General features: G+C 41.8%; 59 protein-coding genes and 2 tRNA genes (1 of these 61 running past the window's edge). 33 read left to right on the top strand and 28 right to left on the bottom strand.

Going from position 1 to position 57671, the window contains the following annotated elements; genetic code table 11:
• Positions 1–1071, bottom strand: partial view of a site-specific integrase gene (locus F955_RS12820; RefSeq protein WP_004895354.1) — the 5' portion only. It extends 111 nt beyond the left edge of the window; the window shows 1071 of its 1182 coding nt (coding positions 1–1071); its start codon is at positions 1069–1071; the stop codon falls past the left edge of the window.
• 19 nt (positions 1072–1090) lie between these two features.
• Positions 1091–1300, bottom strand: a complete 210-nt coding sequence (locus F955_RS12815) for a hypothetical protein (RefSeq protein WP_000122748.1) — start codon at positions 1298–1300, stop codon at positions 1091–1093.
• 115 nt (positions 1301–1415) lie between these two features.
• Here F955_RS12815 and F955_RS12810 point away from each other — a divergent pair, with 115 nt between their 5' ends.
• Positions 1416–1643 carry a helix-turn-helix domain-containing protein gene (locus F955_RS12810; RefSeq protein ID WP_004895349.1) on the top strand — a complete coding sequence of 76 codons (228 nt, stop codon included), beginning with the start codon at positions 1416–1418 and terminating at the stop codon, positions 1641–1643.
• A gap of 325 nt (positions 1644–1968) precedes the next feature.
• Here the strand turns inward: F955_RS12810 and F955_RS12805 are convergent.
• Positions 1969–2044 (bottom strand) — tRNA-Gly (locus F955_RS12805).
• A gap of 47 nt (positions 2045–2091) precedes the next feature.
• Positions 2092–2167: transfer RNA gene (locus F955_RS12800), tRNA-Gly, on the bottom strand.
• Between the two features lie 239 nt (positions 2168–2406).
• Between F955_RS12800 and F955_RS12795 the strand changes: the two genes are divergently transcribed.
• The 5 genes from F955_RS12795 (at position 2407) to F955_RS12775 (ending at position 5213) form a co-directional block, all read left to right on the top strand.
• Positions 2407–2715 (top strand): BolA family protein, encoded by a 309-nt coding sequence (locus tag F955_RS12795; RefSeq protein ID WP_004814186.1) that lies wholly within the window; start codon positions 2407–2409, stop codon positions 2713–2715.
• Between the two features lie 9 nt (positions 2716–2724).
• Positions 2725–3117, top strand: coding sequence for a SirB2 family protein (locus F955_RS12790; RefSeq protein ID WP_004895347.1), 393 nt, complete (start codon positions 2725–2727; stop codon positions 3115–3117).
• A gap of 63 nt (positions 3118–3180) precedes the next feature.
• Entirely contained in the window at positions 3181–4017 is an 837-nt protein-coding gene (locus F955_RS12785) for a ParA family protein (RefSeq protein ID WP_004895345.1), read from the top strand.
• A gap of 16 nt (positions 4018–4033) precedes the next feature.
• The gene (locus F955_RS12780; protein ID WP_004895343.1) at positions 4034–4429 is read left to right on the top strand and encodes a hypothetical protein; all 396 of its coding nucleotides are present in this window, start codon (positions 4034–4036) and stop codon (positions 4427–4429) included.
• A 190-nt stretch (positions 4430–4619) separates the two neighbouring features.
• Positions 4620–5213 carry a LysE family translocator gene (locus F955_RS12775; RefSeq protein WP_004895341.1) on the top strand — a complete coding sequence of 198 codons (594 nt, stop codon included), beginning with the start codon at positions 4620–4622 and terminating at the stop codon, positions 5211–5213.
• Between the two features lie 16 nt (positions 5214–5229).
• Here F955_RS12775 and F955_RS12770 read toward each other — a convergent pair whose 3' ends face one another.
• Positions 5230–5868 (bottom strand): DedA family protein, encoded by a 639-nt coding sequence (locus tag F955_RS12770; RefSeq protein ID WP_004895339.1) that lies wholly within the window; start codon positions 5866–5868, stop codon positions 5230–5232.
• 190 nt (positions 5869–6058) lie between these two features.
• Here F955_RS12770 and F955_RS12765 point away from each other — a divergent pair, with 190 nt between their 5' ends.
• The 3 genes from F955_RS12765 (at position 6059) to guaA (ending at position 8762) form a co-directional block, all read left to right on the top strand.
• On the top strand, positions 6059–6478 hold the full coding sequence (locus F955_RS12765) for a DoxX family protein (RefSeq protein WP_004895338.1): 420 nt from the start codon (positions 6059–6061) through the stop codon (positions 6476–6478).
• A 151-nt stretch (positions 6479–6629) separates the two neighbouring features.
• Positions 6630–6995, top strand: a complete 366-nt coding sequence (locus tag F955_RS12760; RefSeq protein ID WP_004895336.1) for a NirD/YgiW/YdeI family stress tolerance protein — start codon at positions 6630–6632, stop codon at positions 6993–6995.
• Between the two features lie 198 nt (positions 6996–7193).
• Positions 7194–8762, top strand: a complete 1569-nt coding sequence (guaA, locus tag F955_RS12755; RefSeq protein ID WP_004895334.1) for a glutamine-hydrolyzing GMP synthase — start codon at positions 7194–7196, stop codon at positions 8760–8762.
• Positions 8763–8982: 220 nt separating this feature from the next.
• On the opposite strand, the gene F955_RS12750 is transcribed toward guaA, so the two are convergent.
• The 4 genes from F955_RS12750 to F955_RS12735 all read right to left on the bottom strand — a co-directional run bounded on the left by F955_RS12750 (position 8983) and on the right by F955_RS12735 (position 12829).
• Positions 8983–9603, bottom strand: coding sequence for a hypothetical protein (locus tag F955_RS12750; protein ID WP_004895333.1), 621 nt, complete (start codon positions 9601–9603; stop codon positions 8983–8985).
• Positions 9604–9667: 64 nt separating this feature from the next.
• Positions 9668–9856 carry a hypothetical protein gene (locus tag F955_RS12745; RefSeq protein ID WP_004895331.1) on the bottom strand — a complete coding sequence of 63 codons (189 nt, stop codon included), beginning with the start codon at positions 9854–9856 and terminating at the stop codon, positions 9668–9670.
• Between the two features lie 218 nt (positions 9857–10074).
• Positions 10075–11325 carry a GGDEF domain-containing protein gene (locus tag F955_RS12740; protein WP_004895329.1) on the bottom strand — a complete coding sequence of 417 codons (1251 nt, stop codon included), beginning with the start codon at positions 11323–11325 and terminating at the stop codon, positions 10075–10077.
• A gap of 199 nt (positions 11326–11524) precedes the next feature.
• Positions 11525–12829, bottom strand: coding sequence for a GGDEF domain-containing protein (locus F955_RS12735; RefSeq protein ID WP_004895327.1), 1305 nt, complete (start codon positions 12827–12829; stop codon positions 11525–11527).
• A 491-nt stretch (positions 12830–13320) separates the two neighbouring features.
• On the opposite strand from F955_RS12735, the gene F955_RS12730 reads away from it, so the two are divergent.
• From F955_RS12730 to F955_RS12720, 3 genes are all read left to right on the top strand, one after another.
• Entirely contained in the window at positions 13321–14268 is a 948-nt protein-coding gene (locus F955_RS12730; RefSeq protein ID WP_004814204.1) for a pirin family protein, read from the top strand.
• A gap of 29 nt (positions 14269–14297) precedes the next feature.
• On the top strand, positions 14298–14696 hold the full coding sequence (locus tag F955_RS12725) for an OsmC family protein (RefSeq protein WP_004814205.1): 399 nt from the start codon (positions 14298–14300) through the stop codon (positions 14694–14696).
• A gap of 122 nt (positions 14697–14818) precedes the next feature.
• A complete protein-coding gene (locus F955_RS12720; protein WP_004814206.1) occupies positions 14819–15466 on the top strand; it encodes a glutathione S-transferase in 648 nt (215 codons plus the stop codon).
• Between the two features lie 57 nt (positions 15467–15523).
• On the opposite strand, the gene phoR is transcribed toward F955_RS12720, so the two are convergent.
• From phoR to F955_RS12705, 3 genes are all read right to left on the bottom strand, one after another.
• Positions 15524–16882: a phosphate regulon sensor histidine kinase PhoR gene (gene phoR, locus F955_RS12715; RefSeq protein WP_004814208.1), complete on the bottom strand. Its 1359-nt coding sequence runs from the start codon at positions 16880–16882 to the stop codon at positions 15524–15526.
• A 24-nt stretch (positions 16883–16906) separates the two neighbouring features.
• Positions 16907–17617, bottom strand: a complete 711-nt coding sequence (gene phoB / locus F955_RS12710; protein WP_004814209.1) for a phosphate regulon transcriptional regulator PhoB — start codon at positions 17615–17617, stop codon at positions 16907–16909.
• A 212-nt stretch (positions 17618–17829) separates the two neighbouring features.
• A complete protein-coding gene (locus F955_RS12705; RefSeq protein WP_004814212.1) occupies positions 17830–18507 on the bottom strand; it encodes a TetR/AcrR family transcriptional regulator in 678 nt (225 codons plus the stop codon).
• Between the two features lie 220 nt (positions 18508–18727).
• Here F955_RS12705 and F955_RS12700 point away from each other — a divergent pair, with 220 nt between their 5' ends.
• Positions 18728–19573: an SDR family NAD(P)-dependent oxidoreductase gene (locus F955_RS12700; RefSeq protein WP_004814214.1), complete on the top strand. Its 846-nt coding sequence runs from the start codon at positions 18728–18730 to the stop codon at positions 19571–19573.
• A 147-nt stretch (positions 19574–19720) separates the two neighbouring features.
• On the opposite strand, the gene F955_RS12695 is transcribed toward F955_RS12700, so the two are convergent.
• From F955_RS12695 to F955_RS12685, 3 genes are all read right to left on the bottom strand, one after another.
• On the bottom strand, positions 19721–20764 hold the full coding sequence (locus tag F955_RS12695) for an LLM class flavin-dependent oxidoreductase (RefSeq protein ID WP_228127693.1): 1044 nt from the start codon (positions 20762–20764) through the stop codon (positions 19721–19723).
• A 285-nt stretch (positions 20765–21049) separates the two neighbouring features.
• Positions 21050–22414 (bottom strand): MATE family efflux transporter, encoded by a 1365-nt coding sequence (locus tag F955_RS12690; RefSeq protein WP_004895320.1) that lies wholly within the window; start codon positions 22412–22414, stop codon positions 21050–21052.
• Between the two features lie 122 nt (positions 22415–22536).
• Positions 22537–23691 carry a methionine aminotransferase gene (locus tag F955_RS12685; RefSeq protein WP_004895318.1) on the bottom strand — a complete coding sequence of 385 codons (1155 nt, stop codon included), beginning with the start codon at positions 23689–23691 and terminating at the stop codon, positions 22537–22539.
• Positions 23692–23936: 245 nt separating this feature from the next.
• Here F955_RS12685 and F955_RS12680 point away from each other — a divergent pair, with 245 nt between their 5' ends.
• Genes F955_RS12680 through F955_RS12670 form a run of 3 tightly spaced genes read left to right on the top strand, consistent with a single transcriptional unit; the run spans position 23937 to position 29798 of the window.
• On the top strand, positions 23937–26738 hold the full coding sequence (locus tag F955_RS12680) for a type VI secretion system Vgr family protein (protein ID WP_004895316.1): 2802 nt from the start codon (positions 23937–23939) through the stop codon (positions 26736–26738).
• Positions 26739–26753: 15 nt separating this feature from the next.
• The gene (locus F955_RS12675) at positions 26754–28922 is read left to right on the top strand and encodes a LysM peptidoglycan-binding domain-containing protein (protein ID WP_004895314.1); all 2169 of its coding nucleotides are present in this window, start codon (positions 26754–26756) and stop codon (positions 28920–28922) included.
• Positions 28923–28931: 9 nt separating this feature from the next.
• On the top strand, positions 28932–29798 hold the full coding sequence (locus F955_RS12670; protein WP_004895313.1) for a hypothetical protein: 867 nt from the start codon (positions 28932–28934) through the stop codon (positions 29796–29798).
• Positions 29799–29840: 42 nt separating this feature from the next.
• On the opposite strand, the gene F955_RS12665 is transcribed toward F955_RS12670, so the two are convergent.
• Positions 29841–30761 carry a Dyp-type peroxidase gene (locus F955_RS12665; protein ID WP_004895311.1) on the bottom strand — a complete coding sequence of 307 codons (921 nt, stop codon included), beginning with the start codon at positions 30759–30761 and terminating at the stop codon, positions 29841–29843.
• 158 nt (positions 30762–30919) lie between these two features.
• On the opposite strand from F955_RS12665, the gene F955_RS12660 reads away from it, so the two are divergent.
• Positions 30920–31543 (top strand): LysE family transporter, encoded by a 624-nt coding sequence (locus tag F955_RS12660; protein WP_004895310.1) that lies wholly within the window; start codon positions 30920–30922, stop codon positions 31541–31543.
• 89 nt (positions 31544–31632) lie between these two features.
• Entirely contained in the window at positions 31633–31953 is a 321-nt protein-coding gene (locus F955_RS12655; RefSeq protein ID WP_004895307.1) for a pyrimidine/purine nucleoside phosphorylase, read from the top strand.
• Between the two features lie 10 nt (positions 31954–31963).
• On the opposite strand, the gene F955_RS12650 is transcribed toward F955_RS12655, so the two are convergent.
• The 4 genes from F955_RS12650 to F955_RS12635 are packed head-to-tail and all read right to left on the bottom strand — an operon-like array spanning position 31964 to position 34515.
• Positions 31964–32446 (bottom strand): 2-thiouracil desulfurase family protein, encoded by a 483-nt coding sequence (locus tag F955_RS12650; protein ID WP_004895306.1) that lies wholly within the window; start codon positions 32444–32446, stop codon positions 31964–31966.
• A 3-nt stretch (positions 32447–32449) separates the two neighbouring features.
• Positions 32450–33250: a zinc ABC transporter permease subunit ZnuB gene (gene znuB / locus F955_RS12645; protein WP_004895304.1), complete on the bottom strand. Its 801-nt coding sequence runs from the start codon at positions 33248–33250 to the stop codon at positions 32450–32452.
• Positions 33251–33253: 3 nt separating this feature from the next.
• Positions 33254–34036 (bottom strand): zinc ABC transporter ATP-binding protein ZnuC, encoded by a 783-nt coding sequence (znuC, locus tag F955_RS12640; protein WP_004895303.1) that lies wholly within the window; start codon positions 34034–34036, stop codon positions 33254–33256.
• The gene (locus tag F955_RS12635; protein ID WP_004895301.1) at positions 34018–34515 is read right to left on the bottom strand and encodes a transcriptional repressor; all 498 of its coding nucleotides are present in this window, start codon (positions 34513–34515) and stop codon (positions 34018–34020) included. Before F955_RS12635 ends, znuC begins: the two co-directional genes overlap by 19 nt.
• A gap of 138 nt (positions 34516–34653) precedes the next feature.
• Between F955_RS12635 and F955_RS12630 the strand changes: the two genes are divergently transcribed.
• The 10 genes from F955_RS12630 to F955_RS12585 all read left to right on the top strand — a co-directional run bounded on the left by F955_RS12630 (position 34654) and on the right by F955_RS12585 (position 42845).
• Positions 34654–35490 carry a metal ABC transporter solute-binding protein, Zn/Mn family gene (locus tag F955_RS12630; protein ID WP_004895300.1) on the top strand — a complete coding sequence of 279 codons (837 nt, stop codon included), beginning with the start codon at positions 34654–34656 and terminating at the stop codon, positions 35488–35490.
• Positions 35491–35663: 173 nt separating this feature from the next.
• Complete coding sequence (locus F955_RS12625) at positions 35664–36062, top strand: ATP synthase subunit I (protein WP_004814246.1); 399 nt, start codon at positions 35664–35666, stop codon at positions 36060–36062.
• A 103-nt stretch (positions 36063–36165) separates the two neighbouring features.
• On the top strand, positions 36166–37041 hold the full coding sequence (gene atpB / locus F955_RS12620) for a F0F1 ATP synthase subunit A (RefSeq protein WP_004814247.1): 876 nt from the start codon (positions 36166–36168) through the stop codon (positions 37039–37041).
• An 83-nt stretch (positions 37042–37124) separates the two neighbouring features.
• A complete protein-coding gene (gene atpE / locus F955_RS12615; protein ID WP_000424060.1) occupies positions 37125–37370 on the top strand; it encodes a F0F1 ATP synthase subunit C in 246 nt (81 codons plus the stop codon).
• Between the two features lie 39 nt (positions 37371–37409).
• Complete coding sequence (locus F955_RS12610) at positions 37410–37880, top strand: F0F1 ATP synthase subunit B (RefSeq protein ID WP_004814248.1); 471 nt, start codon at positions 37410–37412, stop codon at positions 37878–37880.
• Positions 37881–37892: 12 nt separating this feature from the next.
• Positions 37893–38429, top strand: coding sequence for a F0F1 ATP synthase subunit delta (locus tag F955_RS12605; protein ID WP_004895298.1), 537 nt, complete (start codon positions 37893–37895; stop codon positions 38427–38429).
• A gap of 43 nt (positions 38430–38472) precedes the next feature.
• On the top strand, positions 38473–40017 hold the full coding sequence (gene atpA / locus F955_RS12600; protein WP_004895295.1) for a F0F1 ATP synthase subunit alpha: 1545 nt from the start codon (positions 38473–38475) through the stop codon (positions 40015–40017).
• A gap of 87 nt (positions 40018–40104) precedes the next feature.
• Positions 40105–40974 (top strand): F0F1 ATP synthase subunit gamma, encoded by an 870-nt coding sequence (gene atpG, locus F955_RS12595; RefSeq protein ID WP_004814251.1) that lies wholly within the window; start codon positions 40105–40107, stop codon positions 40972–40974.
• Between the two features lie 30 nt (positions 40975–41004).
• Positions 41005–42399 carry a F0F1 ATP synthase subunit beta gene (atpD, locus tag F955_RS12590; protein WP_004895294.1) on the top strand — a complete coding sequence of 465 codons (1395 nt, stop codon included), beginning with the start codon at positions 41005–41007 and terminating at the stop codon, positions 42397–42399.
• 26 nt (positions 42400–42425) lie between these two features.
• Positions 42426–42845, top strand: a complete 420-nt coding sequence (locus F955_RS12585) for a F0F1 ATP synthase subunit epsilon (RefSeq protein ID WP_004814254.1) — start codon at positions 42426–42428, stop codon at positions 42843–42845.
• Between the two features lie 43 nt (positions 42846–42888).
• Here the strand turns inward: F955_RS12585 and F955_RS12580 are convergent, their stop codons facing one another.
• Both F955_RS12580 and F955_RS12575 read right to left on the bottom strand, forming a co-directional pair.
• A complete protein-coding gene (locus F955_RS12580) occupies positions 42889–44550 on the bottom strand; it encodes an ATP-binding protein (protein WP_004895293.1) in 1662 nt (553 codons plus the stop codon).
• On the bottom strand, positions 44543–45745 hold the full coding sequence (locus F955_RS12575; RefSeq protein WP_004895292.1) for an SIR2 family protein: 1203 nt from the start codon (positions 45743–45745) through the stop codon (positions 44543–44545). The genes F955_RS12580 and F955_RS12575 overlap by 8 nt, the downstream gene beginning before the upstream one ends.
• Positions 45746–46103: 358 nt before the next feature.
• Between F955_RS12575 and F955_RS12570 the strand changes: the two genes are divergently transcribed.
• A complete protein-coding gene (locus tag F955_RS12570; protein WP_004895289.1) occupies positions 46104–47480 on the top strand; it encodes an NAD-dependent succinate-semialdehyde dehydrogenase in 1377 nt (458 codons plus the stop codon).
• 134 nt (positions 47481–47614) lie between these two features.
• Here F955_RS12570 and F955_RS12565 read toward each other — a convergent pair whose 3' ends face one another.
• From F955_RS12565 to F955_RS12555, 3 genes are all read right to left on the bottom strand, one after another.
• Entirely contained in the window at positions 47615–48223 is a 609-nt protein-coding gene (locus F955_RS12565; RefSeq protein ID WP_004895287.1) for a hypothetical protein, read from the bottom strand.
• Positions 48224–48382: 159 nt separating this feature from the next.
• Positions 48383–48763: an RcnB family protein gene (locus F955_RS12560; protein ID WP_004895285.1), complete on the bottom strand. Its 381-nt coding sequence runs from the start codon at positions 48761–48763 to the stop codon at positions 48383–48385.
• A gap of 213 nt (positions 48764–48976) precedes the next feature.
• Positions 48977–49522 (bottom strand): glutathione peroxidase, encoded by a 546-nt coding sequence (locus F955_RS12555; RefSeq protein ID WP_004895284.1) that lies wholly within the window; start codon positions 49520–49522, stop codon positions 48977–48979.
• Between the two features lie 223 nt (positions 49523–49745).
• Between F955_RS12555 and F955_RS12550 the strand changes: the two genes are divergently transcribed.
• Positions 49746–50645 carry a DMT family transporter gene (locus F955_RS12550; protein WP_004895282.1) on the top strand — a complete coding sequence of 300 codons (900 nt, stop codon included), beginning with the start codon at positions 49746–49748 and terminating at the stop codon, positions 50643–50645.
• 437 nt (positions 50646–51082) lie between these two features.
• On the opposite strand, the gene F955_RS12545 is transcribed toward F955_RS12550, so the two are convergent.
• From F955_RS12545 to F955_RS12535, 3 genes are all read right to left on the bottom strand, one after another.
• Positions 51083–51658 (bottom strand): L-threonylcarbamoyladenylate synthase type 1 TsaC, encoded by a 576-nt coding sequence (locus F955_RS12545; RefSeq protein WP_004895281.1) that lies wholly within the window; start codon positions 51656–51658, stop codon positions 51083–51085.
• Positions 51659–51698: 40 nt separating this feature from the next.
• A complete protein-coding gene (dprA, locus tag F955_RS12540; protein ID WP_004895280.1) occupies positions 51699–52838 on the bottom strand; it encodes a DNA-processing protein DprA in 1140 nt (379 codons plus the stop codon).
• Between the two features lie 92 nt (positions 52839–52930).
• Positions 52931–54085 (bottom strand): LysM peptidoglycan-binding domain-containing protein, encoded by a 1155-nt coding sequence (locus tag F955_RS12535; RefSeq protein WP_004895279.1) that lies wholly within the window; start codon positions 54083–54085, stop codon positions 52931–52933.
• 120 nt (positions 54086–54205) lie between these two features.
• On the opposite strand from F955_RS12535, the gene def reads away from it, so the two are divergent.
• The 3 genes from def to F955_RS12520 all read left to right on the top strand — a co-directional run bounded on the left by def (position 54206) and on the right by F955_RS12520 (position 57341).
• Positions 54206–54736 (top strand): peptide deformylase, encoded by a 531-nt coding sequence (gene def / locus F955_RS12530; RefSeq protein ID WP_004895278.1) that lies wholly within the window; start codon positions 54206–54208, stop codon positions 54734–54736.
• 92 nt (positions 54737–54828) lie between these two features.
• Complete coding sequence (locus F955_RS12525; RefSeq protein WP_004895276.1) at positions 54829–55248, top strand: DUF2946 family protein; 420 nt, start codon at positions 54829–54831, stop codon at positions 55246–55248.
• A gap of 71 nt (positions 55249–55319) precedes the next feature.
• Entirely contained in the window at positions 55320–57341 is a 2022-nt protein-coding gene (locus tag F955_RS12520) for a TonB-dependent copper receptor (RefSeq protein ID WP_004895274.1), read from the top strand.
• Positions 57342–57671 lie beyond the last annotated feature (330 nt).

The raw sequence follows: 57671 nt of genomic DNA, 5'->3' as shown, positions 1-57671 counted from the left end.
TTCAGTCGTTGAATGTCCCAATTGACGTGCGATCCATTCCGGATTTTCTCCTGCTGACAGCCAAAGAGTTGCTGCTGTATGGCGTGTTTGATAGGCTCTTCTAGACTTCAATCCTAGAAAGCGCAAGATCGGATGCCAGACACGTTTATTCACCAGACGATAATCGAGAGGTCCACCATCACGATTGCAGAAAACAAACTCTGATTTACCATTATTTAAGCTTTTCTGTTGGAGAAAGGCTTGGTAAACGCGGTCATTCATCTGGATCGTGCGGTCAGAACCATAAGTTTTGGTTCCACCAAGCACACCATTCACTAACGCCTCTCTGATATGGATTTCACGACGCTGTAAGTCGATATTTTTCCATTGCAGACCATCGATTTCACTGGTACGCATACCCGTAAAAAAGCGAACGGTGTAATAGGGGCGGAAGTCTTCACGCACTGTGGTAAGAATTTTATGCACCTCTTCCAGAGAAAAAGGTGTGACTTCAATCTTGCTTTCCTTCAGATTGTTAATATTTTTATAAGGCGACTCAAACTCGTATCGTTCAGCCGCATCATTGAGTATCATACGTAAAGGCGTCATGATTTGATTGATCCTCGATGCTTTCAGACTTGTTTGATCTTTTCCGTGTGTCACTTTGGCGAGAGAGGCACGGAAGTTCAGCAAGTCTGACTTCTTGATTTTCGAGAGAACCTGATTACCAAAAGCAGGAATCAAATAGTTTTTGATCACAATTGAAACCTTTTGCTGATATGAGGTTCTCCATTCAACTTGTTTCTGCTTAAACCACAATTCAGTAAACTCTTTAAAAAGAGGAACTTTGGTCTGTACAGCAATTTGCTGACTTCTTTTTTCCTTAAACTCCTCAACACGGTTACTTTTTGGAAAGTACTTTTCGTATTCAAAAGTTCCCAAAGTAATTTCAGCTTCAAGCTGTTCGAGACGTTTTTTCAAAATGCGACGGTTATAAGCATTGTCTTCAAGATTGGTTGTTTCTCTGCAACGAATGCCCATGTAGCGAAAGTCGGCAATCAGTTTGCCACTTCGTTCCCGGATGGTAGCCATCAGTTAAACCTCCTAAGCCTTATTGCAAAGCATCCATGCTTAAACCAGTGAATTTAAGCATTTCAGTTTCAATACGTTCCCAAACAAAAAGAATTTTGCGGCCACCAAAAGGACGGATGTAGTGAACACCTTCAATAAAGACACTGTCCTTCAGCTGGTTGCGAATGGTACGAGCGTCGTACTGGATTTTTTCAGCCAGTTGCTGGGCTGTGAGATAGGTATATGACATAATTGTATTCCTAGCGTAATTCATCGGATGTAAGGAATTTTTCATCCTTAGACCTAAAATAACCTCGAATTTAATTAAATGCAATTAAATTTTCATTGTATTAGAGGAAAAATTAATGGTTATTTGTAAGCTACCAATATTGTTGGCTGAAAGAAAAATGCGTGTAGCTGACTTAATTCGTGGTACAGGCATTAATAAGACAACTTTGCATAAGCTTTATAATGGCGAATTGACTCGAATTGATTTGGAGACCATCGATCGAATTTGTGATTATTTGGATGTACAGGTAGGGGATTTATTTGTTTTTGAAAAAGACAATAAAGAACAATCTGTTAGTGAGTAGTTTGGTCACAAATGGTCACATCAAAAAGTGAAATGGTCACAAATTATTGATCATTTGGTAAAAAATACCTTGTTTGGAAGAGAACAGGGTGATTTTTTGCCTTCAAAAAAGCTCTGAAAGTGGTGATCGATTGAGGACATTTAAGATCAATTGAGACCATTTTTTTTGTTGTGGGCACGCCATGGTCACATCTTGGTCACAAAATACGAATTACATTAAGAATATTTTTTATTGAATCGAATAACAAAGGAAGGAGAGTTTTTAAAAAATATAATAAAATCAACAATAAAAAAGCCCCAATCTTTCGATCAGGGCTTTTAGAATTTGGAGCGGGAAACGAGACTCGAACTCGCGACCCCAACCTTGGCAAGGTTGTGCTCTACCAACTGAGCTATTCCCGCAGGGTCGAATAATTTTTTACTATTAAAAAACTAAACAAAAAAGAATCTGGAGCGGGAAACGAGACTCGAACTCGCGACCCCAACCTTGGCAAGGTTGTGCTCTACCAACTGAGCTATTCCCGCATGCCGTGTATAATACAGCATGCAAAAACAGGGTCAATAACTTTATGAGAAATCTTGCACCGTTTGCATAAAATAAAATCAATTCAGCCAATTCAGCGCTATAAATCGACAAAATTTATGCAAAATTTTGTTAAAACAGGGCCTTGGCAACCTTTAACTCTCCTTGAGTACAGTAAAACTCATGACAGAACAGGGTATACTGAATAGAATTTGGATCATTTGTAATTGCGGAGAAGGCCATGAGTATTGAACAAGTCTTAAGAGAGCGTCTGGCTACCCTGTCTCCATCTCATCTTGAGGTGGTAAATGAGTCTTCTGGTCACGGTGGCTATTACCCGGGTAAGGAATCACACTTTAAAGCGGTAATTGTGAGTGAAGCTTTTGCAGGCCTGCGTCAGGTACAGCGTCATCAGAAAGTCTATGCCGCAGTAGGCGATTTACTGAGCCCGGAAAAAATCCATGCATTAGCAATCCATGCTTTTGTTCCAGAAGAGTGGAGCGGTCAGGATACGACCAGTCCTGAATGTGCACATGCCCCAAAAAACTAAGAGGAACATATGGAAACCCAATTATTAGTCAAAATTATCCATATGTCAGCGGCCAGTCTGGCAATTATCGCGATTCTGGCACGTGCATTTACCTTGTTTGTTGGTACACAGGGTAATTTACCTAATCCGGTCGCACGCAAGCTATTTGTTGCCTTGCAGCATCTGGCACTTGCCGTAATTGCTTTGACGGGTGTCATTTCGCTAGTGATAAAAAACTTTGAAGTACAACCCTGGTTCTATGCCAAGGTCATTTTATTTCTGGTACTGGTTTCATCTTTGATGAAAGCCTATAAAAAAGATGACTCTGTCCTGTTGGTTCAACGTCGTGCTGGCCTGGTTATTGCAATTATTTCATTAGCTGCAATTATGGCACTGGTGATTATCAAGCCAACTTTTGGCTAGAAAATAACATCATTTTGTTTGGCTAAATTTAAAATAGATTGATAAAAATAATAGGGGGTTTTAATGCGTACACGTGTGGTGTTTAACCAAAAAGGGGGCGTGGGGAAGTCGAGTATTGCTGTAAATCTGGCAGCAATCAGTGCACATCAGGGGCATAAAACCCTGCTCATTGACCTCGATCCACAGGCCAATTCCAGCCAGTATCTGCTTGGTGATGATGCAACCTATTCGGGAGACAAGCCTGCATTAGAACCCAATATTGAAAACTATTTTGATGAAGTGCTGGGCAGCCAGCAGAACAAGGGTCTGATTGGCAATGCCATCGGCTCAATTCTAAAAACCCGCACTAAAGGCCTGGAAAGCTATGTGCACCAGTCACCGTTTAAACATCTGGATGTGATTCCAGCCAGCCCAAGTCTCGGCACACTGGCACATGCACTGGAATCCAAACATAAGATCTATAAACTACGTGATGCCTTACAACAGTTAACGGGTCAGTATGAGCGGGTGTTTATTGATACGCCGCCGGCTTTTAATTTCTTTACCTTATCAGCTTTAATTGCGGCAGATCGGGTACTGATTCCCTTTGACTGTGATGTATTTTCCAAACGTGCCCTGCATACCCTGATTGAAAATGTCATCGAAACCCAGGACGACCATAATAACCGTCTGGAAATTGAAGGGATTGTGGTTAATCAATTTCAGGCTCAGGCCAAACTGCCACGTGAGGTGGTGCAACAGCTGAAAGATGAGGGCTTGCCAGTATTGGAAAATATGTTGCCGCCATCGGTGATCATGAAAGAATCTCATCAGAAAAATCAACCCTTAATTCATCTGGCTACTGATCATAAATTGACTCAGGCCTATCAATCGTTGTTCAATGAGATTGAGCAAAAATAAGATTGATGATTCCAGCATGAAACTCATGAAATTCAGTCTTGGCATCGTGGGCCTGGCCTTGTTAAGTGCCTGTGCTACGATCGTCAAGCCGACCTATGTGTCGCCCACCCAATATCAGTCCTATGACTGCGGTCAGCTGCAAGGTGAATATAACCGTATCCAGCAGTATATCGACAATGGTGTACAAGCGCCGAAACGAACGGGTGTTGGCGTAGGCGTCGGTATGGGTGGCGGCTGGGGTAGCCATAGTGGTTGGGGCATTGGGCCGAGCATTTCAGTGAATATGGGGCAGTCCTCTAATACCAAGAAGACCGAACTGGCACGTGTTTTAGGTGAGCAGGAAGCGATTGTTCAGGCAGCGCGCTATAAGAGCTGCCCATTGATCATTCGCCAGGCTGCACCAAAAATATAATGATGAAGATAAAAAATAAAAATGCTGACTGAGGTCGGCATTTTTTAGCATCGCATTCCGGAAAGGGACATTATTTTGCATATAAAACTAGCTGGAATGACTGCTCGGAACAAATTTATGAGAATTTTCATCTTGTTATATATTGAGCAGATTCGTTAATGTTGCGCCATTCTTTGCGGTAAGTTTGCGTATGATCGAAAACTGGCTATTTATTCTGGCTGTAATTACAGTATTGATGATTCCGGGCCCAGGCAATGCACTGGTTGCCAGTGCGGCACATCAACATGGTCAGGCCAGAACCAGTTTATATATACCTGCTATTCTGCTGGGTTACTTCTATGCCATTAATGTCTGGGCCTTGCTGATACATCTTGCTGTCCCGATCTGGCCGAATTTTCAGGGCATGCTGCATATACTGAGCACAATTACTGTAGGCTGGATGACCTTCAGACTGTTTAAAGCCAAACAGCTAGAGCAGCATAATCATAAGCACCCGATGATCCGGCCTTGGCAGATGTTTACTGCGACTTTAAAAAATCCTAAAGCGGCTTTGTTTGCTTCCGGTATTTTTCCCATGGCGACCTGGGAAAATCCAACTAATTTCGTACTGGTGTTCGCGATATTTAGTCTGGTGACATTACCAGTGTTTGTCTTCTGGATGGCGTTCGGTCAGGCAATTCTGGCAGGGGAGTCGGAGAAAATAAAAACCGACCTCGTATATAAAGGGTCGGTCCTGTTTTTGCTGCTTTGCCTGATTCCGCTGATCATCAGTATATTTAACTGAGTTCAGCGATCAGGATTTAAGCCATTTTGTTCTTTTTCAGTTTTTGTTGAATAAAACCGAAGATGCCTGGCAATACACTAATAATAATGATGCCGAAGATCAGATAGGTAAAGTTATCTTTAACGATTGGCATATTTCCAAACAGATAACCCAAAATCACAAAAGAGCTGATCCACAAAAAACCACCAATCACGTTATAGCTCAGGAAATATTTATAATTCATGCTGCCAGCACCGGCCACAAAAGGAGCAAAGGTACGGGCGAAAGGCACGAAACGGGCAAAGATAATAGTCTTGCCACCATGTCTGGCAAAAAATTGCTGGGTTGCTAGTAGGTGTTTTTTATTGATAAAGCGCGATTCAACTTCAAACACACGCGGCCCGATGAACTTGCCAATATGATAGTTCAGCGTATCACCCAGTACTGCTGCCACAAATAGGAGCGGAATCAGTACCCACGGATCCATGGCCCCAGTAGATGCTGCAAGTGCCCCCGCAGCAAACAGCAAGCTGTCACCCGGCAGGAAAGGCATGACTACCAGTCCCGTTTCTACAAAGATAATCAGGAAAAGAATGGCATAAATCCACACCCCATAATTGGTGATGAATTCAAGCAGATGGTCATCTACATGTAGGATAAAATCAAGCAGTTCCATGGCGCCAGTACAAGCAAAAGTGTGCCCAAATCCTAACAGTGATTAGGCTTAAAGTCAGCATCAAAAGTGGTCTATTTCCAGTCTCATCATTCTAAAAATAAAATGATGAATCTTATTTTGGTTATTAATAATTAAAAATGAAACTTATAAGATGTGCTCATGTTTTAGCAATCATCTTCGAGTTTTTATCATGTTGAATCCAAATCGTATTATCGCCAATCTTGTTGCTCATCCTGTACTTGAATCCGCAACATTCGTGTCTGCACGTGTCTTAATGGCTTATATTTTTATTGTGGCAGGTTGGGGCAAAATCGCTGGCTATGAAGCAACAGTTGGTTATATGCAAGCTATGGGTGTTCCTGCTGAATTATTACCTGTGACAATTTTGCTGGAGTTGGGTGGTGGTTTAGCGATTTTATTTGGCTTGCAGACTCGTGTTGTGGCAGCACTTTTGGCTGGCTTTAGCTTAGTGACTGCATTTTTATTTCATGGTACGCCTGAGGATGCAGTGAACTTTATGAAAAACTTCGCGATGGCAGGCGGCTTATTGCTATTGGTATTACAGGGTGCAGGTCGCTTCAGTCTTGATCATCTGATTGAGCGCCAATAGTAAAACAACGATCCAATCGAGTGGTCTAAGACCGCTTTTTTTGTGGATACATAACATTAAACTAGCTTTACAGAATTAAGCTTCGTGCAGTGCATTCACTCTGATTAGATAGAATCAGGAATTTAAACCTGTTGTTTAAGGAGTATATTGAATGCAAAAGCAAATTTTAGCTGTATTGATGACGGGACTCGTTGTTAGTGGCGGTGCATGGGCAAAGTCAGATCAGGCCCTCCTTGCTGAAGCTCAAAAAAATAAAGTCAGCATTGCTCAAGCACAAAAAATGCCGGATGAAACTGGTGTGACCTTAACAGGTAAAATTGTGCGTCAAGTTGCACCGCAGAGTGATGATTTTGAACTTCGAGACAGCAGTGGCACGATTATTATTGATGTTGATGATGACCTGTGGAAACCCTTAAAGTTAAAAGCGGGTGATAACGTTCGTGTGCTTGGTGAGGTAGATACTCATCGTCAGAAACCTACCGATATTGATGTGATTAGTATCGAAAAAGTGAAATAACCACATTTAAGGTTCTGCTTCAATCTCATTCAATCTTGAATCCAGGATTGAAGCAGATCTGACAAAAAATTCAGTCTGATCAAGATACAGTGCTAAATATGTATATATTTCAAGCGCCTTGAAACAGTGTGCTTAATGCAGCGAAAAATGATAGAATACGGCGCTTATCTTTCGTTTGCCTTTCTATAGTTGTTTGTCATGACTACCAATACTCAAATCACTGAAGATCGTATCCTGATTTTGGATTTCGGTTCTCAATATAGCCAATTGATTGCACGTCGCGTACGTGAGTCTGGCGTATATTCTGAAATGTTTGCCTATGACATGTCTGAAGAAGACATTCGTGCATTTAATCCAAACGGTATCATCTTGTCAGGTGGTCCTGAGAGCGTTCACGAAGAAGGCAGCCCGCGTGCGCCAGAAGTTGTGTTCAACTTGGGCATTCCTGTATTGGGTATTTGCTACGGTCTGCAAACCATGTCTGCACAACTTGGCGGTAAGGTTGAGCCAGGTACAGTACATGAATTTGGCTATGCAGAAGTAGACATTCAAATCCGTGATGGTCTTATTGGCGATCTTGAAGATTCAGCAGACAAATTGAAAGTCTGGATGAGCCACGGTGACAAAGTGACTCAAATTCCAGAAGGCTTCCAGATTACTGCCAGTACACCAAGCTGTCCGGTCGCAATGGTGTCTGATGAAAAACGCCGTTTCTATGGTATTCAGTTCCACCCGGAAGTCACTCATACTGCCAAAGGTAAAGAGTTACTGTCTAACTTCGTTCACAATATCTGTGGTTGCCGTAGCCTGTGGAACTCTGAAAACATTATCGACCTTCGTGTTGAACAGCTTCGTGAACAGATTGGCGACCAAAAAGTACTGCTCGGTCTTTCAGGCGGTGTGGATTCATCAGTTGTTGCGGCGCTGTTACACCGTGCAATTGGCGACCAATTGACTTGCGTATTCGTGGACAATGGTTTACTTCGTCTAAATGAAGGCGACCAGGTTATGGACATGTTTGCGAAAAACATGGGTATCCGTGTCATTCGTGCTGATGCTGAAGAGCGTTTCTTGACTGCACTTGCGGGTGAAGTTGATCCAGAGAAAAAACGTAAAATCATCGGCCGTGAATTCATCGAAGTATTTGCTGAAGAAGCACGTAAGCTTGATGGTGTAAACTTCCTGGCTCAAGGTACGATTTACCCTGACGTGATCGAATCTGCTGCAAGCAAACAGGGTAAAGCACACGTGATTAAATCACACCACAACGTGGGTGGTTTACCAGAAGATTTAGCATTTGAACTGGTTGAACCAATTCGTGACCTGTTTAAAGATGAAGTACGTAAATTGGGTACCACTTTAGGTCTTCCATTTGAAATGCTTTATCGTCACCCATTCCCAGGTCCGGGTCTAGGTGTCCGTATTCTTGGTGAAGTGAAAAAAGAATATGCTGACATTCTCCGTTTGGCAGATGACATTTTCATGCAAGAACTGCGTGCTAGCGGTTGGTATGACAAAACTGCGCAAGCATTTGCTGTATTCCAGCCAGTTAAATCTGTTGGTGTTGTAGGTGATGGTCGTCGTTATGCGTGGGTCATTGCACTTCGTGCAGTTGAAACTGTTGACTTCATGACAGCTCGTTTTGCTCACCTTCCATACGAGCTTGTAGATAAAATCTCAACTCGTATCATGAACGAAATTGCTGAAGTTTCTCGTGTGGTTTATGACGTATCGTCTAAACCACCAGCAACGATTGAATGGGAGTAATTTCCTTACGGAAATTATTTAATAAAGGGCGCTTAGGCGTCCTTTATTATTGAAATGCAGCAATTAAAATAGCAACAATAATAGCGATAAATGCAGTTATTCCTGAAAATTTTGCCCAGAATGCATTTGTTTGGGCTAACTTAGCGGTTTCAATTTCGCGTTGCTTTGCCTCAGCTGCTTCGAGCTCAGCTTTTTCTAAGGCTTCGACCTCTTTTGTTATTTATTTCGCTTGAACAACTAAACAGTTAGCAATAGCTCTAAATTGTTTTTTGATTTTTACTAAATCTTCAATTTTATCAACTATTTTTTGATAATGAGCTTCTCTATCATTTTTGCTGATAGCAAATTGATTAACTGACTCAGTATTATGTGAAATATCAAATTGACCGATTTCAGTTACGGCATCCATCCAATCAAAAAAGTCTGGAAAATGGTCTGTAACAACTAAATTAAGATCTTGGAAACTGGCTTCGTAAGTTTTTAGTTCTGCTTCAAGTTGTTGAGTTAGTTGATCCAAAGAATCAAAATAGGCACGTAATAAATGTTTATATGCTGAGCGAAGATCATCAATATTTACTAAACATTGATGAGGTGCTTCAGCGGGAAAGAAATTCGATTTGCTCAACACTTTACTGATATGGTAACCAGCATAACGCATTTGATTAATTGCAGCGATAGGAACATCATCAATAATATTTTCGACACGTTTCGCCCATGTTTCGGCATTTTGAAATGCAGCATGGAGTTCATCAAACATGTTTTTTATATCATTGTGTGAATATGGTATGACTGATGATGTCGAAGTTAGAGTATTTGGAGTGACATCCACAATCTGATTCATATTCTTCCTTAAAAAATTGAATAAAAAAGGCATCTTAGATGCCTTTTTTGAAAATGTAAAATTTTTATGCTATAGCTTGCTTTAATATTAATTTGTTTGAGAAACGTCCAGTTTGTAAGCGAACATTTCCTTCAGCTAAGCGTTGAGTAACCTTATGGGCAGCTTCATTACGTACTTGAATATATAACTCTTCTTCAGTCATACGAGCCAATTGGGCTGCTAATTCTTTACGGCGTTGAGCAAGGAGTTTCACTTTATAACCCTTTTTAAAGGTGACAAAAAAAGACTATAACTAGTTCCTAGTTAAGTCTTACATTTGCTTATATTCAATTATAAGCAATTATTTTTAAAAGATTAAATTTAAATATAGATTAATCTATATGTTGCAATTATATACAGCTAGTATTTAAAAGCAATAAATCTATATAAAAAAGTACAATCTTTAAGATGATTGGCAAAACAATCTTTTAGTCATTCTCCAGCCACTTTGATATTTCGGTCATTACTCCAGGAACCTTGCGTTTGCAGCTCTACATTTGGACTAATGAAAGAATCATATTGCTCAACCCGATTGCGTCCATTGGCCTTGGCCTGATACAGCGCAATATCCGCCTGTTTAATTACGGTATACAGGTCTGTTTCACAGGTTTCCAAGATCGCTGTACCAATTGAAATAGTGAACTTTAAGGACTGAGCTTGATCAAGAAAAACTTCGGTCTGTTCAATGCGCTGCCTTAAACACTCGGCAATTTTTAGAGCATCATCCAGATGCGTTTCAGGAAGCAGGGCAATAAACTCTTCCCCGCCGTAGCGCGCCAGAATATCAGTATTTCGCATTTCACTTTGAGCTGTTTTCGCAATGATTTGCAGTACCTGGTCGCCAATATCATGACCATAGTTATCATTAATCTTTTTAAAATGATCGACGTCAAAGACGATTAATGAACTAGGACTCGGTGTTCCTTCTTCAAGCGTATGTGTTAGATGTTGCTGAGCCAAATATTCAAAAAAGCGGCGATTATTTAATCCTGTTAGGGAATCGGTATGCGCCATATGCTCAAAAGCCTGACGGTTATATTCGTTCAAGGTATGTTGTAAAAATACAATCCGAGATTTAAGCGTTGAATTCCAGCTGATATAGATACTAAAACTTAGCACCGGCAAATAAATCAGAGAAAACAGAACCAGCTGTTGCAGATCGCCTTTAACATTGAAATACACACCCATATAGATCATGAAGGTAATCAGGGCCGAGATGATCAGGGAAGGCCTGAAACGGATATGTACACTTAAATTTGCCAGAACAATAAAGACCAGAGAGGAATATTGATAGATCAGGTTATAAGGACTTTCTGACTGATTTAAATTAAAAAACCAGACCGCACTGGCACCAATAATCGAAGTGGGTAGCAATAGATCAAAGAGTGGTAAATTCCGGCTATGCTGGTACATCCAGACCGTGATCAGGGTCATGACTGAGGTAAAACCCAGTTTGGTTACAAGCAACAGGGTATGGATGTCACGCAGTACATAAATATCCGCAAGGGTATAGGAAGCATAAGCAAACTGTGCAAACAGATTCACCTGAAGCAGATATCTCAGATGCAGCTTTTTCTGATGAGAATAATAGGCAGATTTTAATGGCTGAGGAATACACACCAGAGGATCTTTAAGCGCCTGCTGAATCAGAAGGCGTGACTCCTTATGATATTCCTGTGGCATTCAGCCTTCCCCATAAAAAATAAAATTTTTTATATATTAAGTTTTGTATAAATTTTATTCTATTACTTAAAAATTCACTTTAAAAGTAGTCATCTAGAATAAATATCTTCGGCTACAAAAAAAGGGAGAGTGAGTACAAAGCAAAAAATGAGATAGGCTGGATTTACTGTCTATGCGTTTAAATTACTTCTATGACTGTTCATAAGTTAATATATTTTTCAGTATAAAAATTCTGTAGATCAGATTGAAACGGTGAACTCATATCTGGACGATACACTTCAATCCGGTTACGTCCACTCTTCTTGGCGGCATAAAGCGCCACATCCGCTTTTTTAATCAGATCATCCAGATCCTGAGTATGGGACTCCAGCTCAGCAATACCAATCGAAACTGTAAATTTCAGTATCAACTCAGGCCGGGCATAGAGATACTGCTGCTGAATCGAATTACGAATGCGCTCGGCAATTACCAAAGCATCTTGCAACTGTGTATCGGACAGCAAAATAATAAACTCCTCACCACCAAAACGTGCCAGTACATCACTATGGCGCATTTCCTTACGCGCTGTATCTGCAATTAACTGTAGTACCCGATCCCCGACATCATGCCCATAACTATCATTGATTTGCTTGAAATGGTCCACATCAAACATTAGCAGACAGGTGCTTGAATATCTTGGCCAGTCATGAATACAGTTTTCTGCCAGATTAACAAAATGCCGACGGTTATAGAGCTGAGTCAGTTCATCAGTATGGGCGAGATTACGCACCATATGGTAGTTCCATTCATCTAACAAAGTACGGATAAATGCACGACGGGTATGCAGGATATTATTCCAGTTAAAATACAGGCTAAACAGCAACACTGGGCTGAACACGACCATAAAGATAAAAGCTTCCGATAACGTCATTAGCTGCGTCATTGCTATCAGGACCAGCAGGCTGATCAGGATTGAACAATATAGTGCAGCCTTAAATTGAACCTTGATGCAGAGATTGGCAATCAGAATAAAAATGGATGCAGCATACAAGTAATTTTCTACATGTAGGCTGGTAGAAGAGAGCAGGAGCAGGATCCATACTCCAGCACAAAGCGTAGTCCCTATCGGCAGGATCAGATCGAGCAAGCGAATGTTCTGGCTGTATTGAAATAACAGTTCACAGACGATCCAGAAAGCTAAGACCAAAATCACCCGAGTAAACCCAGAAACCATCATCAGGTCGGGGATGATAAAGATATCGGCAAAGAAATATAGCAGGAACACCAACTGCGCCAGTAAGTGGATCTGACGCAGACTATGGTAGTTATGCCGGTACAGATAGTCGTAAAAATGGGGTAGAAATTGCACAGGAATACGGGCGTGCCGATCCACAAGTGCATCTTCTAGCACTTGACGGTTCTTCAGGTCATTCTCGGAAGGTTGCAGCTGTTCCGAAGAATGCCGATTAAGACTCTGCAAGGAAGCCTGCATATTTGCATGCATCCTGCCATCGGCAATCGTCATTTTTCAATCCATTAAAAATTCGCACATATTATGAGCAAATTTTGGGGTCAGGAATCTATGGTCAAACGGATAGATTGCGACGCATGGAGAAGGAAAAAGTAACAAAACATTTTTTCTGCGACAGGAGAAAGCCAAAACTTAGGTATTATTGAATTAATTATTTGATTTAATTTATAAAAAATTTAAATATAAGCCTGTTTCACGTGAAACAGTCCGAGATAATTGTTTGTTGCAGTATGTGTAAACCTCACCTTATTAAAATGAAAAATGCTAAAAAAGGTTGGGGTGATCTTTAACTAGTTGCGACCTCGAATTTTAAGGATAGATTCAAGATTCTGAGTACCCATGAAAACAAAAAATCAGGTCAAGTACAGATCAGACCGTTGAAGTTAAAGATTGTTGCAAATATGACAAGCACAATCCTGAAAGTAGCACTCTTTTTACCGATCTGAATTGCTATGATCTTTTGACCCAGCCGAGTGAGCCAGAACATGTCGAATAATAATGATATCGAACTTTTCAATTCAGATGATTGCACAAAATACGTCAATCAGTTCATTGCAGAATTTCCATTACGCCGTGCTGAAATTGGTCAGGGAACAGTGATCAAGCGTGCGTTACCAAGCCGGCATAAACGGATGATCGGGGCATGGTGTTTTCTGGATCATGCCGGACCTGCTCATTTCCCGCAGGGAGACGGCCTGGATGTAGGACCACATCCACATATTGGTCTACAGACTTTTACCTGGATGATCGAAGGTACCATGATGCATCGTGACAGTCTGGGCAGTGCGCAGCTGTTACGTCCGCGTCAGGTCAATCTGATGACGGCTGGTTATGGCATTTCCCATTCTGAAGTTGCACCTGAAACAGAAACTAAAATGCATGCCGCACAGCTCTGGATCGCTTTGCCAGATGATATGGTCAATATGGCACCCGCGTTTGATCATTATCCGGAATTGCCTGTGGTTGAGGATCAAGGCATTGAGTTCACGGTACTGGTTGGGGAATATCTTAAGGCAATATCACCAGTGAAGGTACATAGCGAACTGCTCGGGGTGGATCTGTATGCAGCAGACAGTACCCAGGCAGTATTACCGCTTCATCCGAAATTTGAATATGGTTTTCTGGCACTGGAAGGGACGGCCAGTATCAACGGACATGAACTGACTGAAGATAATATGGTGATTCTGGAACCGGGGCTGGATCGGGTACATATCGAGATTCATGCCGGAAGCCGTGTACTGTTACTGGGGGGCGAACCTTTTGAAAGCCCGATTTTACTATGGTGGAACTTTGTTGGCCGCACGACTGAAGAATTGAAAATGGCACGTGAGCAATGGATTGCAGAACATGAGCGATTTGGCTCGATTCCTGCCTACGAGGGACCACGACTTGAAGCCCCTGCTTTCCCGGGCCATATGCGTCCTTCAAAATAAATGGATCACCATAAAATAAGGAAGAAGAAATGGCCATGCTTGCAAGTGCTCGTGTACATAGTCTGGAAACACCATGGCAGGGACAGATCAGTCATGGCAATCACCAATATCTGACGGATAAGCCGGAAGCTTTTGGTGGTCAGGATCGTGGTCCCGCACCTTATGATTTCCTGCTGGCAGGCTTGATTTCCTGCACCATGATTAGCTTGCGTATGTATGCCAGCCATAAAGATCTGGAGCTGGGGGAGTTTCAGGTTGAAGCCGATTTCTTTGCCAATCGGGAAGGGCAGGAATGGATTGAACGACGTTTAAGTTTTCAAAATCCGTTAGATGAAACATTGCGGCAAAAAATTCTGGAAATTTGTCAAAAAACACCAGTGACTAAAACTTTACTACGGAGTCTGGAGATTCGAACTACATTACTTTGATCTCGCTATATGTAAAGAAGACTGATTGAAATGTAATATAATTCGTAAAGCATTTCACCGGAACCAGATACTTTTTGTTATGCTGAAGCGGCAATAACACGACAATAACAAAAGAGTCTAACATGCGTATCCTACACCATCTTGAGCAGTCCCGATCGTTCCGTATTTTATGGGCATTGGAAGAATTGGGGCTAGATTATGAAATCAAGTTCCATAAACGGCTGCCTAACTTTTCTGCCCCTTCAGAGTTGAAGATGATCCATCCATTGGGGAAGGCGCCGATCCTGATTGATGGTGATCAGGTGCTGGTAGAATCTGCGGTAATCTTACAATATTTGCAGGAAACTTATGATGTGGGTATGGAGTTTCAGCCGCTCAATTCTACTACCAAACAGCAGTACCGGTACTGGATGCATTATGCCGAAGGCTCACTGATGCCGTTACTGGTTATGCATCTGGTCATGAATTCCGTTGAGAAGCACACACCATTTTTGCTGCGTCCTATGGCGCGACAGATTACCAGTGGAATTAAAAGTAAATTTGTACAGCCACGTCTTAAAGATCATATTCAATATCTGGAAGACTACCTGAGCGAGCATGAATATTTTGCCGGTCGATTTAGTTTTGCTGATATTCAGATGAGTTTCCCATTAGATGCCATTCAGACCCGTACGGGTAAACGTTATCCGGCGATTGAAGCCTATCTGGAACGCTTATCTCATCGTCCCGCCTATTTCCGGGCCATGTCCAAAGAAGAAGTATTGAGTTAACAAGCCATTAAAAATAAAGGTGCCAAAAGGCACCTTTTTATTGGGATAAGGTTTCAATCAGTCCGGGAAGCTCAAGCGTTCCTTCGGGAAAATCACTTTAAAAGTAGAGCCCTGATTTTCACGAGAATCAATTTTTAGCTGTGCCTGATGCTGCATCAGTACATGTTTTACAATCGCAAGTCCAAGACCTGTACCGCCAGTACGTCGGCTACGGTCAGAATCGACGCGATAGAACCGTTCAGTCAGACGCGGTACGTGTTTCGGGTCAATCCCGATCCCGGTATCTTCTACCACAAAGTAAGCCGATTCACCATCATCATGCCAGCCCATGGTGACCGTACCGCCTTTTGGCGTGTATTTAATCGCATTGGTGATCAGGTTGCTGAAAGCACTGGCAATTTCCATATCGGAACCAATCAGATCACAATGACTGTCAATATCCAGGTTCAGCGTATGACCATAATCCACGTTATAGGCCTGAGCATCATCAAATAGCTGGTTCATCAGATTGGGCATGTCGATAATCTGGTTCTTGGCAATATTTTCGTCATTTTCCAGACGAGACAGTAGTAACAAGTCATTGACCAAGGCATTCATACGCCGGGTCTGGGATTGCATCTGGTCAAAGGCACGTTTCCAGCGTGGACTGATATCTTCCTGATCGGTAAAGGTTTCGATATAGCCGCTGAGCACCGTTAAAGGCGTGCGTAACTCATGCGAGATGTTATCGACAAAGTCTTTGCGCATCTGCTCCAGATTATGCATCCGGGTCACATCATAAGCGACCAAGAGACGGCTTTCACCCCCAAAGCGGGTCATCTTGACCTGTACATAATGGTCTTCAAAGATCGAAGATTGCATCTTGAGACCGTCAGGCGCATCATCAATATGATGATAATAATCAACGAAATTTGGCTGAGAGAGTAAACTCAGAATATTACGGCTTTTATCTTCAGCACTGATGCCGAGCAGACGTTCAGCTGCGGGATTCCACCATTCAATCTGCTGATTTTCATCGATCAGTACCACGGCTTCCTGTAGCGCGCCTAGAGAAGACTGGGCACGATCAATCAGCTCGACCATTTCTGCCTGTACAATGCGTTCCTGACGCTGGGCCTGATAGACATTAAAGAGCAGGGCACCCCAGATGCCATTGATCTTGGGTGGTACGTCATAAGGACGATTGGAAATCCAGTCATTGACCAGATACAGGGAACGGATTTGTGTGACAAAGAATGCTACAAAAGCCAGTACGATACAGACCCAGAAATACCCGATCCCGAAACCAATCAGGCTGCCGATCAACAGGAAGAAGGCCAGAAGGCGTAAATCCTGCTTGGCAAAGTCCCATAAACTATTGGAGCTTGGCAGTTTATGCCCACGGGCCATTTCAGGAACAGGGTAGGGTTTATACATAAAGCAGGATTTACCTAAGTCAAATTAGCCGAGTGCAACATCAATACGGGTCGAAAAGCGATAGCCGGTTCCGCGTACAGTCTGTACAAAACGGTCGGCGCCATATGGCTCCAGCACTTTGCGCAGGCGTCGGATATGCACGTCAATGGTTCGGTCTTCAATATACACATTGCCACCCCACACCTGATCCAGGAGCTGGGCACGGGTATAGGCACGTTCTGGATGGGTCATGAAGAAGGCCAGCAGGCGGTATTCAGTCGGCCCCATATCCAGAATAGTATCATTAAAGCTGACACGCTGGCTTGCAGGATCGAGTAACAGGCCATTGGCTTCAATACTTTTTTCACCATTCAGGCTATTGGTACGGCGCAGTACGGCTTTGATACGGGATACCAGTTCACGGGTAGAAAATGGCTTGGTCATGTAGTCATCTGCACCGGCATCCAGACCTTGAACCTTATGATCTTCTTCGCCTCGTGCAGTGAGCATAATGACTGGAATTTCTAACAGGGTTTCATCGCGTTTCAGGCGACGGCATAAGTCTACACCGTTCACTCCACCGGGCATCATCCAGTCCAGCAGGATCAAGGCTGGACGCTGATCCACAATCATTTGATGGGCCTGTTTGGCATCTTCTGCTTCTAAACAATTGAAGCCAGCCATATCCAGTGCCGTATGGATCATTTCCCGAATTGGAAGCTCATCATCGACGATTAAAATGTAGTCATCTTTCACAGCGCATTTCCTATAAGTCAACGGTGGACCGTTTTATATTTATGACGAGCCTATTACAAAGATTAATTATGACAGTATCATTGCAGAAAGGGATATTTGCCCTGCTTTCGCAAAGATTTGTGACAATTTAAGTTACTTGATAGAAGAAAAATATCTGTAATAACAATTGATTGAAAAATAGAAAATAAATTAAGAAATAATTGCGCTAAACATTATTTCTTATCTGAAAAAGATTCAAAAAGTGCCAAAAATACAATACTGCATGAGGACAAAACCTCCTCCATGGACTGTTTAAAACCGCTCATGACCCAGCGAATGGCAATCTGGGTGACATAACCATTTAAGCCCGTGGATACCAGAGAAATTTCCTGTTCGGAACGGCTCAGGTTCGGCATCATCAGCATGACAAAGGCCTGAATCATGCGATCAAAACGGCCCATGGTTTCGTGAATGGTGGCCTGATTATGCAGTTCCTGCACCAGCATGGCATCGATATAAATAATCCGGGCCATACGTGGATTATCACGCAATGTAGTGAGCAGGGCAGTCAGACCAGCTTCGATCATCTTTTTAGGATCAGAGGAAGCCTGCATCATGGCTTGCATGACATTTTGCTGCAATTCATCGATCAGTTTTAGAAAAATAGTTTGAAACAGATGCTCACTTTTCTTAAATGATTCATAGAAATAGCGTTCGGTCAGTTTGGCTTCAGTACAGATATCTTTGACGGTTACAGAAAAAAAGCCATGCGTGCCATACGCTTGAATACCCGCTTCAATCAGCTTTTCCCGGCGTGCCTGCTGGCGTTCAGCCATAGACAGACCCTTAAACTGACGTTCCTTTGTCATCGTTTTTTGTTGTTTTTCCACAGGAATTGCCGAATTGGTCATAGAATGATTAAGCTCATAAGCACCGAAATTTTGAATATCTTACCAATAAATTGCATTTAGACCTATGTTCTTGATCACCAACCTAGATTGTCCTGAACAGATAAGTCATCATGATTGACAATGAGTATTGTCAAAACTATATTGAAGAGAATTGCTGCATGAAGCACGACAGAACAAGAAATACTGTCTGAGCAGGCAGTTTCATTAATAAGGGAAACTTATGAAAAATTTTAATAATAAAGTTGCAGCGATTACCGGTGCAGGTTCGGGCATTGGTCAGCAGTTAGCTGTACTTTTGGCGAAACAGGGCTGTCATCTGGCATTAAGTGATGTGAATGAACAAGGTTTACTTAAAACACTTGAGCTGATTAAAGACACTGGCGTGCGTGCCACCCTCGACAAGGTCAACGTTGCCGATTTGGAAGAAGTCCGTGCATGGGCGGAAAAAGTCGAGCAGGATCATGGCAGTATCAACATGATCTTCAATAATGCTGGGGTCGCTTTGGGGTCAACAGTGGAAGGCGCATCTTATGACGAACTCGAGTGGATCGTGGGGATCAACTTCTGGGGCGTGGTGTATGGCACTAAAGAATTCTTGCCACGCATTAAAAAGACCGGCGATGGTCATGTGGTGAATATTTCGAGTTTATTTGGACTGACTGCGCAGCCAACCCAGTCTGCCTACAATGCCACCAAGTTTGCAGTGCGTGGTTTTACTGAGTCTTTACGTCAAGAATTGGATATTGAAAATTGTGGTGTAAGCGCACTCTGCGTGCATCCGGGGGGAATTCGTACCAATATTGCCAATGCCGCAAAAATGAATGACAGCCTCAGGGCTTTAGGGATGAGCCCTGAAAAGTCTGCGCGTAGCTTCAATAAATTATTGCGTTGTCCGCCTGAAGAAGCAGCGCGTCAGATTTTGGAGGCCGTTCAAAAAGACAAACGCCGTTTATTGATTGGTAACGATGCCAAAGCGATCGATTTAATCCAACGTATTTTACCAACGGGGTATCAGAAGGTCACAGCTTTTGCCACTAAGTTAGGTAAATCTAAGAAATCAGCTTAAATTATTAAAAGTTATGAAATTAAAGTCCGCTTCTGCGGACTTTTTATATTTAAATTTAAGAAATGAAAGACTAGCAATAATTTTTCTTTCTCTCCTCCACAGAAAATAAAATAGTAATTCAAACTAATCTTTTTTATAAAGGCTGATCTAAGAGGCTATAGCCGTATTGGGTTGAGTCACTAGATACTGGTTTACTGGACGTTTCAGACCCAGATTTTCACGCATAGTGCTGCCTTCATATTCAGTCAGGAACAGGTCACGGCGTTGCAGCTCCGGTATAATGAAATTGACGAAGTCATCCAGGCCGGCAGGCGTTGTTGGTGGTAACACATTGAAGCGGTCTGCAGCTTCATTTTCGAACCATTCCTGTAACTGATCGACCACCTGTTCAGGTGTACCAATCAATGTCCAGTGACCACAGGCAGAAGCAATATATTCGTATAACTGACGAATACTAAAGTGATGCTTCGCTGTAATCTCAAGCATTATTTGCTGACGACTGGACTTGATCTTAATATCTTCTATGGGGAAGGGGGCATCCAGATCATAGTGTGAAAGATCAATATCGCCGGCTAAACCTGAAAGTAAGCCCAAGCCGACATCCGGGTGGATCAGGCTATTGAGCAATGCATATTTTTCTTTGGCTTCGTGTTCGGTCTTGGCGACAAATACCGATACGCCTTGGACATTAAAATATTTTCCTTGATGAAGCGGTTCATGCTGTTTAGTGGCCTCAAAAAAATGACCACTTTCTTTATCGTAGAGGAAGGCGTCATCTTCCCAGGAATCCCAGAGTTTCTGCACGACTTCAATAAATTCATCCGCGCGTTCATAACGGACTTTGGCATCTGGATGTGTACTAAAACCAAAGTTACGCGCAGTTTCAGCAGACATAGTCGTCACAACATTCCATGCAGCACGACCCCTACTGATATGGTCTAAAGAGGCATATTTACGTGCTAATAGATAGGGTTCTTCATAGGTGGTTGATGCAGTAGCAATAAAGCCAATATTTTTGGTGACTGCTGAAATAGCCGCAAATAAGGTCAAGGGTTCAAACCCAACAACTTTGTCACTATACCCTACATTTTTATTATGCTTAGAAGCGCCATGACTCCAGTTAACAGCTAAACCATCGGCAAGAAAATAAGCATCAAATAGACCACGTTCAGCAGTCTTTGCTAGTTCAATTGCATAATCAAGGCTTCAATGATCTTGAGGCTGGGACGCTGGATGCCGCCAACCTGCTGCATGTTGCGATGTCGTTGGAATGAAGGCACCCAGTTTAATTTGTCGTTGAGCCATGCTGAAATCCTGTTGTTATCCTGTATTTCAACAGGTTTATAACAAGGAATAATCGAGTTTAAAAATACGATAAAATTAAATCCTTATAATGAATATGGAATAAGCATAAAGATGAGGTGTATTTAATTAAAAAAAAGATAAGTTTTAAATTTATACATACTTGAGCTACTGTTAAATCAGCGCTTCAATGGTTTTCTTTTTCCAGACAAACTGGTAATACAAGCCTTGCATGATGCACAGACAGACAAAGGCCAAGGCATAGCCATACCAGATGCCTTGCAGCCCCCACCAATGGCTAAATAGATAAGCTGCCGGAACTTCAATTGCGATGATGGCGATAATATTGATAATCATCGGTACGGTCACTGTACCGCTGGCTCGCATAATCGAAGCAAAAATCGCACTGGCACCAAAGAACAGAATCGACCAAAGCACGATAAATAGTAGCTGCTGACCCAACACCACCACTTGCGGATCGGTAATAAACAGTGCCATCAGATATTTCGAGAACAGATAGGCCAATACCACCAGACTACCGGTAAACAGGATATTCATACTCAGGGCCGTACGTGTTACTTTATTGAGTAGGTCATTTTTACCCGCACCAATTGCTTGGGCACCAAAAACGGAAGCAGCAATGGCGATGGAAAGTGCAGGGAACTGGATATAATTCAGCACCTGATTTACTGCACCATAAGCTGCTGTAGCTTCCGCACCATAACGGTTGACCAGACCGACAATCACCAAACCTGCAGCTGAAGTAGTAATCATCTGAACACCGGTAGGAATACCCAAGCGCAGAATAATTTTGCTTAAGCCAGGATGATGACGGATATGCTTTAGTAAAGCCCAATCTAGTTTAAGTGGATGTTGTTTATAATTTAAATACAGGGCTAAAAATAACAGGACTGCTATATTACCAAGAATAGTTGCAATGGCAGGCGAGATAATCCCCATTTTCGGGAAACCGAAATAACCGGCAATCAGAACAGGTGTCACCACCAGACCGACTCCAATCGTCAGGGCAGAGGCAAATAAGGCCGTCGTGCTGTCACCCACACCACGCAGAATTGAAGTATAAATAATATAAATAAAAATCAGCGGGCTACCCGCAAGCATCCATTGCACATAAGGTAGAGACAGATGCATCACATCGGGATCGGTTCCAAGCAGTAGCAGAATCTTCTCTGCAAAAATCACCCCAAAAAATGCAATCAGGCTACCGCCAATTAGGGTCATAAAAAGGGTAGAACCAATAACACAGCGGACTTTTTCCAGATTTTTTGCTCCCCAGGCCTGTCCCACCAAAACGGTTGAACCTGCGGACAAGCCAATTACAAAAGCCATCAAGCAGAACAGGATTGGGAAAAAAACCGCAACTGCAGCAATGGCATGTACGCCCAGCATTTGCCCCACAAAAATCGTATTAATCGTACCGGACAAACTTTGCAGGATATTGGTCACAACCAGCGGCAACAGGAAAATAAAAAATGTTTTCCATAGATTTTGCTGCTGAACCAATGCTTGCTGTGCCATAAGACATCCTGTTCTTGATTATTAGAAAGGGAGAAAAAAATAATTATCGGAAATTTGCAGAAAAATAGCCTTAGCTTTTAGGTAACTAAGGCTGAAGCTATGTAAGTCTTTAAATATTTAAATCAAACTTTGGAAAGAATTTCGCCCGCTTGCAGCAAAGTTTGTTCTTTTTTGGCAAAACAGAAACGCAGCAAACGTAAATCTTTTGGCGGCTGTTTATAAAATACTGATACCGGAATCGCCACGATCCCATGTTGATGGGCCAAATACTGACACATAGCAACATCCTCTAAATCTGGTCGAATTTTGCTGTAATCCAGATTCTGGAAGTAAGTCCCCTGTGATGGTCTCCACTGAAAACGTGAATTCTGAATGGATGAATTAAACAAATCCCGTTTGGCCTGATAGAAGGCCGACAGCTGGGGAATATGCTCAGGATGTTGTTGTAAATATTCAGCTAATGCCACTTGTACTGGTGTTACACCACAAAAGCTGGCAAATTGGTATACCTGACGGAACAATTTCATTAAGGCCGGGGTAGCTACACAGAAGCCGGTTTTCCAGCCGGTGACATGGAAGGTCTTGCCAAAGGAACCAATCACAAAACTGCGTTCACGTAATTCCGGGAAGGAAAGTGCTGAATAATGTTTTACATCATCAAAGACCAGATGTTCATAAACTTCATCAGAGAGCACCACAATATTGCGGTCACGGATCAGTTCAATCAGCTGTTGCCAATCCGCTTTAGACCAGACACTTCCAGTAGGATTATGCGGGGTATTTACAATAATCATGCGGGTGCGATCATTAATCGCATCCTTAACCTGGCTCCAGTCCACTGAAAAATCCGGATGCCCGAGTGCGATATGAATCGGTTTAGCCCCTAAAACCTGTACCGTCGGCGCATAACTGTCATAACTCGGGTCAAAAATAATGACTTCTTCATCTGCACGCACTACAGCCTGAATTGCGCAGAAGATTGCAATCGTTGCGCCAGGTGTAATGGTAATTTCCTGAGCTGGATCTAGTGATAATTGATCACGCTGTAAATATAAATCAGCGACCAAAGCGCGTAATAAAGGTAAACCATCTCCAGGTGCATACTGGTTAAAACCGGACGTACTTGCCCGTCCTAAAGCTTCAATTAAATCGGGTGGTGCAGGGAAATCGGGAAATCCCTGTGAAAGATTCAATGCCCCGAGTTGTTGAGCAAGGGCAGACATGGTACTGAAAATCGTCACGCCCAAGTCAGGCAGTTTGGACTGGAGATCAAGCATGTCACAACGCTCGTTTGATTAATATAAGCATAAAGTGTAGCAGTAACGATTCTGCTCTGTGAGCACAAATAACAGAAATCGTTAGTCATTTTGTCAATAAAATATTAAAAGATTAAAACCTTAATGAAAGAGCTGATGAGCAATAAATTAATGGTCAAATCATGTGAAATAAAAAGCATGATGGACGTATAGGGGGCAATTTTCATAAAATCAGCTGCATAATATTCCTTAAAAATAACTATAAGATGCTAAACAATATTCATACCATCCTTGAGACTCTTGGGCTTAATCTGCAAAAACGAGCCCTACATATCCAGTTTTCTAATCAGGTTTTAAATACACAGGTTTTTATTCAGCGCATTGAAGGTCATCATCAGATTAATGAGGGTTTACAGGCAGAACTGATCTGCCTTTCAACCAATGCAAATCTCGCTTTAAAACAATTTATTGGCTGTCAGGTTGCAGTTGATCAAGTGACTGACCGTGGAGAATTATTTCGAACGACAGGTCTGATTACAGCGGCAAGCCAGGGACAAAGCGACGGAGCTTTGACGCTATATAAACTGACCCTGCAGGATGCAACTTCCTTATGGCATAAACGCCGCAATAGTCGTGTGTTTATGAATAAAAGCGTTCGGGATATTAGTGAAATTTTATTTAAAGAATGGCAGGCTCGCAGCTCCTTATTTGCAGCACGATTGAGCCTGGATGTTTCTGCCTTATCACGGGACTACGATGTTCGACCTTTTGTGATGCAGTCAAATGAAACGGATTATGAGTTTCTGACCCGCTTATGGCGTAGTGAAGGCATGAACTGGCTGATCGATGAAAAGGAAATCATGGTCCCCGTTTCAGCTCAGACCATTCAGCCACAAATTCTACGTTTGATTGATGACCAGCCGCATTTTCAGTCTTTAAAGCGCCGTAGTATCCATTTTCATCGTAGCCATGCCACCGAACCTTTTGACACGATTACTGGTCTATTGGCAGAGCGTTCTTTAAATCCAACCTTAGTACAAACCCAGCGCTGGCACGCGGATCAGCTGGCTCAGAATGAAAGTCAGGTACTGCTCAGTAGCCATCAGCATAGCGAAGTACAGGATAATCAAAGCCTGAATCTTGAAGATGTCTGGACCATTAGCCCAGCCTGGATCAGCGACCTGAATGGAGAAGATCAGACGACTTCAGCCAGTTCTGCTCAACTGGATCAACTCAGCCAGCAGCTACACCAGTCCCATGCCTTGCAGTCCAAATATTTTAAGGCCAGTAGTAGTGTGCGTGATGCACAAGTTGGGTACTGGTTTGAATTACATGATCATCCCGAAATAGATCAACATCCAGCCAATGAACGTGAATTTTTAATTTTAGGGAAATACTTCTATAACCAGAATAATTTACCCAAAGATATTTTGCTGCAGCTTGATCACTTAATACAGTCCAGCCGCTGGAAAGTATTAGATGATGAAAGACAGAGTAATGAATTGTATTTGGTTCGTCGTCATATTCCAGTCGTACCTGAATATCATCCATTACAACATAGGCCTATGGCCTATCCACAGCGGGCGAAAGTAGTTGGACCTGAGGGTGAAACTATTTACGTGGATGAATGGGGGCGGGTCAAGGTTCGTTTCCTGTTTACCCGCAGTGATGACCATCAACATGATGGTGGCGCTGGTGCCAATGATAATGATAGCGACTCGGCTTGGGTAGATGTGTTGACACCATGGGCAGGTGAAGGCTATGGAGCAAGATTCCATCCACGTATCGGGGAAATCGTCGTCATTGATTTCTTTGAGGGAGATGTCGACCGGCCATTTGTGGTGGGTCGTATTCATGAAGCTGAACGGCATCAGACGATGTTTGATGTCAAAGGCAAACTGCCATTAACCAAAAAACTGAGCGGTATCCGCTCTCAGGAGGTAAATGGGGAAGGTTTTAACCAGCTTCGGTTTGATGATACGACCGGACAGATTAGTGTACAGCTACAAAGTAGTCATGGGGCTAGCCAACTAAATTTAGGAAATCTAAGCCACCCTAAAGAAGATGAAGTGAGTGATGGGCGTGGTGAAGGATTTGAGCTTAGGACGGATCAGTGGGGAGCAGTGAGGGCGGGGGCTGGCCTGCTGCTTTCAACGCATAAACAGGAAAATGCTAATGCCAACCACTTAAATAGTAGCCCGGCTAAAAGCCAGCTTGAATCAAGTTTAAATAATAGTAAGGCCTTAAGTGACGTTGCTAAAAACCAGCAAACTGATCCTTTAGAGGCACTTGATCATCTGACAAATTTTCTGAACCAAATTGAACAGCAGGATCAAAGTACGGCTGAAACCTTTAAACATGCGCTAATGGTACTTTGTGCACCAAATTCGATTGCACTTTCAACGAATGAAGATTTGCATTTATCAGCCGATAAACAGATTAACCACAGTGCCGCGGATAGTATCAATTTTTCAACCCAGAAATCTTTAATTGCCCATGCTCAGGACAGGATTAGCCTGTTTGCAGCGCAAAAAGGATTCAGAGCCATTGCGGCAAAAGGCAAAATTGAGCTTCAAGCACAAGATGATGCAATTGAAGCTATTGCTCGCAAACAAATCAAAATTATTTCGACTGAAGATCAGATTGAAATTATAAGTCCTAAAGAAATTGTACTGACTGCGGGCGGATCTCAGTTAAAGATTAATGGAAAGGGAGTATTTAGTACCACAAGTGGGAAGTTTGAGTGTAGAGCAGGGCAGCATAGTTTTATGGGGGGAGCAAACGTAACGTATGAAGTACCTCAGCTTCCCAACAAGCCTTTATATAGCAACAGACTGGATGTATATGATTTATTTTGGCAATCTGACTTCAGTACATTAACTTATAAAGCTTTTATTCCAGAGACAAATTCATATATATCAGGTCAGCTTGATGAGCATGGTCGTACTAAAAAAATGACTACAGCAGATCCTTCTAAGATTGAAGTTTTAGTAGGCCTTAATGATGATTGGGAATTAAATGTTCAGGGTTATGATGTAGAAGATTTAATAGAACATAATAATAACTAGGATATAAAAACAAAAATGGTGAATAAGTCTTTAGCAACCATACAAATTTTAGATTTATTGGGTAACCCAATTTCTAAAGTTCAATATGAAGTTAAAAATAGTAAAACAGGCCAACATGTAGTGCGTGGCTTTACCAACTCTAAAGGATGCCTATACGAGATTCAAAGAGATAAAGGAACAGTTTTAGATATTTACGTCAAAAGCCTTTTTGGCATAGGTATGAAAAAAGTTCAGACATTCACAATGTCGAAAGATCGTATGCTTGTCACGGTAATTAGCCCTAAAATTCTATTGGATTTAAAAACAGTTGATAATAATGGAAGTCAGGGAAGTTATAAGCGTAAAACACATACTATTGAAAAGGGTGAAACTTTATCATCTATTGCGCAGAAATATCAGACCACAGTTCGAGCACTTGAAAAGCTGAATAGAATAAAAGATGCTAATAGAATTAGTATAGGCCAAGTAATTAAGCTACCAGTTAATACACCTGCAACAGGGAATAATATTAGTACGAATAAAAAAACGAGTACTCAACCAATAGAAAAAAGTAAAACAGAAGATAAAAAAGTTGCTACTACGGCAGATACAGGCATTGCTACTACATTTGAAGAATACCAAAGGAAAGCGTTAGAACAACTTAATGAATGGTATGAAGAAGGGAAAAAAGCACTTTCAGAATCGGTAAAAATTGATATTACAGAAGACCGTAGCCAAGAGAGTGGAACACCTAAAACCAATACCAAAAATTTGTGTGAAAATAATCCTCAGTGTATATCAAAAGGTCAAAGTGAATTAATTAGAGAAGTTAATATCAGATTAGCTGGATTTGGAGGTGCATTACCTACAGATGAGTTTACTCCTTTAACTGCGAAATGTATTAAACAGTTTCAAAGAGATTATATGGGGGTGCCAGAAACTGGAAAAATATGTGGCAGTGTTTTAGTTGCTTTAGATAAGTTTTATTATGAATACCCGATTGCTAATTTTATGGCTAAAGCCAGTTGCCCTTGTGGAGAATGTTCAGGCTATGGTATGAATAGAAGAAATACAAAGTCAGGCTTTAATACTGCCAATGAATATCCAGGATTACATAGGTCATTAATATGGATATTAAAATCTTTAAATTTCTATTTAAAAAATGAATTTAAACCTAAAGGCCTTGAAGTGGCTTATATTGAATCTGGTTATAGATGTATAGGTGATAATAAGAAAAAAGGCAGAACCACAGTAAACCATATGGGTTTAGCGCTAGATATACACATCAAAAAAAATGGGAAAAGAACTAAGGCTATAGAAGATGTAGAGTTTATTAGAAAAGAAATTATGACTGTAAAAATGGGAGCAAGTGAAGAAAGGGCTTCTGATAAAATATATTTAGAGCCAACAAAATTTAAGAGTGGAGCAAATGGAGCAACTACTTGGGTTCATTTTGATGTAACAAGATTCTCGAGTATTTACTTTAATGATGAATACTTTAAAAAAGAGATTAAAGATCTAAATGGTAAGCCGATAGTTGAGATTGCTAAATCACTAAATATAAATTCTATTTTTAATTGTGCAGGAATAATTGTAAATACTTCTACTATTTCTAAAATAACAGACCAAACTATTGATGATCTTGTAAAAGAGTTAGGGGACGCAATTGCTAGTGGTGAAGGTAGCTATGAAGCTTGGAATGCGGGAGCTCCTGAAGGGAAAAGGGTCAAATATGGGAAAATGAATGACTTGCCAGGTACAATTACTGGGAAAACTATTGATGAGCTTTTAGAGGCTGCGAAAAAATATAAATGGGATGATAATAGAAGAAGATTTGCAACGGGGAAATATCAAACGATTCCTTCTACTCTAGCGGCAGCTAAAGCAAGACTAAATTTGACTGGTAATGAGTTGTATGATCATGATATGCAAGAAAGAGTCTTTAAGGAACATTTATTAAGAGGTCGTTCATCTATCTATAACCTGATTATTAATGGAAATAAAACTGTAGAACAGGCTATGGTTGATGCTTCTAAAGAGTGGGCTTCAATTGCTTTACCAAAGGGAAAAAAGAATAAATATGGGGTTATTTCTGATGGTAATATTGGTTACCATGAATCTAGAACAAATAAAGCAAATAAACATTCTACTGAGAAAGTTAAAGTTATATTTGAGAAAATACATACTTATCATTCAAATAAATAGGTTTTAAAAATGCAGTTCAAATTAATTTTATTATTTCTTTCTATTTTAGGATTTTCGAGTTGTACATACCCCAAAGAAAATATATTGATAACTTCAGATAATGTCTCAAAATGTTATTTTGAAGGTGGAAATATTGATTTTTGTTCGAAAGATAAGCTTGAGGTTTATAATAAGCATATTAAAGATTTACCTAATTTTTCAAATGATAAAGTGTTATTAATCTTAAATCATAATAGAGATTTAGGTGTAGGTGAAAGTAGAGTTGTTAAGCTGATAGTTATATTAGACCCGTTAGGGAAAAAAGTAATTCCTGTTCCTCAGATGGTAGGTAATTTTGTTGATGGTAAGTTAAGGGAGATTTATAATGAACCTGCTATTATAAAATACAATAAGAAGGGTAATAAAATTTGTTTATCAGGAACTACCTATTTTTTAAAAAATAATAATATTAATATTGAAGATGAATGTTATAATTTTGAAAAAGGTCGTATAAGTAAAATAGAGGATTTGAATTTAAATAATAAAGAATTTTCTAAATTGCCCTATTCATCCGATATTCATTTTAAATGTATAAATAATATTAAATTAAATAAGTGTAATGGGTTAAGATTGATATCTTCGCAAACAATGTTGAATAAGTATAACTTTATTAATCCTCAAGATGGAATGAGTGTGCTCTTGAAAGGAGAAAAAGATTTCTTTTTAATAGTATCTCCGTTTTTTGATGAAGAAGGGGCCAATTTAAGGATTATGAAAGTTAAAGATTTTAACTTAATTTCAGAAAAATATATATATGCAGGAAAGAATGTAGAGATTGATAATAATTTGAATATAAAATATTTTGAAGGAAATAATAAAAAAGAATTCTCATTCTAAGAATAATTGATTTAAAAAGCCGACTTTCATCGGCTTTTCACTTTACCCTTCCAAAACCTCTTCCAGCAATTCCTCACTCGGCGCAAAGTAATATGCACCATCTATTGGAGTCACGAAGTGGAGCAAGCGGTCATGTATTCCATCGCCAGACGTACCGAACATACGCTCTAACATGGCATCAATAATGTTTAAATCTTTGGTGTAGGCAATGAAGAACAGGCCTTGGTCACCACGACCATCACCATAAGGCAGGGAGTGACGTAAAATTTCCATTTCTTCACCTTCCTCGTCTTCAACTACTGTACGAGCAACATGTGCATTGGCAGGTTTTACATCATCATCGAGCTCAATTGATTCAAGCTTGGTACGACCCATTACTTGCTCTTGAGCATCAACTTTTAGCTTTTTCCATTTTTCCAGATTATGCGCATAACGCTGTGCAAAAATAAATGAACCATCCTGGAAAATACCGGCATCTTCACCGACTAAAGCGACTTCAGCGCGATCATCCGGGAATTGCGGGTTTTCAGTACCATCGATGAAGCCGGTAATATCACGTCCATCAAAATAGCGGAAGCAGACACGTTCATCCAGCACTTCAACTTGATCGCGAATTCCTTCAAAGAAAGCCTGACTTAAAGCAAAGCAGATATCAGCACGTGCGCTAGCAATATGAATCAGTACATCCGCAGGAATAACTGGCATATCAAATGAACCTTGAATCGGCTCGAGTTGTTTAAAGCCTACAGGAGCTTGATCATAAAGTTTCGCCCACAGTTCAGGACCAAAAGCCACGCCTGTTTTAATTTGCGCATTAGGATGTTGAGTAATCAGACGATCACGTGTCGTAAATAATTGTTCTAATTGCTCTTTAAAATCTTCAATGCTGAGATCTTTAAGACGTAAAACAATAAAACGAGCATGATCTGAAGGTAATGGCAAAATTACAGATTGGGCTGTCATTCATGGCTCCTGTAATAAAAATTCCTGTATTTAATCGAACTATTGTGCCTGAAGCCATACTGGGTGAATAGTATTCAGATTAAATTTTAGCGAGATTTTGATCTGAATATATTTGAAAAGTCATATAATACGCTTCAAGTTTTCTATCGAGCAGATTCATGTCCTATCAAGTTTGGTTTGCCTACATGCTGGCCTGTTGGGTGATTAGCATTTCCCCGGGTGCGGGCGCCATTGCTTCGATGTCGAGTGGCCTGAATTACGGTTTTCGACATGGCTACTGGAATGCTTTAGGCTTGCAGTTGGCTTTACTAGTTCAAATCGCCATTGTCGCTGCCGGCGCTGGGGTGTTATTTGCTACGACACCTTGGGCATTCCTGCTGGTGAAATGGTTCGGTGTGGGCTACCTGCTCTATCTAGCATATTTACAGTGGACTGCGCCGATGCAGTCAATTGAGATTCAGCATGAATTAACCCGTAAATCAGCGGGGAAGTTGGTGCTGTATGGTTTTCTTGTGAATATGAGTAATCCAAAGGCGATTGTGTTCCTGCTTGCGGTGTTGCCACAGTTTCTGGATCTGTCCAAACCTCAGTGGATTCAGTACGTGATTATGGCAGCAACCATGGTCACCATTGATCTGATTGTGATGGCGGGTTATACCGGATTGGCAGCGAAAGTTTTAAGATTATTGACATCAGCAAAGCAACAAAAAATATTAAATCGCAGCTTTGCCGTGCTGTTTGCCTGCGCTGCAACCTTGCTCAGTTTGGTGCATCAGGCTTAAACATAAAGGTGCATTACACAAAAATAAAAACAATGTGATGTCGCTAGCTTTTGAATATAAAACATAAAAATAATAAAAGAGGTATTCCTATGTCTGGTCAATTCGACTGCGTGTCTATTATTAAAAAACCAACTATCCATGAATATGGCTGTTGTATCAGTCATTGCATTCAGTTGCCGGATGGCACTCAAAAAACTTTAGGTGTGTTCCTGCCGACAGAACAGCCGATCGTGTTTGAAACTGCTGTGGCAGAACGTCTGGAAATTATTTCCGGTGAATGTCTGGTGCAGATCGGTGAGGATGCGCATTATCAGCGTTATGTACCAGGACAATCTTTCTATGTACCTAAACATAGTCGGTTTAAACTGTTATGCCGAGAAGTTGTGGATTATGTTTGCCACTTTGAATAGGGGAGTGAACTTACTCAGGTTGAACTTTTAACTGTTTCAAAAAATCTTGTTCGGTCATCACGATAATGCCGTGTTGTTGCAACAGGGCAGCAGTGACGCCTTGACCTTGAATTTTTGTCCCAGTAAATGATCCATCATAAATCAGGTCACTGCCACAAGATGGGCTATTGGCTTTGAGGATGGCATGTGTTACTTGAAATCTTCGGGCAAGATCTAAAGCAGCATAGGCGCCTTGAATAAAAGCCTCTGAAATATCTATACCATTTATATCGACAACATGAGCGTGGCGTAGCAGTACATTGTGACCATTCCTAGATTGAATCTCGGCAGGCGGGCGGGGGATGGCTAAGCCACCACTGACTTCAGGGCAAAGACTGACATATTGATCAGGTAGCAGATGTTGCAGCAGTTCCTTGAGCAGACAATCCTGTCCATCGTAACGGAATTTATGACCGAGCAAACAGGCACTAATCAAATAGCGTTTGCTCTGCATGACTTAACTCAGTTTCTTAAACTTCTGTATACAGAAGATCAGGGTGAAAAGCACTGACATGGTCAGGACAATGGTTAGACCTGTCGAAGTGTTGAGGCCTGCACTTGACCAGAGACCAACCGTTACCCCAATCTGAGCAATCACGAAGGCCCAGATCACCATTTGTCTTGGTGAGTTTGCCAGCAAGCGAGCCGTCAGTGCCGGAATGACCAGCAGGGCTCCCATTAGAAGTGAACCTACTGCTCGAAGTGCCAATACGGTGAATAGGGCCAGTAACAACATAAAGATCAGGCGTTGTAATTTGGCATTCACACCTTCGCTGATCGCCATATCAGGATCAATGGCAATCTGGATCTGTGCCTGCCAGCTTTTATAAATCACAGCCAGTGCAACAATAATCACCACAGCAAAAGTGGGTAAATCATTCCAGGAAATCGTCAGCAAATCACCGAACAGATAACTCAGCAGTTCCGGTCTTAAACTCGGTAAATGCTGAATGAACAATAAGCCTGAGCAGAGCAGGGTGGCTGAGCAGAGGGCAAGCAATGCATCGTTCGGTAAGCGAGGATCGTACAGCACCCATAAAATAGCCACCAGCAACAGGGCAATAAAGGTCACACCGATCCACAGCGGCAGACTTATGGCACCAGCAATGGCAACACCCAGTAAAGTGCCATGCGCCATGGTATCGGCAAAGAAAGACATACGACGCCACAGCATCAGACAGCCCAGCGGCGCAGTCAGGAACACCAAGAGTGTTCCCATGATCCATGCAGGTAAAAGCAGTTGTAACCAGTCCATCATGGCTTAAGCTTCCGGCTCGGGGTGAATATGCGGTCGTGTATCGTGCTGACAAGGTGTTGCAGAGTCGCCATGGGCACAGTGATCATGATGATGCTGGTAGAACACCCGAGTGGTGCCAAAGATCGCCTGATATTCTGGATGCTGCTGCACACTTTCCGGTAATCCGCTACAGCAAATATGTTTATTCAGACAAACCACACGATGCGTGCCTTGCATTACCCATTGCAGGTCATGCGAGACCATTAAAATGGCACAGCCATATTTTTCTGGCAGACTACGCACATATTCATACAGCTCGGCTTCGGATTGGATATCCAGACCTTGCATGGGTTCGTCTAGCACCAGGATATCCGGCTGGCGTAGTAAAGCGCGTGCTAATAATACACGTTGACGCTCCCCGCCAGAAAGCTGTTGAACTTTGGAATTTTCCAGCTTGGCAATACCGGTATCACGGATGATTTCAGCTTTAATAGCTGAAGGACATTTCTCGAGTGCCAACAGATCTTTTACCCGTAGCGGCAAGCTATGTGAAGGATTGAATTTTTGTGGCACATAAGAAAATTTCAGCTTGCGTGCTGTATTAATCTCACCGGATTGCGGTTTCACAATCCCGAGCATAACTTTAATTAAAGTCGACTTGCCGGCACCATTTGGACCAATGAGTGTGACAATTTCTTTCTCCTGCAAAGAGAAATCAATGTCTTTTAAGATGTCCTGCTCATCGATATTGACCCAAATTTTAGAAAGTTGAATCAGCGGTACGGGCGTTAGGTTTTGTTGCGACACTGCTGACAGATTCCTGAAATCTCAATGATGCTGTGATGGGCACTAAAATCATCTGAGCTTGCCAATGCGTCGAGCTGATCCAGTAATCCTTGTGCAGATGCTTCTGTTACGGCTTTACATTCAGTACAAATCAGGAAAGCTGCTTGGTGCCCTTCACGTGGATGACAGCATGGAATATAGGCATTAATAGAAGTCAGACGGTGAATAAAACCTTTTTCTAATAAAAAGTCGAGCGTGCGATATACTGTGGGTGGTGCCGCAGGACGATCACTATTATTTTTAATCTTGGCCAGCAGGTCATAGGCGCCCATGGGACCTGAAGCATTTAAAATCAGTTCGAGGACTTCCTTACGCAAAGGCGTAAGTCGCGCACCAGTTGCTGCACACAGGCTTTCCGCTTCAGCCAGGCGTTGTTCCACGTTCGGATGATCGTGTACGCCGTGCAATGCGTTGTGGTGTTCGTGCGAACAGGAACCCATAGTTCACCTCAAGTGCGAAACTGAAATTAAAAGAATTTTAAATCTTATCATGAAGCGTTGTCAGTTTCGATTGGGCATAGGTATTTTTGCAAATTTGTTATATTATAACACTTAGTGTTTTTACCGCGATTTTCACCCATGTCCCGTTTCTTTGCGTTCTGTGCCCTGGCTTTATTGAGTACCTTAAGTTGGTCACAAAGTCTGGTGGTTTCTACGCATCCGATTTACCTGATTGCTAAAAAAATTACCCAAGGGGTAGAGCAGCCAACCTTATTATTGGCCAATCAGACTGGACATGACGTCAGCCTGACCCCGGCACATCGTAAAACCATTCAGGATGCGGGGCTGGTGATCTGGCTGGGACAGGCCCATGAAGCGCCTTTGGCAAAAGTACTCGAAGAAAGTAATAAAAGTATCGCAATTCTGGATTCCAACATTATTAATCCTTTACCAATGCGTAATCCGCGTGGTGAAGCATTAAAAAATACGGTTGATACACATGTCTGGCTGGATCCAAATAATGCAGTTCGCATCGGTTTCTTTATTGCTGCGCTGCGTTCCCAGCAAATGCCACAGTACCGTGAAACTTACTGGAAAAATGCACGTGCTTTTGCACAAAATATGCTGACGACAGCACAACGTTATAGTTCAACTTCCAAGCCACGCCCCTATTGGTCATATCATGATGCCTATCAATATCTGGAGCGTCCGCTAAACCTGAAGTTTATGGGTGCACTCACCGATGATCCGCATGTATCACCAACGGTTGCACAGATCAAGTACCTGCAGGACACCCGCGCACAGACCAAAATGTGTCTGCTGGCTGAGGGACATGCCAATGCCAATCAGTACAGAAAACTGAACCCGGTAGTTTTCCAGCATGTAGACGAAAGCATGAGTGGGGCAGGGGACTTTATCCAAGGCTGGCAACAATTAGCTGATCAAACGAACAAATGTGTGCTAAATTCTCGATAATGATTAAAAAGTGATCGAGTTTTGCTTAGTTTAGAAACGATTGAACCATCGAATTTTTCGAAGCTAAGCTCGGGAAAAGATTGCATGTTAAGGGGTGTAACTCTATAATGCCTGCGATTAAAAATAATCATCAGCTAAACTTGTCAAGCATGATTGCTGTGAGTGAATAAATAATGAGCCGAACTAGTCGCTTGATTGACCGACGATTAGCGAAAGCTTTAGTCATCTTGCAAGCAGTAATGATACCCGTTTCAGCGTTGTTAGGTTGGGTTCTGAAGGACACAACCGCAGCCTTGAGTGCAGCCTTGGGTGCATTCGTATGTTGGCTGGCGACCTGCTACTTTAGCTGGCAGTCGTTTCGTGCTGCGGGCGCGCGAGCTTCCAAACAAGTTCTATCGAACATGTATAGGGGCATGCTCGGTAAGTTTGCAATTGTGATTGTTGGATTCATTTTGATTTTAAGCAATGTCAAGCCGTTATCCCCGGTTGCATTGTTTTGTGGTTTTATACTCGTTCAAGCCATGTCGTGGGTCGCTCCGTTTTGGGTGTCACGTCTACAAAGACGAGTTTAAGCGCAGCAAAAATTGAAAAGTTTTTTCAGAAATAAGCGAGATATCAAGCAGCACGCGATATTCGTAAGTTTCATTAGTTTTTGACATTGACCAGGTGTGATTTATGGCTGCTGAAGAACATGCCCTTACTTCGACCGAGTACATCAAGCACCACTTGACCAACATGACCTATGGCAAAATGCCGGACGGTACATGGAAATTGGCCGAGAATGGTGCTGAAGCTCAACAGATGGGGTTCACTGCTATTCACTTGGATTCAATGGGTTGGTCAATCGGCCTTGGTATTCTTTTCTGTTTCATGTTCTGGATCGTAGCGAAAGCTGCAAACTCTGGTGTTCCTACCAAGTTCCAGTCTGCAATCGAAATGATTATCGAGTTTGTTGACTCAAGTGTACGCGATACTTTCCATGGAAAATCGCGTTTGATCGCTCCACTAGCGCTAACCATCTTCGTGTGGATTTTCCTCATGAACTTGATGGACTTGATCCCTGTTGACTGGATTCCTTATATCGCTCAACACGTGATTGGTAGCCTTCTTGGTATTGATCCGCACCACGTTTACTTCAAGATCGTTCCATCTACTGACCCTAACATTACCCTTGGTATGTCATTGTCTGTATTTGCGCTTATCTTGTTTTACAGTATTCGTGAGAAAGGCATTGGCGGTTTCGTTGGTGAGCTTGCACTTAACCCATTTAACCCAAGTAACCCAGTTGCAAAAGCGTTACTCATTCCAGTGAACTTGATTCTTGAATTGGTAACCTTCCTTGCACGTCCAGTTTCATTGGCTCTACGACTGTTCGGTAACATGTATGCGGGTGAGTTAATCTTCATTCTTATCGCGTTATTACCGTTCTGGATCCAGTGGGCGTTATCTGTGCCTTGGGCGATCTTCCACATTCTTGTTATTACGCTACAGGCATTCATTTTCATGATGCTGACTATCGTATACTTGAGCATGGCAAGCGAAAAGCATTAATGGTATTGCCTAACTGTCACGGGATGGTTGGGCACAATTTTTTAACTTAATTTGGTATAAAACCTAACCTCTGAGGAATTATCATGGAACTCACTTTAGGTCTAGTTGCAATTGCATCTGCTATCTTGATCGCTTTCGGTGCTTTAGGTACTGCGATTGGTTTTGGTCTTTTAGGCGGCCGTTTCCTTGAAGCTGTAGCTCGTCAACCAGAATTGGCTCCACAACTTCAAACTCGTATGTTCTTAATCGCGGGTCTTCTTGATGCTGTGCCTATGATCGGTGTTGGTATTGGCTTGTTCTTCATCTTCGCTAATCCATTTGTAGGTTAATCAGCTTAATTCCGAAATTCACTATTTGAGGAATTTGCAATGAATATCAACCTCACATTGTTTGGCCAAGCGATTGCGTTTGCGATTTTCGTCGCATTCTGCATGAAGTTTGTATGGCCACCACTAATCAATGCGATTAGTGAACGTCAGCGTAAAATCGCTGATGGCTTAAATGCTGCTGAAAAAGCGAAGGCTGACCTTGCAGATGCGCAAGCACAAGTGAAAGCTGAACTGGACGCGGCAAAAGCACAAGCGGCTCAATTGATCGAACAAGCGAACCGTCGTGCAGCGCAATTGGTAGAAGAAGCTCGTACTCAAGCGTCAGCTGAAGGTGAGCGTATTCGTCAACAGGCTAAAGAAGCTGTTGATACTGAAATCAATTCTGCTCGCGAAGAATTACGTCAACAAGTGGCTGCTCTTGCAGTTGCTGGCGCTGAGAAAATTCTTAGCCAGCAAGTTGACGCAGAAGCTCACAATGCCATGCTGACTCAGCTGGCTGCTAAACTTTAAGAGAGGCGGATTATGGCTGAACTCTTGACGTTGGCACGCCCTTACGCTAAAGCAGCATTTGCTTACGCTTCTGAGCAAGGTACAGCTGACTCTTGGTCAACTGCACTTGAATTGCTCAGTGCTGCGGTGCAAGACGAAGCATTTTCAGCTTATCTAAATCGCCCTGAGTTGACACCTGCTGAGCAGGTGACACTTTTTGCTAAAGTTTTAGGCGAAGACCAAACGCCTGCAGTGTCAAACTTTTTGACAATGCTTGCTGAAAACGCACGTTTGGCTTTGCTTCCTGAAATTGCTGCAGAATATGAACAGCTCAAATCACAGAATAACAATACTGTGGATGTTGTGATTGAATCAGCATTCCCATTGACTTCTGTACAGGAACAACTCCTTACTCACGCATTAGAGAAAAAATTCGAAGCGGCGGTAAATGTTTCTATAGATGTTAAACCAGAGCTTATTGCTGGTGTGGTTATTCGTGCAGGCGACCAAGTGATAGATGATTCTGCGCTTAATAAGCTTGAAAAAATGCGTACTCGTCTTCTTGCTTAAGAAATAAGAAGACTGAACTTTAAAAAGATTGAGGTATAGCGCAATGCAACAACTGAATCCATCCGAGATCAGTGCGCTCATTAAACAGCGTATCGGCGATCTGGACACCAGCGCGACCGCTAAAAACGAAGGTACCATTGTTATGGTATCCGACGGTATTGTGCGTATTCACGGCCTTGCTGATGCAATGTACGGTGAAATGATCGAATTCGACGGCGGCTTATACGGTATGGCACTGAACCTAGAACAGGATTCAGTGGGCGTCGTTGTTTTAGGTAACTACTTAAACCTTCAAGAAGGTCAAAAAGCGCGTTGCACAGGTCGTGTATTAGAAGTTCCGGTTGGTCCAGAACTTTTAGGCCGTGTAGTAGATGCTTTGGGTAACCCGATTGATGGTAAAGGCCCAATTGATGCAAAATTAACTGATGCTGTTGAAAAAGTAGCACCAGGCGTAATTTGGCGTCAATCAGTGGATCAACCTGTACAAACTGGTTATAAATCAGTAGATACCATGATCCCTGTAGGCCGTGGTCAACGTGAGTTGATCATTGGTGACCGTCAAACTGGTAAAACAGCTATGGCGATCGATGCGATCATCGCTCAGAAAAACTCTGGCATTAAATGTGTATACGTAGCAATTGGTCAAAAACAATCGACTATCGCTAACGTTGTGCGCAAGCTAGAAGAAACTGGCGCTATGGCGTATACAACTGTTGTAGCAGCAGCGGCAGCGGATCCAGCAGCAATGCTTTTCCTTGCTCCGTACTCAGGCTGTACAATGGGCGAATACTTCCGTGACCGCGGTGAAGATGCTCTGATCATCTATGATGACTTGTCTAAACAAGCTGTAGCATATCGTCAAATTTCATTGCTTCTTCGTCGTCCACCAGGTCGTGAAGCTTACCCAGGTGACGTGTTCTATCTACATTCACGTCTACTTGAACGTGCTTCTCGTGTATCTGCTGACTACGTTGAGAAATTCACTAACGGTGAAGTTAAAGGCCAAACTGGTTCATTAACTGCATTGCCGATTATTGAAACTCAAGCGGGTGACGTATCTGCATTCGTACCAACCAACGTAATTTCGATTACTGACGGTCAGATCTTCCTTGAAACATCATTGTTCAACGCGGGTATTCGTCCTGCTGTGAACGCGGGTATCTCTGTATCTCGTGTTGGTGGTTCTGCGCAGACTAAAGTCATCAAGAAATTGTCTGGTGGTATCCGTACTGCACTTGCACAGTACCGTGAATTGGCAGCGTTTGCTCAGTTCGCTTCTGACCTTGACGAAGCAACTCGTAAACAGCTTGAACACGGTCAACGCGTAACTGAGCTTATGAAGCAAAAACAATATGCTCCATACTCAATCGCTGACCAAGCTGTATCAGTTTATGCATCTAACGAAGGCTATATGGCTGACGTAGAAGTGAAGAAAATCGTAGACTTTGATGCTGCGTTAATTGCTTACTTCCGTTCAGAACATGCTGCAGTTATGCAAAAAGTTGACGAGACTGGTGCTTGGGACAAAGATATCGAAGCTGAATTCAAAGCGGGTATTGAAAAGTTCAAAGCGACTCAAACTTACTAATATAGCAACTTGCTAATTAGTGTTGGTTTGGTTCACGGAATCAACCTTCGAGGGCTCGAAAGGGCCTTCGAATACTAGGTTAAGCGTATGGCAAATTTAAAAGAAATTCGCGCCAAAGTAGCTAGTATCAAAAGCACGCAGAAAATTACTCGCGCGATGCAGATGGTAGCAGCTTCTAAGATGCGTCGTGCGCAAGAGCGCATGGCTCAAGGCCGTCCGTATGCCGAAAATATGCACCGTGTAATTGCTCACTTGGTTCAAGCGAATCCTGAATACAAACACCGTTATATGGTTGAACGTCCTGTAAAGCGCGTTGGCTATATCATCGTGTCATCAGATCGCGGACTTGCTGGTGGTTTGAACATTAACTTGTTCAAGAAAGTGGTAAAACACGTTCAACAGCAACAAGAGCAGTCAATTGAAGTTCAATTTGCTTTGATTGGTCAAAAAGCGGTTTCGTTTTTTAAAAACTACGGCGGTAAAGTACTTGGTGCGACCACTCAAGTGGGTGACACTCCAAGTCTTGAACAGTTATCTGGTTCTGTACAGGTGATGTTAGACGCTTACGATAAAGGCGAGTTAGATCGTATTTATCTAGTATCTAACGGCTTTGTCAACGCCATGACTCAAAACCAAAAGATCGAACAGCTTGTTCCTTTAGCAGCTGCTGAAGAAGACAAGACGCTTAACCGTCAATACGGTTGGGACTACATCTACGAGCCTGAAGCTGAAGAGCTTTTAAATGGCTTGTTGGTTCGTTACATCGAGTCTGTGGTGTATCAAGGTGTGATCGAAAACATCGCGTGTGAGCAGTCTGCTCGTATGGTTGCAATGAAAGCTGCAACAGACAACGCTGGTGATTTGATCAAGAACCTGCAACTTATTTATAACAAGCTGCGTCAAGCCGCGATTACTCAGGAAATTTCTGAGATCGTTGGTGGTGCCGCTGCCGTTTAACATATATTAGTTTGAATTGAGGAGACAGCAATGAGTAGCGGTCGTATCATTCAGATCATCGGCGCGGTTATCGACGTCGAGTTTGAACGTAACAGCGTTCCTAAGATCTATGACGCTCTCCAAGTTGACGGTACTGAAACTACATTAGAAGTTCAGCAACAACTTGGTGATGGCGTAGTTCGTACTATTGCAATGGGTTCTACTGAAGGCCTTAAGCGTGGTTTGAACGTAACTAACACTAACGCTCCGATTTCTGTACCAGTAGGTACAGCGACTCTAGGTCGTATCATGGACGTTCTTGGTCGCCCAATCGACGAAGCTGGTCCAGTTGCAACTGAAGAGCGTTTACCAATTCACCGTCAAGCGCCTTCTTATGCAGAACAAGCGGCTTCTACTGACCTTCTAGAAACTGGTATTAAAGTCATTGACTTACTATGCCCGTTCGCGAAAGGTGGTAAAGTTGGTCTGTTCGGTGGTGCCGGTGTTGGTAAAACTGTAAACATGATGGAGTTGATCAACAACATCGCGAAAGCGCACTCAGGTTTATCTGTGTTCGCTGGTGTTGGTGAGCGTACTCGTGAAGGTAACGACTTCTATCACGAGATGAAAGACTCTAACGTTCTAGACAAAGTAGCAATGGTCTACGGTCAGATGAACGAGCCACCAGGTAACCGTCTACGTGTAGCGTTGACTGGTCTGACTATGGCTGAGTACTTCCGTGATCAAAAAGACGAAAACGGTAAAGGCCGTGACGTACTATTGTTCGTTGACAACATCTATCGTTATACACTAGCGGGTACTGAAGTATCAGCACTTCTAGGTCGTATGCCATCTGCAGTAGGTTACCAACCAACACTTGCAGAAGAGATGGGTGTTCTTCAAGAACGTATTACATCGACTAAGTCTGGTTCTATTACGTCAATCCAAGCGGTATACGTACCTGCCGATGACTTAACAGATCCATCGCCTGCAACTACGTTCGCTCACTTGGACGCAACTGTTGTATTGAGCCGTGACATCGCTTCTCAAGGTATTTACCCTGCGATCGATCCACTTGACTCTACTTCACGTCAGTTAGATCCACTTGTAGTTGGCCAAGAACACTACGAAATTGCTCGTTCAGTTCAAAACGTTCTTCAACGTTATAAAGAATTGAAAGACATTATCGCAATTCTTGGTATGGACGAATTGTCAGAAGAAGACAAACTTATCGTGTATCGCGCACGTAAGATCCAACGTTTCTTCTCTCAACCGTTCCACGTAGCTGAAGTGTTTACTGGTGCTCCTGGTAAACTTGTACCGCTTAAAGAAACGATTCGTGGCTTTAAAGGTCTTCTAGCTGGTGAATACGATCACATCCCAGAACAAGCGTTCTATATGGTTGGTGGTATTGACGAAGTGATTGCTAAAGCTGAGAAACTTTAATTAGTTCCCTAATTTAGGAGATTCTCATGGCGACTATGCAATGTGACGTTGTAAGTGTTCAAGAGTCTTTGTACTCAGGCACTGTAACTATGCTAATTGCTAAAGGTGCTGGCGGCGAGTTAGGTATTATGCCTGGTCACGCTCCGCTGGTAACTTTGCTCCAACCTGGCGCGATCCGCGTTATTTTGGAAAACGGTACAGAAGAATTAATCTATGTATCTGGTGGTGTTCTAGAAGTTCAACCGCATGTTGTTACGGTTCTTGCTGATACAGCAGTCCGTGCAGAAAACTTGGATGAAGCGGCAATTATTGAAGCGCGTAAACACGCTGAACAATTGCTAGCAAATCAAAAGGGCGATTTGGACGCTGCTGCTGCTTTGGCTGCTCTTGCAGAAACTGCTGCTCAGCTGGAAACGATCCGAAAAATCAAAAACCGCGCAATGTAATTGCTGGTTTGAGATTGAAGAAACCACCCGAAAGGGTGGTTTTTTATGCCCAATTTTCTTGAAAGTTTGCACCTTTTGAATTTGGTTTAATTGTGGGTTTCTTAATATTTATAGTTAGTGGAATAGGGAAGTCATTGCCAATGATGACAGCTTCGCCAGGTTGTAAGCTTGGAAGGAAGTCAGAAGCTGCTTTATCAATTTCACCACATGCTCTTTCTACAATCTCACGATCTCGATCGTTTGTGAGACGATGAACAATTAAAGTTCCAAGTTGGCTAAGAACACCTTCCGTAATATCTCGAGGTCTTTGAGTTGCTAAGCAGATATTTAAACCAAATTTTCGACCTTCTTTTGCAATAAGCTCAAAAGCATCAAGTTTTGCTAAGGTATCTTCATTACCAATTGTTTTTCCTATGAAGTTATGTGCTTCATCTAGGAAAATAACTAGTGGTTTCTCTATAAAAGATAATTCTCGTGCTTTATTTAATAGTAATCGACCAATGACATTAGAAATAACTTCTCGAGCCTTAAATTCGAAACCAATTGCACTCATATCTATTCGTAAAAGTTTTTTACTAGAGTCGCTATAGAAAATATTCAATTCATCTAAAAGAGATGAATTTTGGTTTTGTTCGAAAACAAATCTAAAAGTATGTGAATTAATTAGACCGTTAATTCGAGTTAGTAATGATAAGCAGTGATTAAAATTGAAATCGTCTGCTATATAATTTGTACCTCTTAAGGTTACATACTCTTCTTTGATTTGTGCACATAATTTTGTGGGGTCAAAAGGGGTATGGGGTATTTCTAACAAGTACCGATCGCGAATTGATCTTATGGCAATCTTATAATTTTCTTCAGGTTGTCCAATTTTTATGAAAACTCCATTTTGAATCATTTCAGAATGCAGAGAATTCTGTTCAAGAAGCTTAACGAGCCTTAGACTTCTAATAGCTTCTCTAAACTTTGGACCTTGGGATTTTCCTGCTGGTTCGAACAAAGCTATAAAATCACTTTCTTCAAAGCAATCAGGTGGTATTTTTATGGCAGTAGAGCTTTCGGCAGGATTAGTTGGACTACCTAAGTGAACATTAGTTACTGAATTATCCTCAAATTTACTATATTCACCAGTTGGGTCTAATAAGATGATTTTGGAGTTAAATCTTAAACATTCTTCTAAGATTCGAGCTGTCGTATAGCTTTTTCCTCCGCCCGTTGCACCTAAAATACCTAAATGACGTCCAAATAGTTTTTCCGGTGTTATAGAAATTCCACAACTGTCATTTAAAATTGATCCAATATGTAAATTTATATTTGGATCTCCTTTTTGCATTTTCTGAGGAATTTTTGCAATAAATTCATGCGGTGCTGAATAAATTAAATCATTTATACTTGGATAGTAATCCACACCTGCTGATACTCTTAGATCATCCATTTGGATTGTTCCAAGAAGTTGTACACGGCCTACGATATCCAAATTTGACTTCGCTAAATCATCTTTCTTTATTTCTATGATACGTCCTAAAACTAAGTTGACTTGGCTTTCAATAATAACAAATTCACCAACTTCACCTTTGCCATAACGATTTCCACCAAAATATGTAGGTTCATGATTGTCATTGATGTATTTGAATTGAATACTGCTAGCATTAATTGAATTTACTTTTCCAAACATCAGTTCAGGTTGTAAAATTCCATTAAACATGATGACCTCCAAATGCTTTTTGGAGATTCTCGTAAAGATTTTCAGCAGGTGATAATGCTGTTAAATCAGGAATAATTTCTGATAGTTTTCCAAAATCACTATTTATAAAGATTATTTCATCATTTTTTCGAGTGTCTGCAACATGTTTTAATCTCTCCCAATACGGTGAAGTGGAGTTGGCATCTTTTAGAAAGTCATTTTTTAGAGTTGGTGTGCAAATAATAACTTTAAGATGTGGATTTGAATAAATGGCAGAAAGGATAGGTTCAGATAGATGATCGTCGTTAAAGCCAAATCCAACAATAATTAAACACGTATTAGGCTCTCGTAGCGCATGGTTAAATCTAGAGATTAGTTCTAGGTGTGGCTGTACATATGATTGCTGGTATTTACCTTTAGCTGGAAAAATCATACAACTTTGTTCAGCTTCTACCTTATCAACCTGTTGGACTGGGTAGCCATTTTCTCTTTTCCAATTAACAGATCCATGCAACTTGTATAGCTGAAACACGCCTTCAAGATATTGAGGATTGTTTAAGTTTATTGTCGGACTTCTTTTGATGATATCTAGATCAAAGAACTTCGGATCATATATACGAGGAAATGAAAAAGAAAAACCATCTATAACAGTAATCCCTAATTTACTAGCAGCTGTTTCAAAACATGTATCGTAGTTTGTTGTAAATAACTTAATACGAGGGTCTTTTGATTTTCTTCGGGACAATTTCCTAATAAATTCACGATGTTTAGTCAATTGTTCTTGTTCATTCGTAATAAATTGGCAGGCTTCTAAAATCTTTTTTTTACAACTTAGGACAAATTCTCTTGTTGATATGCAGTCGTCTTCTTTTGTGATTTGAATAAAAGATTCACAATGGGAAAGACATTCTTCAATATTTTTATATTTTTCTTCAACTACATAAGTATCATACTTACTCTCGCTAAAAGCTTTATTACTTAGTTCATGCATGTCATCTTTGGTGCATCGCTCCCATAAATTCCACATCGATGGACCATTTATAGGTGAACCTAAAGAAGTACCACTACCTGCAAGTACCATAATATTAGGCATTTGAAGTGCTGTTTTAAGTTTTATTTTAAGATCACTTAAGTCATTAGCTTGTTGATCAGCCTCATCGTCCTTGTGAGGGATAAATTTTTCATTAGGTGTACTTCTATAAAATTTGATACTCATTTATATATTCTTTTAAAATCATTGTTTTTATTATGGTTTTTTTCGTATTAAAAAAATAGTCATATTCTAGATTTAATTAAAAATTTTCTATTTCCTAGAATCTTTACCTTAAATATGTCATAAAAATTTTCATTCAAACTTGATAACTCTTAACTTTTAGAAGTTGCTCAAATTTCCTTTTGTACCACTCGATATAACTTTTACCCTTTCTCGGTAATGTTTTGAACCAATCTGTAAACATTCCCTGAACATAAAAAAATCAATGCTAAGTTAAGTGACTACCCCAGATGCAAGCTTGTTTGAATTGATTTAAAGAGGTCGAAAACAAGCAAAACTTATAATTGAAAAAGGGAAAGTCATGGCATATCAATCTATTAACCCATTTACCAATCAAAAATTGAAAGAATATCCGCCACATACAGATGAGCATATACAAAATGCGCTGGATCAGGCAGAACAAATTCTCAAGTCAGACTGGCCCCAACAGATTGATCACCGTATTGAAGTGCTGAGGAAGGTCGCGCAAAAATTACGTGAACAAAAAACCGAACTGGCTAAGCTCATGACGCTGGATATGGGTAAACTGATTAAACAGAGTGAAGGCGAAATCGAATCTTGCGCCAAAATTGCCGAATACTTTGCTGATCATGCCAAAGAGTTTCTAGCTCCGGTGTCTTATGAAACGGAACTCGGCGAAGCATGGGTAGAGCATCATCCTCTAGGTATTGTGATGGCCGTTGAACCATGGAACTTTCCGTTCTATCAATTGATGCGTGTCTTTGCCCCAAACTGCGCAATTGGCAATCCGGTCCTAGCCAAACATGCTGGTATTGTGCCGCAATGTGCTGAAGCCTTTGAAAAGCTGGTGCTGGAAGCAGGTGCACCAAGAGGTGTCTGGATTAACCTGTTTATCAGTTCTGATCAGGTTCAAGAGATTATTGCTGATCCGCGTGTACAGGGTGTAGCCTTGACGGGTTCAGAAGGTGCCGGAAGTGCCGTAGCAGAACAGGCCGGTAAATACATTAAAAAATCCACCTTGGAACTTGGTGGTAATGATGTCTTTATTGTGCTAGATGATGCTGATCTGGAAAAAGCCATTAAAATTGGCTGTCAGGCCCGGGTAAATAACTCAGGCCAAGTCTGCACTGCGGCCAAACGTTTTATTTTGCATGAAAAAATCGCTGATGAATTTAAAGCAGGTATGCTGAAAGCTTTTCAGGAACTGAAAATTGGTGACCCACTCGACCCTGAAACGACACTGGCACCCTTATCATCAGCTGACGCTCTGGAAAAACTGACCAAACAGGTTGATAAGGCGGTAGCGCATGGTGCTACTGTGCTGACAGGTGGTAAACCCATTGAGCATGCAGGTAACTTTTATGAGCCGACAATTCTGGAAAATATCAGCCGTGATAATCCGGCCTGGTATGAAGAATTCTTTGGGCCGGTTGCCCAGATTTATGTCGCGAAGGATGAAGATGAAATTGTTTCGATTGCCAACGATTCGCACTATGGTTTGGGCGGTGTGATTCATTCTCAAGATATCGAGCGTGCCAAAAAACTGGCTTCACGAGTTGAAACCGGCATGATCTGGATTAACTGGTTTACCGATACCGCACCAGAGCTGCCATTTGGTGGTATCAAAAACTCTGGTTATGGGCATGAATTATCGATTGACGGTTTCAGAGAATTCACCCAAAAACGTTTAGTCGTCGTGAAAAGTCCTAAAGAATAATGACTTTTCTGCCTTATCCTTCCAGTAAAGAAGCGGCTTACTAAACCGCTTCTTCTATTAATCTATATTTAATAGTAATAAACCAGTCTGGTGACTGGTTTATCAGGGAGCCTAGGTCATCTATAAAACTGAGATCAACTTTCCTGTTCCGCTGCCTGGGATTGTTTCTCAGGAATCATCATTGCGGCCAGCTTGATCATTTCAGACTGGATATTTCCCATCTGTTTTTCCAGCTTCTGGAAATCCACTTGGCTGAAATCCATCTGGCCATTCAGGAAAGGAGATGCCAATGCTTGCTGGTTGGCATTCATCAGGTTGCTACGTACCTGATCAACTTCCTGACTTTTCAAGTTTAAGCCACTTAAAGTCTGGTTAAAGCCTTTTAATTGCTGTTGCAATTGCATTGCGGCGCTCTGCAATTGAGAAGTATCTTTTTCACTGACTGCAGTTTCCAGTTCAGTCTGGGTTTGCTTCAGCTGAGTCACGTAATCACCAGCCTTTAACTGCAAATCGGCCACATCACGTATGATGTAGAACATATTGCCACTTTTAAGGTCTGCAGAAGATTGCTGCACTTCAGTATTTTCTGATACTGCTGTCTGTTCTTCTGCTACATCCTGTTGGTCCGGTTTTTCAGTATATGAAGCAGGGGCAGAAACCTGATCACATCCCAGCAAACTCAATGCACCTGCAAAAAGGGCAAAAGGTAGTACGCTATTTTGGAGAATTTGCTTAAATTTCATTGGGGTGCTCATTATTTACTGCTTACAGGCATTAATATAGGGATGAAATTTGTAGAAAATACGGAGAGTTGCAAATGAATAACAAAAAAGGCCTCGCTATAGATATTTAAGTATAAAAAGAGCCCCAAAGCGCTCTTTTTTCACCGAGGAGAGCAGGGTTTAAGCTGCGATAATTTTAATGACCTTATCGTTAACGCTATTCATCAGAATATAGTCGCCATTCACTTTAATCCATTGCTGATTTCTACCTGGCTTGTTGAGTCGTTTATATTTGCTGTGATCCACTTTATAGATTTTGCTTTGGTATTGGCTCGGAACTTTTTGACCTACTCGCCAATCACGTGATGGATCAACTTTTTTATAACCCTGTTTATGCTGTTGAGCTGGGTGTTTGTTTTGTTGATGGTGCTGAGGAGCATGATGCTGTTGTTGAGCATGCGACTTGCTATATTGATGGTGATCCTGAGGCGCAGCCATGGCAGGAATAGCAACCAGTGCAGTTGAGATCGATAAAACAATTGCTTTAACCAGCGTTTTCATACTTTACCTTTCATTATGGCGGTGTGTTTGTGTATGAGCTCATGATAGGCTGGCAGAGGTGTTTGAAATTGAAGAGAGTGTAGTGTAAATATTAAAATCTAGAAGGAAAATAGAAGAAGTAAATTGAATGATTTTATTAATATACATATCTTTTTTTAATTAAAAAATATAAGCATCTCTAGCTGTGGGAGATGCTTATATTACTATTGCAAATTACTTAGCCAATTCGGCATTAATTGCATTGATGATACGTGGATCATCTGCGGTAATATCCGGTGCAAAACGAGCCACTACTTCTCCATTTTTATTGACCAGGAATTTTTCAAAATTCCATAGCACTTCAGGTGGCTGGTTTGGAGTCAGGCCGTAATCAACCAGATCTTTCCACCATGGGCCTTCACCGGTACGTTCAGGAATCGCTTGGGTTAAAGCAGCATATAAAGGATGTTTAGCTTCTCCAACAACCGGGATCTTGGCAAATAGCGGGAAATCGACCTGATAATTTACTGAACAGAATTCCTGGATTTCCTTCTCGCTGCCTGGCTCCTGTGCCAGGAAATCATTTGATGGGAAACCTAGAATCTCTAGACCTTCGGCTTTTTTCTCGTTATACAGCTTTTGCAAGCCTTCATATTGTGGAGTCAGGCCACATTTAGATGCCACATTGACGATGAGCAAAACTTTACCCTGATACTGGTTGAGAGTGAATTCTGCACCCTGAATGCTTAATACTGGAATGTCGTAGACTGAAGTACTCATATGAAATCCTGTTTTTGATGTGTTTATCCTGTCGAATGTTGTAACGGGTATTCTGGCTGAGTACAAGTAAAAACATGTAGGGCAGTCGGGTAAATTTAAATCCATGCATTAATTTAATGTGAAAAATCAATTATGCTTGCGCTACACAATAACGGCGTTGAATTGAAAGCTGCTGGCTTGGACTTTCAGACAATGCTGAACCCTACACTTTATGGATGAGTATATGACACAGCAACACAAGGTAGTGTGGTGGGCATTTTTACTGCCATTGGCAGCAGTACTGATCTGGTCATTGAACATGACCGTGAATCGCTATGTGGCTGACTACATTTCACCAGTAAGTATCAGTTTTTATCGCTGGATTCTGGCTTTACTAATCCTGACGCCGTTTGTTTTACCGCAGGTGATGCGTTCCTGGTGCAGTATTCGACCTTATCTGGGTAAACTGGCTTTACTTAGTGCCTTGGGAATGGTGTTGTATCAAGGTCTGGCTTATACCTCGGCACATTATACTACTGCGACCAATATGGGCCTGATCAATGCCTTCATTCCGGTCTTTACCATCATTGTCGGCATCTTTGTTCTGCATATTCGTCCTGCGGTGACAGCAGTAATTGGCAGTCTCTTGTCGATCTGTGGTCTGATATATGTCATGGCACAGGGACAGTGGGGGAATTTGCTGAATTTTGGTAATACCTATATCGGTGATGTACTGATGCTGATCGCGGTATTTTTCTATGCCTGCTATGGAATTTTCCTGAAAAAATGGCAGATACAGATTCCCTTAATCCAGAGTCTGTATATTCAGATCTGTTTTGGTGTTTTGCTGCACATCCCGATGATTCTATGGACAGGTTTAGATGCCATCAATATCAATAATGCTGGAAGTATTATTTATGCCGGGATTTTTCCATCGATTGCTGCGCCATTTCTATGGATGATGGCGGTGCAGGTGCTTGGGCCAAATCGTAGCAGTATTTTTATGAACCTGATGCCTGTGTTTACTGCGCTGATCGCCTATGTTTGGCTAGGCGAGTCCTGGACGGTTTATCACACCATAGGTGGTCTGGTGATTCTGGTGGGTATTTTCCTCGCACAATACACACCCAAGCAGAGGGCATAAATAAGAGTTCTATTTTATAAAATGATATTTTGATTGAAAAATAATCAAACAATTATGTTCATTTAATTGAAATAGCCGGTAAATCTATAAAAATTAAATGTAAAAATAAATGGTTTAAATTGGACTTCGGTTTAAAACTGGAGAAAAAATAGCGGGATATTTTGAATTTTGATCAAATATTCTAAAATAATAATATATAAAATATATTAATAATAACTTTTATTGTATTTGTTGTTAGGCATACTTTCTCACATAATACGCCCATCGAGATTGATGCTTCAGAAATTTTCCTGAATTATCAAGCTTCCAGAGATTTTAAGACCCTCTGGATGTGTTCTGCACATCCTTTTTTATGCTCAGCCATCCCTATATGGCTGAGCTTTTTTTTACCTTAAAACTTTAGTCGGATTTGAAAAAGCCAAAAAATAAATCCGCGCTTAAGCGCGGATCACTTCACCTGTCACAGCATCAATAATTTTGCTGGGTTCCTGACTCAGTCCTAAATCGCCATTTAAGTAGTTCAGGCTCTCAGATTCTTTAAAGTACTGTTTTGCATCCTGAAGTGAAAGTGCTGGATTTAGACCTGCCGGATTGGCACTGGTCGAAACGATATAGCCCCCAAAAGCCTGACATAAAGCCATGCATAAAGGGTGGGTGGTGACACGTACCGCAACTTTAGGATGATTGCCTTTAATCCAGGCCGGAATATCTTCACTGGCAGGTAATAGCCAGGTGGTGGCACGTTCGGATACGCTGCGGTTGGTCCATGAAGCAATAATACGTTCGCGGATTTCTGGTGTCAGTGCTTCTAGTAAATGTTCTACTTGGGAAATATGTCCAGCAAGAAGAATCACACCTTTTTCAATTGGACGCTGTTTCAGTTGCAGAATCTGGTGAAATGCCTGTTCGTTGTGAGGGTCACAGCCCAAACCCCAGACAGCCTCTGTAGGGTATGCCAAGACTTGTCCTTGTTTCAGGAATGTCGCTGCTTCGGCAACAGAGGTGGTGATCATGTATATACCTTTTAAAAACAACAAAGGGCTATTGTGAACCTTATTTGCCTGTACGACAACGTAGAAACATACCGGCTTGCTGTGTACTGAAACCGAGTAATTCCAGTTCCATCAACTGTGCTGTGATTGTGGAAACATCCTGGCTGAGTTGAATGCTAATCTGATCTAGGCCTTGTCCAATCCAGTCGAGCTGGTTGTAGAGCGGAATCAGGTGTGCTGGAATCTCGATCAATTCGGTTTCACTATTTTCTGCTTTATAAATTTGTTCAGCTGCCTGCCATTGGGTGGCTAATGCCAGATCTTCAACCACCTGGTGTGGATGATCAATCAGAATTGCACCTTCGCGGATGAGCTGGTGACAGCCTTTGTGGTTTTCACTGTAGATATGTCCAGGAATCGCAAACACGGTTTTTCCTTGTTCGGCAGCCAGTTTAGCAGTGATGAGTGAGCCACTTTTCAGTGCAGCTTCAGCCACAATAACACCCAGACTCAGTCCACTGACAATACGGTTACGCCGTGGAAAATGATGTTGCAGAGGTGGAGTACCGGGCAAAAATTCTGTAATCACCGTGCCGCCTTGGGCAATGATCTGTTCTTTTAATGGCTGATTTGTCGCCGGATAGGTTTGATCCAGACCCGTGCCCATCACTGCAATAGTACGATGCTGCTGCAGCGCTGCCCGATGTGCCGCTTCATCAATGCCTTGTGCCAGTCCACTATTGATATAAAAACCTTGTTCACTTAAGTAATACGCAAAATCATAAGCCATCTGACGGCCGTGATTGCTCGGTTTGCGGCTGCCCACAATTGCCACTTGTGCCTGTAATAAACTGTCGGCCTTGCCCTGACCAAATAAAATCGGCGGTTTATCGGTGTAGTGACTCAGTTGCTGCGGATAATCCGCTTCATTATGTAATAAAATAAAGTCGCAAGTTTTCTGGATCTGCTCCAGACAAAACTGAAACTCGCGCTGGGAATCTTTGCAATTGAAATCCTGAAGCCGCTGGATATGATTTTTATGAACGCCTAGTTTTAGCCAGGTCTCGACTTGATCCGGCTGAACAGCATCAGCAAGATTTTCATAATATTCAGATAAGCGATAGAAACTGGTGAGGGAATGCTGGACTACATACCATAAGCGAATGTTGTCCAGTTGAGTCGTAGATAACGAATTCAACATATTGAGACCTATCTTGCGTCTTCTTATTCTTATAATGAGTAATGAGGTTAAGATGATGCTGAATCACAGCATCATCTTAAAGTTCTTGTAAATTATTCGTCCAGCAGCGGTGGCTGAATGGTAGCGCCCACTTTGATTGGCAATTCACTGTCTAGAACATAGGCATAGCTGAACTGATCAAACGTTTTGAAGACCATGACATTACCAATACGTTCGCCCGGGAGCTGTACACGTTCTTTGGTTTTTGGATCAGTCACGACTTCACCTTGCTGATTCACACTAAACACATGACCAGACTGAACACCATGTGCTATGCCGCGGTCAATGGTGACAACACTATGACGCGCAGCTGTACCAATTGAACCCAATACACGAATGATCTGACCACCTGAAATGTTGTTTTCCGCATTTACTGGATAGAACAGGGTAGGCAGCATTGGATCATATTCTGGTAGTACCCGGTCACCACGACGGACTTCAGCATTATAGCTATCGGTCAGTTCCAGTGTGGTGATATCACCTTCACCGCGGACTGCGATACCAGAAGCAACCTGTTGCAGTTCTAGGGCAGCGGTGTATTTTTTACCATTGGCATCAGTCAGTATATAAGGTTCAGCTTCGCGGTATACCGCATAACGTTGACCTACTTCCAGGCCATTCCCACGTGCATAAACTTTCTGACCTTTACCGGCCAGTACACGTTGATCAGCCGTACCCAGAATATAAGGAGTGCCTTCAATAGAGTCTGCTGCCATAATTGTATAGCGCTCTAGCCATTGCTGGATATGGGCTAAAGGAATAACAGGAATGGTATTGTTGAGCGATTCAATACGTACCTGAGGCTGTAACTTATTCGTGCCAAGGTAGCGATTGATGATACCGGTACAGCCATCACCTTCATCTTTACCAATGATTGGTCGGCCCTGGTAATCGCACATCAGCAGACGGTCACCTGGAAAAATCCAGTGTGGATTTTTCACATGCTTATTACCTGCCCAGATTTCTGGCCAGCGTACCGGATTTTTAAGAAAACGCTTGGAAATATCCCATAATGTGTCACCTTTTTTTACCACATAGACATTCGGTGCTGATGCTTTCAGGCTTGGTGGATTGACATTACGAGCTGGTGCTGCATGTGTAGTTGAAATTGTCCCCATACCAACACCCACACAAACTGCAAGTGCGAGCATTTGATTTTTAATCCCCAAGGCACTAAAAGATGGCATGCCCTTCAAAACCTTTTTCATTATCATAATTCCTAAAATTATGTATGTAAGTTGCGTTATAATAACGATCTTACACACAATTTTTTAATGAAGCATTCCTTCATTTGGTTTTTTGATCAATGGCATAATTGAGGACGCAGTATGGCCTTATTACCTATTTTAAGTTTCCCGGATCCCCGTCTTCGTACCATTGCACAACCAGTCGAAGAGGTTACTGATGAAATTCGTCAGCTCGCTGCAGATATGTTTGAAACCATGTATGAAGCGCCCGGCATCGGTTTAGCCGCGACACAAGTCGATCGTCATATTCAGCTGATTGTGATGGACCTGTCTGAATATAAAGATCAACCCATGGTGTTCATTAACCCCAAAATTACACCATTGACTGAAGAAACACAGCCATACGAAGAGGGCTGTCTATCAGTACCTCAAATATACGATAAAGTTGAGCGTCCGTCACGTGTAAAAATTCAAGCAATTAATCTTGAAGGTCAAGCATTTGAGGTTGAGGCAGATGGCCTGTTGGCTGTGTGTATCCAGCATGAAATGGACCACTTAAATGGTAAACTTTTCGTGGATTATTTATCACCTTTGAAGCGCCAGCGTGCCCGTGAAAAAATTGAAAAGGCAGCACGTCAGCGTGATAAAGCCAAAGTTGCAGTGAAACGCTAAGTATTTTGTCGTATTCATGCATTGATTATTGCCCAGTTTTTACTGGGCTTTGCTATAATTAACGGTGACAAATTTTTATTTGCCCTTCTCCTATGGTGACACGTGGCGGGTTGCTACTTTCTCTGGCAGCCGTATTTTTACAGATCGCTGTATTCCTGCAGCCTTTGCTGCCGAAGCAATATCAGGTTGCTCCGGTCTGTGAAACCATTACGCGTGCACTTTTGTTGCCTTTATCACATGAGCATCACGCTGCTCATTCTCATCATGCTGACCACAGTATTCAGACTGCGTCTGTAGAAGGTGCCCATGACCATCATGATGCCAATCATCAATGTCAGTACTGTACCGTCTACGGCAATCTGGTTCTGCCACCTGAACTGGATCTAAAAGAAGTACTGGATCGAATCCAGGTTCGACTGATTGCATTTAAACAAGCATTCAGTCATGTCTGGTTTGTTCTGCAACAACTCTTTCTGCTACCACAGGGCAGGGCACCACCACTGTTTGCATAAATCCACGTTGTTTTTGCCTGGGTCTTAATTGACTTAGGCCGTGTTCAATTTATGTATTCAGTGAGATAGAAATGGCTCAGCCTAAATTTTCTTTACAGCCACTTGTGGCTGCGATTTGTGTTGCTTGTTATTCTTCAATGGTGCTGGCAAATGAAACCATGCCAGTACAGACCATGGCTCCAATTGTGGTGACTTCTGCTACAGGTAATGATGCTAATGGTCTGATTGTGCGTGCAGATCCGAAACAGCCGATTCAACCCATTCCTGCCAGTGATGGTGCTGATTATCTGCAAAGTATTGTGGGCTTTAGCTCGGTTAATAGTGGGGCTGGTACCAATGGTGATGTCACTTTCCGCGGTATGTTCGGTTCGCGTATTAAAATCTTGACCGATGGCACAGAAAATCTAGGTGCCTGCCCAAGCCGGATGGATTCACCAACCTCTTATATTTCGCCAGAAAGCTATGACCGTATTTCGGTGATTAAAGGACCACAAACGGTTCAGTATGCCAATACCGGCTCAGCAGCTACCGTGATTTTTGAACGTAGCCCGGAACAGTTTGATGGAGATCATCACTATCGTGGTCAGGCCAGTATTTTGATGGGTTCCTTCGGGCGTCTTGATCATAATGTCGAAGTTGCAGCAGGTGATGAGCAGAAATATATTCGTCTCAATACCAACCGCTCGGTAGCCAACAGCTATCAGGATGGTAATGGCAATACTGTGCCATCAGACTGGGAACGCTGGAATGCTGATCTGGCTTTAGGCTGGACACCCGATGAAAACACCTGGGTAGAACTGACCGGTGGTAAGGCCGATGGTGAAGCAGTGTATGCTGGTCGTATGATGGATGGTTCACAGTTTGCCCGTGAAAGCTTAGGTCTACGTGTAGAAAAGAAAAATGTGACAGATGTAATCAAAAAAATTGAAGCACAGGTCAACTACAATTTTAATGACCACGTGATGGATAATTTTAGTTTACGTGATGTTGCTGAACCCGATAAAGCAATGACGGTTACACGCCGTACTTTAAATGGGCGCTTAGCGGTAACAAATGAATGGGAAAACATCCAGCTTATAACAGGGGTGGATTCACAACTTAATAAACATGCCGGGGGGATGTATCATTCGACTATGCCAATGATGAACTCACCTGTTACGACAGATATGGAGTTTCAGTCGATTGGTGGTTTTGGTGAGTTGAGCTATGACTTGGGTGGAGATAATAAGTTAGTTAGTGGTCTGCGTATCGATCAGGTTAGCATTGATGCTGTTAAACGTAGCCTTGAGCGTACAGAAACCTTACCGAGTGCTTTTATTCGTTTTGAAAATACCCATCCTGACCATGATGACGGCAAAACGTATATAGGATTAGGTTATGTAGAACGTGTACCTGATTATTGGGAATTATTCAAAACAGACCTCAACGGGCAAGCACCATCGACCTTTAAGGACTTAAAAAATGAAAAAACTTTACAGCTTGATCTCGGTTATCAACATCATCATGGTGCATTGAACTCTTGGGTGTCTGCATATACAGGTCTAATTCAGGATTATATTTTAATTAATTATGATGCTGACAAAAAAACAGGACATGGGATCAATGCAGCTGATTCTAAAAATGTTGATGCTGTCATTGCCGGTGCAGAAGCAGGTATTGGTTATCAATTTACTGACGCCATTCAAGCCGATGTGAGCGCAATGTATGCTTGGGGTGAAAACACGACCAATAATACGCCGTTGCCACAAATTGCACCTTTAGAGGGGCGCGTTAATCTTCGTTATATCCAAGATCGTTATACCTTGGGTGCTTACTGGCGCATTGTTGATGGTCAAAGTCGTATTAGCGAACGTGAGGGTAATATTGTTGGCTACGACAACAAGAAGAGTGCAGGTTTCGGTACATTGTCTTTAAACGGTACTTATAATTTATCCGAGGGTGTTGATCTATCAGTTGGCATCGATAATGTATTGGATCGTACATATACCGAACACTTAAATAAAATGGGTGCATCTGGTACAGGCTTACCAACTGATGAACAATTTAATAATATTGGACGTAATTACTGGGCACGAATCAGTATGAAGTTCTAATTTGATTAGATTAAGTACAAAAAGCAGGGCAGAAGTCCTGCTTTTTGCTTTTGTAATTTAATAAAACTTATAAAAATTATGTATTTAAGCATTTTAATCATTTCCAAATAAAATAATGAACATTTTTATTTAAATATTTTTTATATATAAAACAGATATTTATAAATATTGTGGTTTATAAAATAAACACACGTTTCAAATGTTTTAAAAAAGGTGTTGCAAGCCCTCTGAAATGCTGTAGAATGCACATCCATCGGCGGTGATGAAGATTAAAACTTCTGATAAAACAGTAACTTAGTTAAGATTGGTTGAGTTAGGTTTTATTTGATA

Origin of the sequence: Acinetobacter schindleri CIP 107287 (assembly GCF_000368625.1) — a bacterium.
Lineage (GTDB): Bacteria > Pseudomonadota > Gammaproteobacteria > Pseudomonadales > Moraxellaceae > Acinetobacter > Acinetobacter schindleri.
The sequence above is the reverse complement of the archived record's forward strand: the minus strand, read 5'-3'. Positions and strand labels throughout refer to the sequence as shown.

Coding starts and splice junctions, on each gene's coding strand:
- F955_RS12770 (WP_004895339.1), bottom strand. CDS start 5,868: ATGGAACTGCTTGATTTTATCCTACATGTAGATGACCATCTGCTTGAA.
- guaA (WP_004895334.1), top strand. CDS start 7,194: ATGACTACCAATACTCAAATCACTGAAGATCGTATCCTGATTTTGGAT.
- F955_RS12700 (WP_004814214.1), top strand. CDS start 18,728: ATGAAAAATTTTAATAATAAAGTTGCAGCGATTACCGGTGCAGGTTCG.
- F955_RS12675 (WP_004895314.1), top strand. CDS start 26,754: ATGGTGAATAAGTCTTTAGCAACCATACAAATTTTAGATTTATTGGGT.
- F955_RS12560 (WP_004895285.1), bottom strand. CDS start 48,763: ATGAAAACGCTGGTTAAAGCAATTGTTTTATCGATCTCAACTGCACTG.
- F955_RS12650 (WP_004895306.1), bottom strand. CDS start 32,446: ATGCAGAGCAAACGCTATTTGATTAGTGCCTGTTTGCTCGGTCATAAA.
- F955_RS12735 (WP_004895327.1), bottom strand. CDS start 12,829: ATGACGATTGCCGATGGCAGGATGCATGCAAATATGCAGGCTTCCTTG.
- atpG (WP_004814251.1), top strand. CDS start 40,105: ATGGCAAATTTAAAAGAAATTCGCGCCAAAGTAGCTAGTATCAAAAGC.
- atpA (WP_004895295.1), top strand. CDS start 38,473: ATGCAACAACTGAATCCATCCGAGATCAGTGCGCTCATTAAACAGCGT.
- def (WP_004895278.1), top strand. CDS start 54,206: ATGGCCTTATTACCTATTTTAAGTTTCCCGGATCCCCGTCTTCGTACC.
- F955_RS12605 (WP_004895298.1), top strand. CDS start 37,893: ATGGCTGAACTCTTGACGTTGGCACGCCCTTACGCTAAAGCAGCATTT.
- F955_RS12725 (WP_004814205.1), top strand. CDS start 14,298: ATGGCCATGCTTGCAAGTGCTCGTGTACATAGTCTGGAAACACCATGG.
- F955_RS12665 (WP_004895311.1), bottom strand. CDS start 30,761: ATGACAGCCCAATCTGTAATTTTGCCATTACCTTCAGATCATGCTCGT.
- F955_RS12555 (WP_004895284.1), bottom strand. CDS start 49,522: ATGAGTACTTCAGTCTACGACATTCCAGTATTAAGCATTCAGGGTGCA.
- F955_RS12565 (WP_004895287.1), bottom strand. CDS start 48,223: ATGAAATTTAAGCAAATTCTCCAAAATAGCGTACTACCTTTTGCCCTT.
- F955_RS12740 (WP_004895329.1), bottom strand. CDS start 11,325: ATGCCACAGGAATATCATAAGGAGTCACGCCTTCTGATTCAGCAGGCG.
- F955_RS12535 (WP_004895279.1), bottom strand. CDS start 54,085: ATGAAAAAGGTTTTGAAGGGCATGCCATCTTTTAGTGCCTTGGGGATT.
- F955_RS12760 (WP_004895336.1), top strand. CDS start 6,630: ATGCAAAAGCAAATTTTAGCTGTATTGATGACGGGACTCGTTGTTAGT.
- F955_RS12610 (WP_004814248.1), top strand. CDS start 37,410: ATGAATATCAACCTCACATTGTTTGGCCAAGCGATTGCGTTTGCGATT.
- F955_RS12625 (WP_004814246.1), top strand. CDS start 35,664: ATGAGCCGAACTAGTCGCTTGATTGACCGACGATTAGCGAAAGCTTTA.
- F955_RS12795 (WP_004814186.1), top strand. CDS start 2,407: ATGAGTATTGAACAAGTCTTAAGAGAGCGTCTGGCTACCCTGTCTCCA.
- F955_RS12655 (WP_004895307.1), top strand. CDS start 31,633: ATGTCTGGTCAATTCGACTGCGTGTCTATTATTAAAAAACCAACTATC.
- F955_RS12775 (WP_004895341.1), top strand. CDS start 4,620: ATGATCGAAAACTGGCTATTTATTCTGGCTGTAATTACAGTATTGATG.
- F955_RS12570 (WP_004895289.1), top strand. CDS start 46,104: ATGGCATATCAATCTATTAACCCATTTACCAATCAAAAATTGAAAGAA.
- atpD (WP_004895294.1), top strand. CDS start 41,005: ATGAGTAGCGGTCGTATCATTCAGATCATCGGCGCGGTTATCGACGTC.
- F955_RS12680 (WP_004895316.1), top strand. CDS start 23,937: ATGCTAAACAATATTCATACCATCCTTGAGACTCTTGGGCTTAATCTG.
- F955_RS12765 (WP_004895338.1), top strand. CDS start 6,059: ATGTTGAATCCAAATCGTATTATCGCCAATCTTGTTGCTCATCCTGTA.
- atpE (WP_000424060.1), top strand. CDS start 37,125: ATGGAACTCACTTTAGGTCTAGTTGCAATTGCATCTGCTATCTTGATC.
- F955_RS12815 (WP_000122748.1), bottom strand. CDS start 1,300: ATGTCATATACCTATCTCACAGCCCAGCAACTGGCTGAAAAAATCCAG.
- F955_RS12730 (WP_004814204.1), top strand. CDS start 13,321: ATGTCGAATAATAATGATATCGAACTTTTCAATTCAGATGATTGCACA.
- F955_RS12750 (WP_004895333.1), bottom strand. CDS start 9,603: ATGAATCAGATTGTGGATGTCACTCCAAATACTCTAACTTCGACATCA.
- F955_RS12520 (WP_004895274.1), top strand. CDS start 55,320: ATGGCTCAGCCTAAATTTTCTTTACAGCCACTTGTGGCTGCGATTTGT.
- F955_RS12660 (WP_004895310.1), top strand. CDS start 30,920: ATGTCCTATCAAGTTTGGTTTGCCTACATGCTGGCCTGTTGGGTGATT.
- F955_RS12780 (WP_004895343.1), top strand. CDS start 4,034: ATGAAACTCATGAAATTCAGTCTTGGCATCGTGGGCCTGGCCTTGTTA.
- F955_RS12720 (WP_004814206.1), top strand. CDS start 14,819: ATGCGTATCCTACACCATCTTGAGCAGTCCCGATCGTTCCGTATTTTA.
- phoR (WP_004814208.1), bottom strand. CDS start 16,882: ATGTATAAACCCTACCCTGTTCCTGAAATGGCCCGTGGGCATAAACTG.
- F955_RS12580 (WP_004895293.1), bottom strand. CDS start 44,550: ATGTTTAATGGAATTTTACAACCTGAACTGATGTTTGGAAAAGTAAAT.
- F955_RS12685 (WP_004895318.1), bottom strand. CDS start 23,691: ATGCTTGATCTCCAGTCCAAACTGCCTGACTTGGGCGTGACGATTTTC.
- F955_RS12690 (WP_004895320.1), bottom strand. CDS start 22,414: ATGGCACAGCAAGCATTGGTTCAGCAGCAAAATCTATGGAAAACATTT.
- F955_RS12575 (WP_004895292.1), bottom strand. CDS start 45,745: ATGAGTATCAAATTTTATAGAAGTACACCTAATGAAAAATTTATCCCT.
- F955_RS12670 (WP_004895313.1), top strand. CDS start 28,932: ATGCAGTTCAAATTAATTTTATTATTTCTTTCTATTTTAGGATTTTCG.
- F955_RS12705 (WP_004814212.1), bottom strand. CDS start 18,507: ATGACCAATTCGGCAATTCCTGTGGAAAAACAACAAAAAACGATGACA.
- atpB (WP_004814247.1), top strand. CDS start 36,166: ATGGCTGCTGAAGAACATGCCCTTACTTCGACCGAGTACATCAAGCAC.
- F955_RS12635 (WP_004895301.1), bottom strand. CDS start 34,515: ATGGGTTCCTGTTCGCACGAACACCACAACGCATTGCACGGCGTACAC.
- F955_RS12790 (WP_004895347.1), top strand. CDS start 2,725: ATGGAAACCCAATTATTAGTCAAAATTATCCATATGTCAGCGGCCAGT.
- F955_RS12810 (WP_004895349.1), top strand. CDS start 1,416: ATGGTTATTTGTAAGCTACCAATATTGTTGGCTGAAAGAAAAATGCGT.
- F955_RS12550 (WP_004895282.1), top strand. CDS start 49,746: ATGACACAGCAACACAAGGTAGTGTGGTGGGCATTTTTACTGCCATTG.
- F955_RS12785 (WP_004895345.1), top strand. CDS start 3,181: ATGCGTACACGTGTGGTGTTTAACCAAAAAGGGGGCGTGGGGAAGTCG.
- F955_RS12525 (WP_004895276.1), top strand. CDS start 54,829: ATGGTGACACGTGGCGGGTTGCTACTTTCTCTGGCAGCCGTATTTTTA.
- F955_RS12630 (WP_004895300.1), top strand. CDS start 34,654: ATGTCCCGTTTCTTTGCGTTCTGTGCCCTGGCTTTATTGAGTACCTTA.
- F955_RS12545 (WP_004895281.1), bottom strand. CDS start 51,658: ATGATCACCACCTCTGTTGCCGAAGCAGCGACATTCCTGAAACAAGGA.
- znuB (WP_004895304.1), bottom strand. CDS start 33,250: ATGATGGACTGGTTACAACTGCTTTTACCTGCATGGATCATGGGAACA.
- dprA (WP_004895280.1), bottom strand. CDS start 52,838: ATGTTGAATTCGTTATCTACGACTCAACTGGACAACATTCGCTTATGG.
- F955_RS12585 (WP_004814254.1), top strand. CDS start 42,426: ATGGCGACTATGCAATGTGACGTTGTAAGTGTTCAAGAGTCTTTGTAC.